Here is a 56766-nt window from a genome sequence, read left to right as displayed (position 1 = left end):
TGCGCCGGGTGCGGTCGGCGTCGTAGCGGGGGCGGCGGGCCTGGACGTGCTCGCGGGCGCGGTGGGCGATCTGGCGGACCGTCGGCTCGGGGCGTTCGAGGGTCTCCGCGATCTCGGCGTGCGCGTAACCGAAGACCTCGCGGAGCAGGAAGACGGCGCGTTCGACGGGGCTGAGGGTCTCCAGGACGACCAGCATCGCGGTGGAGACGCTGTCGGCCAGTTCCGTCTCCGTGGCGATGTCGGGCGAGGTCAGCAGGGGCTCGGGGAGCCATGGGCCGACGTAGGTCTCGCGGGTCGCGCGTGCGGAGGTCAGACGGTTCAGCGACAGGTTGGTGACCGTGCGCACCAGGTAGGCCTTGGGGTGGCGGACCGAGTCGCGGTCCACGGTGCTCCAGCTCAGCCAGGCGTCCTGGAGGACGTCCTCGGCGTCGGTGACACTGCCCAGCATGCGGTAGGCGGTGGCGAACAGCAGCCGACGGTGTTCGAGGTACGGGTCTCGTTCGTCGTACGGATCCTGCTGGGCGTACGGACCCCGCTGGTCGGCGGTGTCCACGGGGGCCCTGTCCTTGTTCCTGGCGCTCTCGTTCCCGGCGTCGGCCATCGGCTCATGCTGCCAGCGCCGTGACCGGGGCGGCAAGACCCGGGATCATGGCGCAGGCAGCCCAAGTGCCCGTCACGCTACGGGCTTTCGGGTGGCGCGACCGCCCTTGGAGACGATGGTCGTGACGTTCATCCGCTTGCTGACCCGGTAGGTCGTGAGCGGGCTGCCGCTGACCGTCTCCTTGTACGCGACGGCGATCCGGCCGGTGAGGTGCAGACGGCGGGGTGTCTCGTCGGCCCTGGTGAACTGGATGACGGCGTCACGGCGGCCGAGGCTGACCGGCTGGTGGAAGTAGCCGAAGCGGAACGGCTTGACGCGCTTGCCGCGCACGAGCCGCGCGATGGTGTCGGCGGTGTACTGGGCCGTGGGCAGACCGCTCTGGCAGGTGCCGTGGAGCTGTCCCCAGGCCAGCCGGACGGCGGCGGCGTCACCGACGGCGTGGATCTCCGGGTGGGAGACCGACCGCAGTGTCGCGTCGACCAGGACGAGACCGTGGTCGTCGGTGGCGATCCCGGCGTCGGCGGCGAGCGGCGACACCTTGACGCCGGTGGTCCACAGGCAGGCGTCGGAGCGGACGAGCCGGCCGTCGGCCAGTTCTACGCCGTCGGGCAGCACCTTCGTGACCCGGCTGCCGGTCTCCAGCGTGACGCCGAGGCGGTCCAGCGCGCCGTGGAGGTACGCGCGGGCCCTGTCGCCCATCATGGCGCCGGGCTCGTCCAGGCTGACCAGCGTGACGTGCAGACCGGGGTGGGCCTCGGCGATCTCGCCGGCCGCCTCCACGCCGGTCAGGCCGCCGCCGCAGACGGTGACCGTGCCGCCGGACGCGGCGATCTCGGTGAGCCGCGCGGCGAACTCACCGGCGATCTCAGGGCTGTTGAGGGTGAACGCGTGGAGGTCGGCGCCGGGAACCCGGCCCGTGTCGGTCGAGCTGCCGAGCGCGTAGACGAGTGTGTCGTAGTCCAGGGTCCCGGCGCCGCCGTCGAGGGTGATCCGCCGGGCCTCGGGGTCGATGGCGGTGGCGGCGCCCTGGACGAAGGTGACGCCGGTTCCGGCGAGCAGCTCGGGGATCCGGTGGACGGCCAGCTCCTGCCCGGCGGCGATCTGGTGCATCCGCAGCCGCTCGACGAACCGGCTGGACGGGTTGACCAAGGTGATCGTCACACCGGTCCGGCGGGTGCGGTGGGCCAGCCGGACGGCGCTGAACATGCCCGTGTAGCCGGCGCCGAGGACGACGATGCGGTGGTCGCTGTTCATCGGTTCTCCCAAGGTCGGGCACCGGCTCGGGTGCCGGTGACGCCCATGGGACAGACGGCCCGCACCGGAAGTGACAGACCGTCGATGTGAGCTGGGTCACACCAGATTCGTGACGATTTCCGCGACCTGGTCCGGCATCGACAGGAACGGCGAGTGGGAGGCGTCCAGTGCCACCACGGAGGTCGGGTTGTCCGGGAACGCCGCGTCGGCCTCCGCGATGAGCCGACGTTGCACCGCGGGGCGTACGGCCATGTCCTGCGCGCAGGTGACGTAGGTGCGCGGAATCGAGCCCCAGGCGCCCGCGGTCAGGGTGGTGGAACCCGTCGCGATGCCCACCGGGGCGTCGGGCGACAGCAGGGCGAGCGCGGCGTCGGCGGCGGCCGGGTCCACGTCCCCGAAGAAGGCCTGGCGCAGCTGCTCCCGGTAGGCGGCGTCCTCCGACGCGAGGTCGAAGCGCAGTGCGCCGATCGCGGTGGGGTCGGCACGCAGCGACGGGCCCACCAGCTCGCCCTCGTTCTCCGCCGACTGGATGTACGCGATGGCCGGGACGTCCGACGCCGGCATGAACGCCGTCAGGTACACCATGCGGTCGACCAGCTCGGGCGCCTGCTGGGCCGCACGGGTCAGCACCGTGCCGCCCATGCTGTGCGCCACCACGGTGACCGGAGCGCCCCGGCCGACCTGCCTGATCTGCGAGACGAGCAGCTCGGCCGCCTCGTCCAGGCCGACGCCCGCCACCGGGGAGACCTCCGTCGCGACCGCGTCGGGGTCGAAGGGGCGCCGGGAGAGGCACTCGGGCCTGCGGGCGTACAGTCCGTGCCCCGCCATGTCCACCGCGACCGCCGGCCGGCCGGTCGCCGTCACCCTGGCGGCGACCTCGCTCCAGCACCAGGAACCGTGCCAGTAACCGTGCAGGAAGAGCAGGGGTGAGGCGGTCATGGCCACTCCGTTGTGCCGGTGCTGTTGGTGAAGGAATCTTCACTTGGAGAACGAATGCAATCAATGTGATACAGGTCACTCTAGATCGTCGACGAACGTGACCGTCTCGGTCAGCGGTGCCCGGCCCGTGCGCGGGGCGGGGGGTGTCGTGGTGGTGTCCTCGAAACCGATCGACATCCCGCAGAAGAGCAGCAGCTCCGCCGGCGGTGACACGACCTCCGCGACCGTCCGGTGGTACTTCGCCCACGCCATCTGCGTACAGCTGTGCAGCCCTTCGGCGCGCAGCAGCAGCATCACCGTCTGCAGGTACATGCCGACGTCCGACCACTGGGCCGGGCCCAGGTCGCGGTCGATGTAGCAGAACAGGGCGGCGGGGGCGCCGAAGCAGTCCCAGTTCGCGGAGGCGGCCCGCTGGCGTGCCTCCAGGTCCTCGCGCGGGATGCCGAGGGCGCCGTAACGCTGCTCGCCGAAGGCCGAACGGCGGTCGTGGTACGGGGACTTGAGGGCGGGCGGGTACTGCTCGTACTCCGGCTCGTCCCAGGGGTCGCCCGCGGCCACCCGCTCCCCGGCGCGCTTCTTCAGCTCGGCCAGCGGTCCGCCCGTAAGGACGTAGGCGTTCCACGGCTGGAGGTTCGACGCGGAGGGCGCCCACGCGGCGGCGGACAGCGTGCGCTCCAGTGACTCTCTCGGGACCTGCCGGTCGGTGAATCCGCGTACCGCTCGTCGGCTGGTGACCGCCTCGTAGACGTCCAAGGTCGTCCTGCCTCACCTTTGCTCGATGCCCTTAATTCGATTGCAGTCGCGACGGTATCATTCGATACTTTCTCGTGTTTAACTATGGGTGAGAACAAGTCACTTGAGCACCTGGAGAAAGCCATGACCACGCTGCTGCACATCGACTCGTCCGTGCTCCCGGGCGCGGCGTCCTCGTCCCGTTCGGTCGGGGCGGCCTTCCGGGAGGCCTGGGAGGAGCAGCACCCCGGGGGCACGGTGATCTACCGCGACCTCGCGGCCGACCCGGTCCCGCACATCGACGCCGACGCCTGGACCGCGGGTCTGGTCGCCCCGGCCGAGCGCACCCCGGCGCAGTCCGCCGCGTTCGCCCTGCGCGAGAGGCTCATCGAGGAGCTGGAGCAGGCGGACGCCGTCCTGATCGGCGCCCCCATGTACAACTTCTCGATCCCGTCGACCCTCAAGGCATGGCTGGACGGCGTGTACCTGGTCGGCCGCACGGTCGGCGAGAACCCGTCCGCCCACGGCACCCCGGCCGTCGTCGTGGCCAGCCGCGGCGGCTCCTACGCGCCGGGCACCCCGCGCGAGGACTTCGAGTTCGTGCGGAACTACCTGGAGGCCGTCTTCGCGAAGAGCCTCGGCCTGGACCTCGACTTCATCGTCCCGGAACTCACCCTGGCGCCCCGGGTCCCCACCATGTCCGACCTGATCCCGCTGTACGAGGCCTCCCGCGAGCGCGCCTTCGAGGAGGCGGCGAGGAAGGCCAAGGAGGTCGCGGAACGGATCGCCGTCTAGACCTCGCTGTCCGAGGGGTGCGCGAACCGGGTCAGGAGATCCGCCAGTTGTTCGGCCTCACCGGCGCCCAGGCCGGCGACCAGCCCCTCGGCCAGCGGCTCCGCCGCCACATGTGCCGCGTCGAACAGCTCGACGCCCTGTGGCGTGATCTCGACCGCCCGCACTCGCCGGTCCCCGGGGACGGACTTCCGTACGGCCAGCCCCTTGCGCTCCAGGTCGTCCACGACCCGCATGATCCCCGCCTTGTCCGACCCGGTCGCCGCCACCAGGTCGCGCTGCGCCGTGGGGCCGCGGTCGACCAGCACGATCAGTACGGCGAAGTGGCGCAGCTCGATGCCGAGCGGCCGGAGCGCCTCCTCCATCACCGACGCCGCCCGCCAGTGCGCCCGGCGCAGCAGCAGGCCGAGCGCGAAGGGGGAGGCGTCGCCGGGGCGGTCGGTCACCCGGGAGGGGGAGGGGGCGGTTCCGTGGGGAGCGGCGGCGTTCATGCGGTCACATTACCGGCATTGGCTCATTCGAGACGGTCTCGTTTGAAATGAAATGACGGGCGGAAGGATGGGAACTCCCACGGTTTCACGGACCCCACCTAGGAGTACCGACGTGAGACGACACCACTTCGCAGCCCTGCTCCTCCTTGCCACCGCCCTGGTCGGTACGGCCGTCCCGGCCTCCTCCGCCACCACCACCGCCCCTGCCGGGACGCGGCCGTATCTCGACCAGAGGCTGCCCGTGAAGCAACGGGTCGCCGATCTCCTGGCCCGGATGACCCTCGCGGAGAAGGTCGGCCAGATGACCCAGGCCGAGCGGGGGTCGGTCGACAACGACCAGGGCCGGATCACGAACCTCGCCCTGGGCTCGCTGCTGTCCGGCGGCGGCTCGGCGCCCTCCCCCAACACCCCCGAGGCGTGGGCGGACATGGTCGACGGCTATCAGTCGCACGCGCTCGCGACCCGGCTGCGCATCCCGATCCTGTACGGCGTCGACTCCGTGCACGGCCACGGCAACCTGGTCGGCGCCACGGTCTTCCCGCACAACATCGGCATGGGCGCCACCCGCGACCCGGCGCTGGTCCGCCGGGCGGCGCACATCACCGCCACCGAGACCCGGGCCACCGGCCCCCAGTGGGTCTTCGCGCCCTGTGTCTGCGTCACCCGCGACGAACGCTGGGGCCGCAGCTACGAGAGCTTCGGCGAGGACCCGCGACTCGTCTCCCGGATGACCACCGCCGTGGAGGGTCTGCAAGGTGGCAACACCAGGGATCTCGCTCGCAACGACCGTGTCCTGGCCACCGTCAAGCACTTCGCCGGTGACGGCGACACCGTCTACGGCACCTCGACCACCGGCGACTACATCATCGACCGCGGCATCACGAGGACCAGCCACAAGCGCTTCGCCGAGATCGACCTCGCCCCCTACGTCACCGCGGTCCAGGTGCACGACGTCGGCAGCGTCATGCCCTCGTACTCCTCGGTCCAGTGGACCGACGTGCCCGGCAGCGAGCCGATCAGGATGAGCGCGCACAAGGAGCTGCTCACCGACGTCCTGAAGCAGAAGATCGGCTTCGACGGCTTCCTCATCAGCGACTGGGACGCCATCGGCGAGATCCCCGGCGACTTCGCCACCCAGGTCCGCACCTCCGTCAACGCGGGCATGGACATGTTCATGCAGCCGTACAACGCGCCCCAGTTCATCCAGACCCTGACCGCCGAGGTGCAGGCCGGACGCGTCGAGCTGTCGCGGATCGACGACGCGGTCTCCCGCATCCTCAAGGCCAAGTTCGAACTCGGCCTGTTCGAGCGCCCCTACACCGACCGCACCAACATCGGCACCATCGGCTCGGCCGCCCACCGCGCCGTGGCCCGTCGCGCGGTCGCCGAGTCGCAGGTGCTGCTGAAGAACGACCACAAGACCCTGCCGCTCAAGCCCTCGCAGCGCCTGTACGTCGCCGGCGTCAACGCCGACGACCTCGGCAACCAGGCCGGCGGCTGGACCGTCACCTGGCAGGGCCAGTCCGGCAACACCGCCTTCCCCGGTACGACCATCCTCCAGGGCATCCGGAAGAACGCGAGGAACGTCACGTACAGCTCGGACGCCAGTGCCGCCACCGCCGGGTACGACGTCGGCGTCGTCGTCATCGGCGAGACCCCGTACGCCGAGGGTGTCGGAGACGTCGGCGTCGGCGGCCACACGCTGAACCTCTCCGCCGCCGACAAGGCGAACATCGACCGCGTCTGCTCCGCGATCAGGACCTGCGTCGTCCTCGACGTGGCCGGCCGCACCCAGATCGTCACCGACCAACTCCCCAGGACGGACGCCTTCGTGATGTCCTGGCTCCCCGGCAGCGAGGGCGACGGAGTCGCGGACGTCCTCTTCGGCAAACGCCCCTTCTCCGGCAAACTCCCGGTCAGCTGGCCCCGCGGCGAGGCCCAGGAACCGATCAACGTCGGCGACCGGGACTACGACCCGCTCTTCCCCTACGGGTACGGCCTGACGACCCCTTAGCTGTAGCGCATCGGGCACCCGCGTCTGAGTGAGTGCTGTGCCGCACGCAGGTACACCGCCACATAGAAGGACGCGTCCAGATCCTCGCTCCACGGGCCCGGCGCGGCGGCGGACAGTTTCTCCGCCGCGCCGTCCAGGAACCAGGTCGTCAGGTCCAGGTTGTCGCACATCTCCGGGACCTCGGCCAGCGGCAGCGCGACGACCGCCGCCAGCTTCTGGGCGATCGCCAGTACCTGCGGGGCGCCCGCTATCACCGTCGACTCGGAGTACGACGATTCGACCGGCAGCTCGATCTCCTTGTCCAGGGGCATCGGGACCAGGACCGACCAGCCGCAGAGCAGTTCCGTCTCCGTGTCCGAGAGGTGCGAGTTGCACAGCGCGAGGAAGCTGTCCATGGACGGGACCATCTTCTCCTCGAAGGACTGTCCCGACCCGCGTACGAACTCCGCCGCCACAGGCACGGACTCGTACGGCGGCAGCCGACGCCGGACCAGCTCCGCGTTCAGCCCCGCGGCGATCTCCGCGAACCTCCCCTCGCCCTCACCGAACCATTCCTCCGCACCGACGTCGACCAGGTAAATGCCCATGCCCGCAACGTACTGCGCACCACTGACAACGCCGGTGCGCAGTACGAAACGTATGAACGTACGACTTTCGGCTACGCCCGGAACGGCCCCGTCACCTCATAAGTGATCCCGCCCGAGGAGCTGCCACTCGTACCCCGCTGGCTGGAGAAGTACAGCCTGCTGCCGTTCGGCGAGAACGCCGGACCCGTGATCTCCGAGCCCGACTGCCCGTCGATGCGCAGGAACGGGGCGATCACGTCGTCCGGCGTGATCACGCAGATCTCCATGTTGCCGCCGTCCTCCGCCACGAACAGGTCGCCCGAAGCCGTACCGGTGATGTTGTCGACGCCGGTCAGCGGGGCCGTGCCCGAGGTGACGAGGGAGTCGTCGTACGCCAACTCGTAGGTGTTGGTCAGGAGGTTGAGCTGCCAGACCCGGTTGTCCCCCTTCGTCGTGAACCAGACCTTGTCGTCGGCGTAGTGGCAACCCTCGCCGCCGTTGAAGGACTTGGAGCCGGAGACCTGGGTGCGGGTGGTCGTCGGGGAGCCGTCCGGGTCGGGGATCGTCGTCCAGGAGTACGAGCCCGAGGTCGCCGTTCCGGCCACCAGGACCTGGAGGGTGCCCGCCGACAGATTGCCCCAAGTCGTGGGCACGAAGCGGTAGAAGCGGCCGTTCGTCTCGTCCTCCGTGAGGTAGACGACCTTGCGCACCGGGTCCGCTGCCGCAGCCTCGTGCTTGAAGCGGCCCATCGCCGGACGCTGCGTCGCCGCGTTGACGCCCCAGGGGTCGGTCTCGTAGACGTACCCCAGGGACACCTCCTCGCAGGACAGCCAGGTGTTCCAAGGGGTGCGCCCGCCCGCGCAGTTCTGCCGGGTGCCGGACAGGATGCGGTACGCGGAGGTGACTGCGCCCGTCGAGGAGAACTTCACCGCGCTCGCGCCGCCCGACGGGTTGATCTCCGAGTTGGAGACATAGATCCAGCCGGTGCCGTCGGTGTAACAGGCCCCGCCGTCAGGGGCGTTGTGCCAGGTGTACGAGGTCCCGCTGACCGTCTGGCCCGAGCGGGCGATGACCCGGCTGGTGAAACCGGCGGGAAGTCTGATGCCGTTGGCGTCGGGCGCGGCGAGCGCTCCGTACGGGCCGGTGCCCGGCTGGGCGGGGGCCGCGTGGGCGGCGCCGCGCCACAAAGTGCCGCCGAAGACGGCCGCCGAACCGCCGATGACGGCGGCGCGCAGCAGGGTACGGCGTTCCACGTGTGCGTTGACTCGTGCGTCCACTCTCGCTCCAAGGGGGGTGGCGTGACGTGCCGTGACGTCAGGGACCCTAGGGCGGCGGGGTGTAATTGTCATGTACGCGTGGTGTCGCGCCGGCGGTCGTACGAGGTGTCCTGGCCGCCGGTTGTTCGCCTTGCTCGCCTCAGGCGCGCAGCACGGGCGTCTCCCGGCGCAGCAGGCCCGTCCCGGTCCCCGTCCGGCCGCCGAACGACTGTCCCTGTACGGCGTGTTGGGCCGACGGCAGCCGAACCACCGCGTCCAGCCCGCCCGTTGCCGCCGCCCGCAGACTCGCCTCCCCGCCGCTCGCCAGCGCGAGCCGCTGTACGAGGGCCAGGCCCAGGCCCGTACCGCCCTTGGGGGCGCCGGGCGCACGCCAGAAACGGTCGAAGGCCCGCCCGCGCTGCTCCGCCGTCATCCCGGGACCCTCGTCGGTGATGTGCAGGTCGATCCAAGTGGCCCGGGGGTCGCGGTGGTTGAGGTGGCTCAACTGGCTCAGGTGGGGACGGCGAGGGTGGGCCGGAGCGGCCGAGCGGAGTTCCATGGCCACCGTGCTGTTCGCGGGCGAGACCCGCAGGGCGTTCGACAGCAGGTTGTCGATGATCTGTTCCACCGCTCCCGGCAGCGCCAGGGCCGGTCCCACCGGTCCCGTGCCGCCCGTGAACAGGACCAGGGACACGCCCTGCCGCTCGAACAGCGGGGCCCAGGTCCCGTGCCGTTCCGCGCAGATGCCGGCCAGGTCGACCGGACCGGGCGGCGCCGCGTCCTCCTCCAGGCGGGCCATCGCGAGCAGCCCCTCGACCATCCGGGCCAGCCGGTCCGTCTCCGTCATCGCGGCGGTGAGGCTGCCCCGGGCGTGCTGGGCGATGTCCGGCTCCAGGTTCTCCAGACGGAGCCGCAGCGCGGCCAGCGGAGTCTTCAGCTGGTGCGAGGCCTCGCCCGCGAACGCCCGCTGCGAGGCGAGGAGATGGGCGAGCCGGGCGGCCGTACGGTTGAACGCGGCTGCCAGACTGCGTACTTCGGGCGGACCCGAGGTCACCGCGACCGGCGTCGCCGCCACACCGTCCGCCAACTCGTGCGTGGCCCGCTCCAGTTCACGGATCGGCCGCCCCGCCCAGCGTGCGCACGCGAACGCCACGACGGCCACGGCCGCCAGCACCGCGAGCCCGACGGCGGCCAGCAGCAGCCACACCTGGTGGACCCGGGACTGCACCATCTCCGTGGGCAGCGTGATCCGTACCGCGCCCTTCACTTCGCCGGTCCCGTGCCCGACCGGCGACGCCACCGACAGATACTGCACCCCGCCGATCGTGGACGTACGGACATGGGTGGTCGCCGTACCGTCGAGCGCGGCCGTCACCTCCGGGCGCGAGACCAGCTCCTGCTGCTCCGCGCCCGTCAACTGGTGCGAGGTGGCGATCAGTCGGCCGCGCGCGTCGACGATGAACACCTGGCCGCCGATCCGCCGGGCGCAGTGCGCGGCCCGCGCCGCCAGCTCGTCCGGGCGCCCGGAGGCCAGGGACAGCGCGGCGTACGCCGCCACCGACTCGGCCTCCTCGTTGGCGGAGTTGACGATCCGCTCCCGCTCGGCCCGTGAGTAGACGAAGCCCAGCGGGATCTCCAGACCGAGCAGGACGAGGGCGGCCAGACTGAGGTAACTCAGCAGCAGACGACGGGTCATGAGGCGGCTGCCCTGGGCGCTCCGGGGGTGCGCACGGCGAGTCGGAAACCGACCCCGCGCAACGTCTGGATCCACGCCGGGTCGCCCAACTTCCGCCGCAGGGTGGCCACATGGACGTCCAGTGTCTTGGTCGGCCCCTGGTAGTGGGTGTCCCAGACCCGGGTGAGGATCTGGCTCCGGGAGTACACGGCCCCCGGGTCCTCGGAGAGCAGCGCCAGCAGCTCGAACTCCTTGGGTGTCAGGGCGACATGGACATCGCCGACCCACACCTGACGGGTACGGCGGTCGACGACCAGGGGACCGGGGCCGGGACCGGGAGCGGGGCCCGGGCCGGGCGCCGCCGGTTCGGGCGGGCCGGGCGCGGGCTGCCAGTGGGCGGTCTGCGGGGGTGCGGTCTGCGGAGGCGCGGTCGGCGGAGGCGCGGTCTGCGAGGGGTACGAGTCGAAGGATTCGTACGCCTCGTAGGAGGTAGGCGGGGGAGTCGGTGCGGGCGGCGCCGGAGGCACGTGGGCGGGAACCTCGTACGCGGCGGTCGGCTCCTGGGTCGTCCCGTACTGCTCCGGACGTCGTACCCGCCGGGTCACCGCCCTTATCCGGGCCACCAGTTCCCGCAGGCTGAAAGGTTTCGCCAGGTAGTCGTCCGCACCCAGTTCCAGGCCCAGGACACGGTCGGCCTCGTCGCCACGCGCGCTGAGGATGATGATCGGGACCTCGGAGGTCCGGCGGATGCCCCGGCAGACGTCGATGCCGTCCATGTCCGGCAGACCCAGGTCGAGCAGGACGACGTCGCCGTGCGGTCCTCGCAGGCCCTCGGCACCGGTGGCGACGTGCACGACCGTCAGCCCGAAGTTGCGCAGGCCCTCGGCCAGCGGTTCGGCGATCGTCTCGTCGTCCTCGATGAGCAGCACCCGTACGCCCATACGCCCTGTCTCACTTCCATGGTGTGCATGAATTCCTGACGCCGCCACGTTACAAGACGCAAGAATGCCGCGATGACCCGGTGGGGAAATCTGGCCTGGATTTAGTGTTGCTCTAACCTTCCGCTGGCCGTCCCCTGGGTGGTGCTCCTCTAGCGTTTGTGGTGGCAGGAGTAATCCCACGTCAAGCGGTATCTGGAGGGCTCATGAAGGCATTGCTGGACCGCGCCAGGTCGTTCAAGCGGCAGGTGGATTTCGAGAGCGGTGAATACCGGAAACTGGCACAGGGGCAATGTCCGGAGGTATTGTTCATAACCTGCTCGGACTCGCGGGTGATACCCGCCCTGATCACCGGAGCAAGGCCCGGCGAGATATTCGAGCTGCGGAATGCGGGCAATATCGTCCCGCCGCACAGCGCGTTCGGGGCCGCCTCCGGTGAGGCGGCCACCATCGAGTACGCACTGGAGGTGCTCGGCGTTCAGCATCTCGTCGTCTGCGGCCACTCCCACTGCGGCGCGATGGGCGCCCTGAAGTCCGGCGACGACCTGTCCGCGCTGCCCGGCGTGGACGCCTGGCTGGAGCTGGCCCGCCCGGAACTGGCCCCCGTACTCGGCGATTCCTCCGACCACCCGGCGACCCTGCCCGAGGTGGCGCAGCGCAACGTCGTCAACCAGCTGGCCGTACTGAGCGGCTACCCGGTGGTGCGGCAGCGGCTCGACTCGGGCCGACTGTGGCTGCACGGCTGGTACTACGAGGTCGACACCGGCCGGGTGTACGAGCTGGACGAGGACGAACGCTTCCGGGTGCACGCGGCATGAGCGGGCAGCACGCACGGCACGCCCAGGGCACACGTACGCGCCCGCCCGCGCCGACTCCGGCCACCCCGCTGCGGAAGCCCACTTCGGACGCGGGCCGGGCCAAGGGCGGCGCCGGACGCACCGACCTCGCCACCGAGATCACCGCCTCCCTCGTCGTCTTCCTGGTGGCGCTGCCGCTCTGTATCGGCGTCGCGGTCGCGTCCGGGGTGCCCGCCGAACTCGGCATCATCTCCGGGGTCATCGGCGGGCTGGTGGTCGGGGCGGCCCGGGGCAGCACCCTCCAGGTCAGCGGCCCCGCCGCCGGACTCGCCGCACTGGTCGCCGAGACAGTGCTGGAGTTCGGCGTCGCCTCGCTCGGTGTGATCGTGCTCGGGTCGGGGATCCTGCAGATCGTCCTCGGCCTGGTACGGCTCGGCCGGATGTTCCAGGCCATCTCGCTCGCCGTCGTCCAGGGCATGCTGGCCGGCATCGGACTCCCCCTGATCTTCGGCCAGTTGTACCCGATGTCCGACTCGAAGGCCCCCGGTACCCCGCTGGAGAACATCGCGGGCGTACCCGGCCTGCTCGCCGACACCCTCGCCGACCGGCAGGCGATGACGGCAGCCCTGCTCGGCGTCGTCACCGTCGTTCTCAGCTTCCAGTGGAAGAAGCTGCCGGGCCCGGTGAAGAAGGTCCCGGCCGCGCTGGTCGCCGTGGGCATCGGGATCGGGGTCGCCGCGCTGCCCGGCGTGGACGTGAAGACGCTCCAGGTGGGCAACCTGCTGGCGTCCGTGGACGTGCCGGGACCAGGGCAGTTGGCGGGACTGGCCGACGTAGGGATCCTGACCGCGATCGTCACCTTCACCGTGATCGCCTCGGCCGAGAGCCTGTTCACGGCGGCGGCCGTCGACCGGATGCACAGCGGCCCGCGCACCCGTTACAACGCCGAACTCGTCGCACAGGGCGCCGGAAACACGGTCGCCGGGCTGCTCGGCGCGCTGCCCATCACGGCGGTGGTGGCGCGCAGTTCGGCCAACGTGCAGGCGGGCGCGAAGACCCGTATCTCCCGTACGCTGCACGGCCTTTGGCTGCTCGCCTTCGCGCTGCTGCTGCCGCAGGTGCTCGCGCTGATCCCGATCTCGGTGCTCGCGGGCGTCCTCGTGCACAGCGGCTGGAAGCTGTTCGCGCCCGAGGAGTTCCCGAAGATGTGGCGCCAGGACCGGGGCGAGTTCGCGGTGATGACGGTGACGACGCTGGTCATCGTGGCGACCGCGCTGCTGGAGGGCGTCCTCATCGGACTGGCCGCCGGGGTCGTCCTGGCCGCCCTGCGCATGTCCCGCACGGTCATCCGCCAGGACATCGAAGGCGATGTCGAGACCGCCCAGGTCGTCATGGCGGGCAACGCGACCTTCCTGCGGCTCCCGCAGGTCATCGAGGCACTGGAGGCAGCCGCCGAGTCCGGCAAGCCCCGCATCCGTCTCGACCTGACCGGCGTGACCCACCTGGACCACGCCTGCCGCAGCCAGGTCGAGGAATTCGCCGCGCAGCAGCGGGGGTCGGGGACGCGGGTGGACCTGCTGATGCCGGGTGGGCCCACCGAGAAACCGACCGAGAAACCCATCGAGGAAGCGATCGAGGGGAAGCTGATGCCGCCGGTACCCGGCCCCGACGCCGAGTGGTTCTACCTGGACACGGGACCGGTCCCGGACAGGTACGCACCGCTCGTGCACTGAGCAACCGGACACACAGGATGGCCAGAACCCTACGGTGAGTGAGTGCGGATCTTCATAACTCCCGGGCGGAGCCGCTGAGTTGACCTACGTTGGTCCCTGATGATCAGCAGCGGAACACAGGAGGCCCCGCCGTGTTAGACGACGACACCACCACCCCCTCGACAGGTACCGGCGCCCGCCCCCGGATCCGTATCGACACCACCAAGCCGCACTCGGCCCGCTTCTGGAACTACTTCGTGGGCGGCAAGGACAACTACGAGGTGGACCGGGAGATCGGGGACCACATCAAGGAGATCTTCCCGGGTCTCGTGGACGTGGCCGTCACCAGCCGGCACTTCCTGGGCCGCGCGGTCCGTTATCTCGCCGACGAGCAGGGCATACGCCAGTTCCTGGACGTCGGCACCGGCCTGCCGACCGCCGACAACACCCACGAGGTCGCGCAGCGCGCCGCCCCGGACGCCAGGATCGTGTACGTCGACAACGACCCCATCGTGCTGGCCCACGCGGACGCCCTGCTGGCGAGCACCCCCGAGGGCCGCACGGTCTATCTGAACGCCGACCTCTACGCCCCCGAGGCCATCCTGGAGGCGGCGGCAGGCACCCTGGACCTCACCAAGCCGGTCGCCCTGATGATCCTCAACACCCTTGGTCACGTGGCCGATTACGACCAGGCACGCGACCTGGTGGGCCGGCTGATGGCGGGCCTGCCGTCGGGCAGCCACCTGGTGATCAGCGACAGCACCGCCACCAGCGAGGGCATGATCGCCGCCTCGGAGGCGTACAACGCGAGCGGCGCCGTGCCGTACTACGTGCGAAGCATCGGCGAGATCGCGGGCTTCTTCGACGGCCTCGACCTCGCGGACCCGGGCGTGGTCCAGGTACCCGAGTGGCGCCCGGGCCCCGGACCGACCGACCCCGCCCCGGCCGTCGACGCCTACTGCGGAGTGGGCCGCAAGCCCTGACGGACGACGGCGGGACGGGAGACTTGCCGTACGCGGAACTGGCCATCGGGGGCCCGTCCGGCGCAGTCTGGGAGGCGAACCGGAACCACAGGACCGGTCGGACCCGCCAATGGAGGTAACCCGGACATGTCGGGCTGGAGCGCGCAGGACATCCCCGACCAGAGTGGCCGTACGGCCGTGGTCACCGGGGCCAACAGCGGTCTCGGGTACGTCACCGCGCGGGAGTTGGCGCGCAAGGGGGCCCGGGTCGTGCTCGCGTGCCGGAGCGAGGCGCGCGGGGACGAGGCGGTCGGGCGGCTTCTCGCCGAAGTGCCGGACGCCATCGCCGAGTTCTGGCGGCTGGACCTCGGAGACCTGGGCTCCGTACGGGAGTTCGCGACCGTGCTGCCGTACGAGCGGATCGATCTGCTCGTCAACAACGCGGGCGTGATGGCGCTGCCCTACGGGACGACGGCGGACGGGTTCGAGACGCAGTTCGGGGTCAACCACCTCGGGCACTTCGCGCTCACCGGGCTGCTCTTCCCGGCGCTGTCCGGTACGCCCGGCGCCCGGATCGTGAACCTCTCCAGCGGCACCCACGCGTTCGCCAACATCGACATCGACGACCTCAACAGTGAGCGCGACTACCGGCGTTGGATCGCCTACGGGCGTTCCAAGACGGCCAACCTGCTCTTCACGCACGAGCTGGCGCGCAGGTTGGCCGCGGTCGGTTCCGGGGTCGTGGCCGCCGCCGCGCATCCCGGGTACGCGGCGACCAACCTGCAGACCGCCGCGCCGAAGATCCAGGGCCGCAGGGGCGCCGAGCGGTTCATGGAGATCGGCAACCGCTACTTCGCCCAGTCCGCCGACGCGGGCGCCCTGCCCTCGCTGTACGCGGCCACCGCGCCCGGCGTACTGCCCGACGCGTTCATCGGCCCCAGGTTCCTGGGCTGGCGCGGCGCCCCCGCCAAGTCCTGGCGGGCCTCCTGGACGCTCAACGACCGCGCGGGGGAACGGCTTTGGGCCGCCTCCGAGCAGCTGACCGGGGTGTCGTACGAGGGCTTGAAGGCCTGAGCCGTAGGCCCTGGACCGTAGGCCGTGTCAGGCGGCGGTGCGGACCTCGTACACCGTCACCGCCACCGTCTCGTCGTCCAGGCAGCGGCCCGACTCCAGGTCGAAGCGCTGCTTGAGGAGCGGCGAGGCGACGTACGGGCGGCCCTGGTGGGTGCCGGTGAGGCCTCGGGAGAGGACCGCCGCGCCGCCGAACGGGTCGCGGTTGTCGATGGCGTACAGGGTGCCCGCGCGGTCGCGGAAGATGGCCGCCTGGCGGCCGTCCGGCAGCAGGGCCGCCACGCCGCGGCCCGGGAGCAGGACGCTCAGGTCGCAGACGGTGAACCAGTCGTCGAGGCTGTCGCTCAGGCGGAGTTGGATCTTCAGGTCGGTGGTCTCGGGTGCGAGGGTCATCGCTGGGCGGATCCTTCCAGGACGTCTTCGGCCGGGCGCAGGCCGATGGACAGCAGCGGCAGGTCGGGCTTGATCTGGTCGCGCTCGGGGACGAAGCCGACGACCGGGTCAGGGGTGTCCGGCGCGTTCACGAAGGACACGAACCGGGCCAGCTTCTCGGGGTCGTTGATGGTGTCGGCCCACTCGTCGCGGTAGTGCGCGACATGCGAGGTCATCAGCGACTCCAGCTCCTCGCAGATGCCGAGCGAGTCCTCGACGACCACGTCGCGTACGTGCTCCAGGCCGCCCGGGATGCGCTCCAGCCAGGTCGACGTGCGCTCCAGCCGGTCCGCCGTACGGATGTAGAACATCAGGAACCGGTCGATCAGCTTGATGAGTTCGGCGTCGTTCAGGTCCTGGGCCAGCAGGTCCGCGTGACGTGGGGTGGCGCCGCCGTTGCCGCCGACGTACAGGTTCCAGCCGCCCGAGGTGGCGATGATGCCGAAGTCCTTGGACTGGGCCTCGGCGCACTCGCGGGCGCAGCCCGACACCGCCGACTTGAGCTTGTGCGGCGACCTGAGCCCCCGGTAGCGCAGCTCCAGGTCGATCGCCATGCGGACGGAGTCCTGGACGCCGTAACGGCACCAGGTCTGGCCGACGCAGGACTTGACCGTACGCAGGGACTTGCCGTAGGCGTGGCCGGACTCGAAGCCGGCGTCCACCAACCTCGTCCAGATCAGCGGGAGTTGCTCGACCCGCGCGCCGAACATGTCGATCCGCTGACCGCCGGTGATCTTCGTGTAGAGGCCGAAGTCGCGGGCGATCTCGCCGATGACGATCAGGCCCTCGGGGGTGATCTCACCGCCGGGGATGCGCGGGACGACCGAGTACGAGCCGTTCTTCTGGAGGTTGGCGAGGAAGTGGTCGTTGGTCTCCTGGAGAGCAGCCTGCTCGCCGTCGAGGACGTGGACGCTCGCGCCGATGGTCGGGGCGAGGGAGGCGATGATCGACGCGACGGCCGGCTTGCAGATGTCGCAGCCGTCACCGCCCTTGGCGCTGTCGCGGCCGTAGCGGTCGAGCAGGTCCTGGTAGGTGTTGACGCGCAGGGCGAGGACGATCTCGTACAGCTCCTCGCGGGTCTGCGAGAAGCAGCCGCACAGGCCCTTGTCGACGACGACACCGCTCGCCTCCAGCTCGGCGGTGACGAGCTGACCCAGCACCTTGACGCAACTCCCGCACGTCGTACCGGCCTTGGTGCACTTCTTGACCTCGGGCACGGTGGTGCAGTTGTGCTCGGTGACCGCGCCCCGGATCGTGCCCTTGCGGACGTTGTTGCAGGAGCAGATGATCGCGTCGTCCGGCAGCGCGGACGGGCCGAGCTGGACGGACTCCCCGGCACCGGCGGGCAGTACGAGCGACTCGGGGGAGACGGGCGGGACCGAGCCGGTGAACGCCTTCAGCGTGCCGTAGGCCTCCGCGTCGCCGACCAGGATGCCGCCGAGCAGGGTGCCGTCGCGGCCGATGACGAGCTTCTTGTACAGGCCCGAGCGGGAGTCGGAGTAGACGACGTCGAGGCAGTCGGCGGTGGCGCCGTGCGCGTCGCCGAAGGAGGCGACGTCCACGCCGAGGAGCTTCAGCTTGGTGGAGAGATCGGCGCCGGTGAAGGAGAGTTGCTCGGCCTCGTCGGCGGCGATGGTCGCGGCGGCCGTCTCGGCCTGCTCGTAACCGGGGGCGACCAGGCCGTACACCCGGCCGTCGGAGGCCAGCGCGCACTCGCCGATGGCGAAGACGTGTGGGTCGTTGACCGTACGGCACTGGTCGTCGACCGCGATGCCACCGCGCTCGCCGACGGACAGGCCGCAGTCGCGGGCGAGTTGGTCCCTCGGCCGGACACCGGCGCTGAACACGACCAGCTCGGTGGCGAGTTCGGAACCGTCGGACAGCTTCATCCCGGTGACCGCGCCGTCCGCGTCGACGACGATCTCCTGCGTGCCCACACCGGTGTGGACGGCAAGTCCCATCTCCTGGATGGTCCGCAGCAGCGCCGCACCGCCCCCGTCGTCGACCTGCACCGGCATCAGGCGCGGCGCGAACTCCACGATGTGGGAGGTGAGTCCGAGCCCCTTGAGCGCACCGGCCGCCTCAAGCCCGAGCAGCCCGCCACCGACCACGGCACCTGTCGTCCGGGTGCTGGCGTACTCCTCGATCGCGAGGAGATCCTCGATGGTCCGGTAGACGAAGCAGCCCTTGGCGTCCTTGTTGGGGACCGGCGGGACGAAGGGGTAGGAGCCGGTGGCGAGGACGAGGATGTCGTAGTCGACGACCATGCCCGAGCGGGCGGTCACGCGCTTCGCCTCGCGGTCGATGGTCTCCGCCGGGTCGCCGACGTACAGCTCGATGCCCTCCTTCTCGATGAACGCCATGTCGGTCATCGAGAGGTCCTCGGGCGTCTTGCCGGAGAAGTACGAGGTCAGCGCCACGCGGTCGTAGGCCGGGCGCGGTTCCTCGCACAGTACGACCACGCGGTGCGCGGCGGTCAGACCACGGTCGGCGAGGGCTTCGAGGAAGCGCTGGCCGACCATGCCGTGGCCGACGAGGACGATCGTGGGGGTGGCCTCCGTGGCCTCCGGAGTGGCGGTCATCAGGAGCCTCCATCGTTGGTGAGCAGGTGGAGCAACGGGCCGCCGTCGGTGGGGAGCGGCTCTGCTCCCTCCCAGGCGCGCGCGAGGGCGCCGACGGTGCCGAGTTCGCCGACGAGCACCCCGCCGACCAGCCGGTCGTCACGGACGACGACCTTGCGGTAGGTGCCCCGGGTGGCGTCGGCGAGCTGGATGACGTCGTCGCCGGGGCGGGGGGTGGTCTCGCCGAACGCGGCGAGGTCGAAGGGGTTGCCGGTACCGCCGACACCGTTGTTGTCGGCGGTGAAGTCGGTGAGGGTGAGCCGGGTGAGGGCGCGGGTGCCGGTGTAACGGACCCCGGAGTCACCGCCGTTGTTGCCGTTGTCGGCGTCGGCGATCAACTCGGCCAGGACTTCGGCCTGTTCGAGGGCGGGGGTGGCGAGACCGTAGACCGTCCCCTGGTGCTGGGCGCAGTCCCCGAGGGCCCGGATGTGCGGGTCGGAGGTGCGCAGTTCGTCGTCGACGATGATGCCCTTGTGCACGGCGAGCCCGGCGTCGCGCGCGAGCCCGACCCTGGGGTGGACCCCGCAGGCCAGGACGACGAGGTCGGCGTCGAGGGCGTAGTGGTCGGCCAGTTCGACGGACCGCACCCTGCCGCCCACGCAGCGCACGTCCCGTACCCGGCACTCGGTGTGCACCTCCACGCCCAGCTCCTTGAGGTGGCGCAGCACCAACTCCGATGCGCCCGGGTCCAGCTGACGTTCCATCAGCCGCTCGGCCTGCTGGGCGAGGACGACCTGCGCGCCGCGTACGGCGAGGGCGCGGGCGGCGGAGACACCGAGGAGCCCGCCGCCGATGACGACGGCCCGGGCTCCTGGACGTACGTCCTTGGACAGCCCAAGACAGTCGTCCATCGTCCTGAACGCGTGGACACCGGAAGGGAGTTCGTGGTCGGGGGTGAACAGTCCACGCAGGGGCGGGAGTACGGGATTGGACCCGGTCGCGAGCACGAGCGTGTCGTATGCGATCGAGGACCCGTCGGAGCAGTGCACGGTCCGGTCGGCGCGGTCGATGTGCTCCGCCCGGGCCCGGACCAGCCGGTCCGGCGTCGGCAGGGCGATCACCTCGGGGGCGTACCGCCCGGCGAGGACCTCGGCGAGCAGCACCCTGTTGTACGGGCGGTGCTCCTCCTCGCCGACGAGCACGACGTCCGAGGCGGACATCCCCAGCTCGCCGAGCCGCCGGGCGAGCCGGACGCCCGCGAGCCCGGCGCCGATCACCACCACACGCGCATTCGAGGTCATGTACGGCAGCGTGCGTTGCCGGTGTTACCCGACCGCATCACGTCTGTTTCCCGGGAGGCACGCTTCCCTCAGCGGGGGCGGGGGAGGGGTGTGAGGGTTCGGCGGGCGGGCGGAGGGTGCCTGTGAGGTGCGTGAACCCTACAGCCGGGAGGCATCCCGCGTCCTGGGCCGACAGCCGCGCGACCTATGCTCGCGATCATGCCCGACATATCCCTGCCCGTGATCGTCGCCCTCTGCCTCGCCGCCCTCGCGGCCGGCTGGATCGACGCGGTCGTGGGCGGCGGCGGCCTGCTCATGATGCCCGTACTGCTGCTGGGCCTGCCGGACACGTCCTCGGCGGCGCAGTACGCGCTCGGCACCAACAAGGCGATGGCGATCGTCGGCACCACGGGCGCGGCCGTGACGTACACCCGCAAGACGCCGGTCGACGTGCGCCTCGCGGTCCGCATCGGGCTGGCGGCGGTCGCCGGGTCGACGGCCGGGGCGTTCGTGGCCGCCGGGATGAGCACGGACACCCTGAAGCCGGTCATCATGGTCGTCCTGCTGGGCGTCGGCGCCTTCGTGATCTTCAAGCCTGCCTTCGGTACGGCCCCGGCGACCACCCCGGTCTCCGCGCGCCGCGTCCTCGCCGCGATCGGACTCGCGGGCCTGGGCATCGGCTTCTACGACGGTCTCATCGGCCCCGGCACGGGTACGTTCCTGGTCCTGGCGCTCACGGCACTCCTCCACCTGGACCTGGTGACGGCCTCCGCCACCGCCAAGGTCGTCAACTGCTGCACCAACGCGGGCGCTCTCGCGATCTTCGCCTGGCAGGGCACGGTGTACTGGCAGCTGGGCGCGCTGCTCGCCGGGTTCAACCTGGTGGGCGGGACGGTGGGGGCGCACACGGCGCTGAAGAAGGGGAGCGGGTTCGTACGGGTGGTGCTGCTGGTGGTGGTGTTCACGCTGGTGGCGAACCTGGCGTACCAGCAGTGGTTGGCGTGAGCCGGGGGCTCATGGGTTGCTGCCGGTCAGGTGGGCGAAGACGACGACGTTCCCCTCGTACCCCCTCCCCGGTGTGTAGCCGCCGCCGCAGGTGATGACGCGCAGCTCGGGCCGGGACGCGGCGCCGTACACCTTCTCATCAGGGAAGTTCGCGGACTTGTACACCTCGACGGCGTCGACGGTGAAGCGGGCGACGGTCCCGTCGCGCCGCTCGACGTCGATCGCGCCGCCCTTGCGCAGGGCGCCGAGGCGGTAGAAGACGGACGGCCCGTCGGCGTTGTCGACATGCCCGGCGACGATCGCCGTGCCCGTCTCGCCGGGGGCGGTCCCGGCCTCGTACCACCCGGCGAGGTTCTCGCGCTCGGCGGGCGGTACGTCCAGGCTGCCGGTGGGGGTGAGGCCGAGGCCCATCAGCGGGGCGTTCACGCGGATGGCGGGGATACGGATGCGGAGGGGCGGGGAGGCCGGGAGGGCCGGCGCCGACTCGGGACGCGCGGACTGCTGTACGGGCGTACGGGCGGCCTGGGCGGCGGAGGGCTGTGGCGGGGCGTTGGTGTCGCCGCCGCCGCGTACGAGCCAGGCGCCGGAGAGGAGGGCGGCGAGGGTGGCGACGGCTATGGCGAGGTTGGTGAGTCTGCGCACGTGGGCCTCCTGGATGCCCCTGATCCACCCCGGTGTCTCACCCTGACGTTTCACCCCCGGTCCCCCCTCCGGGCCGCGAGGGGCGTCGGGCCCGGAGGGGAGGGGGACGTGCGGTACCGGCGGACGGACAGCGGAGGGTGTCCGTCAGATCCTGTCGCCTCTCGCCCGGCGATGCAGGAGCCAGGTACCGCCCGCGGCGGCGACGGCGAGAGCCGCCACACCGGCCGCGGTCTGCACGGGGTCGGGACCGAGCGCGCCACCGACCCCCGTCTTCACACTCCCCCTGGGATGCGCGGCGGGCGGCCGGGTCGAGGTGAGCGTGACGACCAGATCACCGCTCACCCGCCGCCCGTCGGCCTGGGCGCCTCCGTCACATCGGGCGACGATCTCGTACGTCCCCGGCTGCGCGCCCGGCGGCACCCGGAACCGCCCGGCGGCGACCTCCTCGCGCGTACCGGGCGCGAGTACGAACGCCCCGGCGCCCACCGCGCTGGCGTCCCCGGCGGCGGTACCGCCCGCACCGCAGGCCGTGGTGTCGACGGTGACCTGGGAACCGGGGGTGACGGTCGCCGGGTAGACCTTGAGCGAACCGCCGGTACCGGCGTGAGCGGGCCCGGCGAGGACGACGGCGAGCGCGGTACCGGTCAGCAGACGGGCGGCGGCGGTACGTCGCATCGGGCTTGCTCCTCCGAGATCCGAGAGCTTGCGAACGGGGTGGTCTGCTACCGAGGTAAGTGGCAGGGGGCGGGGAGCGCTTCCTGAGGGTGCGTCAGAAATGGGGTGAACGGGTGGCGGGGGGACGCGGGAAACGGCCAGGCGTGTCGGCATTCGGGCAGGTCATCGCCGTACGACGGGAGGGCGGGGGAGGAGAACCCGATGGGTGGAGCAGGGGGGTGTGAACGGGTGACCGGGAGGGTGGCAAACGGACGGGCGGACGGGCGGCTTGACCTCAAGGAAACTTGAGGTAGGAGCCTGTGCGGCATGCAGACACAGAGCGAACCGATTGAGCCCGTACGTGTGACCGTGGTCGTCGGCAGCAACCGTGAGGGCCGTTTCGGCCCGGTGGTGGCCGACTGGCTCCTGACCCGGATCGCAGACCGCGACGACGTCGTGGCGGAGGTGGTGGACGTGGCGGAGACGACCCTGCCGACGACGTTCGCGACGGATGCCGGGGCGAGGACCCAGCTGGCGGAGATCACGCCGAAGCTGGCGGCGGCGGACGCGTTCGTGGTCCTGACCCCCGAGTACAACCACTCCTACCCGGCCGCCCTCAAGAACCTCATCGACTGGCACTACACGGAATGGCAGGCCAAGCCGGTCGCCTTCGTCTCGTACGGCGGAGTCTCGGGCGGCCTGCGCGCCGTGGAACACCTCCGCCAGGTCTTCGCGGAACTCCACGCGACGACGGTCCGCGACACGGTCTCCTTCCACAACGCGAGCGCGTCCTTCGACGAGGAGGGCAGGCTGAGGGACCCGGCGGGGCCGGATGCGGCGGTGGGGGTGATGTTGGGGCAGGTGGTGTGGTGGGGGCGGACGTTGCGGGAGGGGCGGGCGGCACGGGCGTACGGGGGGTAGTGGGGGCGAGGTCGGGGCCGTGTTGCGTCGGGGCTTGGCCAGCGACAATGCGGACCATGGACATTGTCGTCGAGATTCACGTACCCCTTGAGGAAGTTCCCGCCACTCCCGAAGGCTCCCACCCCTTCCCCTGGATCGACCGGGTCGACGACTTCCTCGCGGACCTGGAGGAGGCGGAGGATTACGACGAGAGCGACGAGTACGAGGGGGCGCACGTCTTCTTCGTCACCGGGGCCCCGGAGGCCGTTCTCCTGGCCGTCGCCTCGCGGGTGGCCGCGCTGCCCGGCGTACCGGGCGGGGCGTTCGCGGTGGTGTCGGACCAGGCGGCGGAGGAGATCGGGGTGGGGCGGCGGGTGGAGTTGTAAGGCGCGGTGGCGGGCGAATCAGGCGTGAGAGCAGGGGAGTTGTGCCGTCGCGGGCGCTGTCCTCGGCAGTTCTACGGCGTGGAGGACCGCGACGCTCACCAGTCGCGGGGCCAGGTCAGCGCCGTCACGGCGTAGGCAAGGAGATGGATGATGCCGAGGGCCGCGAAGGCGGTGATGCCTGGTTCCACATCGGTGTCGTCCAGGCGTTCGGTGGCGATGGGCTCGGCCCAGCCGTCAGGGACCACCGAGACGGTGATGACGGCACCGACGGGTGTGCGTGATCGCGGGCCGTACCGCATCGAACCGAGGTCGCGTCCGGTCGCCGCGTCGGCGAGGCGGTAGCGGGTGAGCCAGGTGTCCTCGTCTTCCATGTCGAGGGTGGGCTCGGCCTCGACGACGCGGGCCGAGGCGGGCCGCCCGGCCAGATCGTGGAGGGCCCAGGGGGCCAGCCACGGTGCCGTGAGGAGCAGAGCGGCGGCGGTGAGTCCGGGTAACGCGGTCCGACGCCCGCCCCAGTCCCAGGACCCGGCGAGCGTCACCGCCAGGACGACCGAGATGACCGCGAGGACGAGGGAGGCCAGCACCCATCTGTCCCCTTGGTTGCGGGAGGCGAAAGAGACCGCGATCGGTACGACGACCAGGGACCACAGCAGCACGGCCACGAACCGTACTTTGCCCTCCAGGACCGACCAGCACTCCACGACCAGGTGGATGACCAGGGCCAACGGCACCACCACGACACGAAGGCTTCTTCCGAGCATGTGCCGCCCCCTCACTCCGGCTGGTCGCCGGTTGTTCCGTGCAGTGAGCGGGTGATCTCGTCGAGCGTGTCGAGGCCGGCCTGTACGGCTTCCAGCTCGTGGTCGAGGACGGTGAGGTCCGTCGGGACGGCTGAGACGTCCGTCGCGGCCTGGAGGGACAGCAGCATGGCGCCTCGCTCGGCCGCGGCCTCCAGGCGCAGGGCGGTGGCCTCCATGGTGGTGATCAGGAGTTGACGCAGTTCGGCCAGCCGCTTCAGGGTCGCGATGCGTTCGCCCGTCGCGCGGGCGGCATCCCGTTTGGCTCGCCGCAGTGGGCCGTCGGGGAGGGCTCGGGCCTCTTCCTCCAGGCGTGCCTGCTCGCGGTACAGGACGCGGTGGTCGGCGGACGCGCCGATGGTGTCGATGACACGGACCGCCTCGGCTGCCGCGGCGAGCCGGTCGGCCGCGCCGCGTACGGATGTCGCCGCCGTTGCCAGCGCGGGCCAGAGCGAGGCGCTGGGGCTCTGCCGGGCCTGGTGCTCCAGCCGGTCGGCTGCCGCTGCCGCGCGGGTCAGCCATCGGCCGGCGTCGGCGGGCGGTTCGGCCGGTGCGTCCGTCGGCCGGTCCGCGTCCTGGGCGCCCGGCCGGCCGGCCGCGGGCCTCGCGGATACCGAGGGCGCGGGGCGGGTGAGACGGCCGGTGACCGCGTGCGCCGCCCAGACGAGGCCGCCGACGCCCGCGCCGGCAGGCAGCGCGGTGACGGCCGGGGCACCGGCGAGGAAGGCCGTGACGCCGCCCGCGACGGCGAACAGCGCGACCGCTACGGCGGGAAGAAGACGGTGCCCCGTCGTGTCCTCCCTCTCTGCACTGCCCATGGTGTCCGATCTGGAGCTACTGCCCAAAAGGGGATCCGGATCCGTCCTCAGGTACCGGCGGGTGCCTACGGTTCAGAAGTTGCTGATGACGGAGACCATCACCTTGTCGATGACCGCCGGGTCGCGGGCGTCGTAGGAGGTGGCCTTGGTGGCGCCGGCGATCTTCGTGAGCGTGGAGAAGTCGGCCTGGTCGCTGAAGGCGACGGTGAAGACGCGTACGGAGCGCTCCAGTTGACCGGCGTCGAGGTCGCCCAGCAGCGCGTCGAGATCGTTGTCGGGCGGATACTCGTTCCTGCCGTCGGTGAGCACGACGACGGCGTTGATGCGGTCGGTGTCCAGGTCGGCCAGCATCTCCTGCTGGGCGGCGCGCACGGTGGCGTAGAGGGCGGTGCCGCCTTCGGCGCTGAGCCCGTTGATGGCCTCGGCGAGCCGCTGTTCGCTGTCGCGGATGCGGCCGGGGGGCACGATCTGCCGGTAAGGCTGGGGGTGGTCGCCGGTCTCGGTGGAGAACGCCCACAGACCGACCTCGTCGTCGGGGTGGTAGAGGCCGAGGGTGCCGACGGCGGCCTTCTTGGCCGCCTCCAGCCGGCTCTGTCCGCCGCCCGCGGGCTGCTTCATCGATCCGGAGACATCCATGACGAGCAACACCCGGGCCTTCTTGCGCAGTTCGTCCCAGCTGTCCACGATCGCCGCGAGCACCTCGGGCGCGGGCGGGTCGATCAGCGACAGGTTCCGCTCACTCTGCTCGGACAGGCTGACCGAGCGGGCCAGTTCGCCGCCGGCGTTGCCCTCGTGGTCGCGGAATCCGGTCTGCTGGAAGCGCTTCTGCTGGGCGTCCTCCAACAGGAAGGCGCGGAAGTCGGCGGCTGCGGACCGCTGTTGTGCGGAGGCCGAGGGCAACACCACGAACGGGTGGTCGAACATCAGCGTGCCGTCGGCCGGGTGCACCGCCACCAGAGGCACCTGCGGCTTCTTCCCCTTGCCGATCCGGTCGGTCTCACCCGTGGGGCTGCCCTGGTTGTACAGGTGGATCAACTGCTCCTGTACGGCGATGGCACTGGCGTACGACAGCGCCTGCCCGTCGGCGTCCGCCTCGGCGAGGTTGGCCATGTACGCGGTCGCGTCGGAGGCGTAGTGCAGGACGCCCGCCTCGACCCCGGCCACGAACCGCCGGGTCTTCGGGTCCTCGACCTCCTTCACCGTGAGGTCGCTGGAGCGGCCGGTGGCGGCGTAGAAGGCGGCCACGGTCGCGCCCAGACCCGAGGTGGAGGTGTGCGGGTTGTCCTTGCCGAGGCTGAAACGGCCCCACTCGGGCCGGCCGACCGAGGCCCAGCCCTTCTCCGTCAGCGACAGCACGTCCCGCCAGCCGATCTGTTTCTCCGGCCAGCCGAGCGCCTGGGCCATCGGTCGGGGCATGGCGATCGCCAGCGGGCTGGTGGCGAGCGACCGCGGTTCCTCGCCGGTGAGCAGGGTCCGGTCGGCGGCGGTCGCGTCGCGCCGGAGCAGCGTCAGCCACAGCGAGGAGGACGGCGTCCACACCTGCGGTTCGGGCGCGCCGTCGCGCCGCTCGTCCCATCCCTGGGCCAGCGCGTCCTTGGCGACGCCGGAACTCGTCTCCGACACCTCCACCCGGGCGCACTCCCCGCCCGCGAGCTTCCGCCCGGAGTCGTTGTACTCCTCGGCCAGGTCGATGAGCAGGTTGCCCTTCTCCGTCGAGGAGTTGACCTCCAGCCGTACCTCGCAGTCGCTGCCCGAACCACCCACGGACGCGCTCACCACCACGCCCAGACCCACGAGCAGCGCCAGCCCCACCACGACCGCCACCACCAACGGCAGCCTACGAACGTTCCTCATGGCACCCCCGTGTCCATGCCTCACCCAAGGCGGGCTCTTCTCGGATCACCGCATCGAGGTCGTCCAGCCGGTCGCTCCGGAGCGGTCGACCGTGTCGTCACACCGATGACGGTCTTCGGAACCCTGCGCATGAAAAGACGTTTGCCGTCACACGGTCTCCACGGCGAGTGGTGATGTCAATGGCCTTGTCCGCACTGTGCGTTGTTCGTTTCGAAGCCGCCGGACGAGGGACCGCTCCGGCCACGAGGCCACAACGAGGCTGCAACGGGTGGGCGGCGGCGCTACGGCCCGACGCGGATCGTCCCTACCATCCGGCGTACCGGGGGGACACACGGCGAGCTTCCCGGTAAGGGGGCACTGTGAAGTCAACGACGGTTTCGTGGCCGCTGGTCCAGCGCTCGGCCGGCGCACTCGCGGTCTGTGCCGCCCTGGCCACAACCTCCGGGTGCGGGGTCCCCGTTGACGCCGTCGCCGGGATCTCGGTGGACGCCGAGGGCCGACTGCTGGGCGTCATCATGGTCTGCGGGCACCACATCGACGGCGCGAGTCTGTACATACCAAGGGACGAACCCGACAAGAACGTGACGGTCGGCCACTGGACCGCCGAGCACCCCCTCAAGCCCGGTCTCACCACCTGGCCCCTGAACACCCCCGCCGCAGGCTGGACGGCGACCAAGTACCCCAACTCCCTCACCGCCAGGACGACTTACACCCTCTACGGCTGGACCAAGGACAACTCCTGGTCGGCAAGCAGCATCTCCTTCACGACAGCAGACCGGGACCGCCTGACGCCGGACATGGTCCGCTACCAGGACTACGAATCCACGGTCACTGTTCCCGTCGCGGAGTTCAAGACCAAGGCCTGCGAGGAGAGTTGACGCCGCGGATCGCTCGCATACGGTTCTCTGACGGGGGGATATGACGGTGGGCTCGTATGCGCGTGAAGTGATAGGCGCGCGGGACGTGACCTTCGCTCACGTGTGGATAGTCGGTGCTTTCCTTCTCTTTGGCGTGGTTGCGCTGGCTTACAACATTTGGCGCTACAGGAGAGTTGGGCAAGGCGAGGTGAAGCTGGGCTGTGGCATTGCTGTCACCTTCACCATGTACATCTCGATCACCGGGTATGTGTTTGCGTGGGTGCTGGTTCACGCCATGAGAAATACGTAGGAACCATGCGGGGTGAGGGCGGTCAGGAACGTTGCCCAGGTGGCGGGGGCCAGGTGGAGCGGCGGGGTCGACGGGGTTTTGGAGTCGCGTATCGCGATGGTGGTGGGGATGTTCGTGGCTATCTCGACGCACTCGGCCGCTTGGTCGCTGTAGCTGGACTTCCGGTACTCGAATTCAGGCACGGCTCACAGTTCCTTGCGCAGCTTGTGGAGGAACGAGACCGACTCCCGCTCGCTGAGGGAGCGTTCGGCGATCTTCTCGAACAGTTCATCGTAGGCAGCTGCGGCCTCACCGCCCTCCACCCAGCGCTGGGCGAAGGGGGCCTCGACGTAAACGACATCCATGGCCCCGGTCGCCGCGAACGAGATGACGTTGAACGAGCCGTTCAGTCCGGGATGTGTACCGGCGCCGAGGGGGAAGATCCGGATGGTGACGCTCGGCAACTCGGTCAGCCGCGTCAGGTGTTCGAGTTGGCCTCCGGCTGTCGCCTCCCCGCCGGGGAAGTTGCGAAGCACCGCTTCGTAGATCACGACTTGCAGCGAGAGCGGTGGGTCGTTGGTGAGGCGTTGCTGCCGAGTGAGCCGCGCCGCGATGAACTCCTCGTCCGGGTCCGGGCTCTTGGCCAGTTCCGAGGTAGGTCCCTGTCTCAACGCCCTTACGTACTCGGGTGTTTGAAGCAGCCCGGGGATGAACGCAGGCTGCCACACTTTGATGGCCGTCGCCGCGCTCTCCAATGTGACGTACTCCTGCATGACCCCGTGGATCGTGTAGCCGTCCCACCATCCCTTGGCCTTACGCCGCTCACGGTCGACCCTCGCCAGTTCGAGGAGCCCGCCGATCCTGCCGGGGTCGTGAACCCCGTACAGCTCGCACAGCGCCCGGATGTCCGGGTCGCGCACGGGAACCCAGCCGCCCTCCAGCTTGGCGACCTTCGCCGTTGACGCGGAGAGGGCCTTCGCGGCCTGCGGCTGGGTGAGGCCGGCTGTCGTGCGGAGCTTGAGGAGTTCGGCTCCAAGTCTGCGTCCCAGAACGCTGGTTGTGCTGTTCCCCTGTCGCGCCTGACCTGCTGTCACCTGCTGCTCCTTCGGTGCTGTGCGCGGTCAGTCTGCTGTGTGCGGGGGCGGGGTGGCAAACACGATCGGTGGATATCTTCCGGGTGGAAGTTGAAGCGATCAAGGTCGTGCCGCTACCTTCCGTTGTGAACCGATTGCGGAGTGGCGCCAGTTACTGCACGGCGCAGCTCCCCCCTGCCCGAAAGTGAGCGTCGTCATGACCGAGGACCCCCTCCGGTACGACCGCCTCGACTACACCCCCTACCCCAAGAGCGTCACCCTCGCCCGCCGCCGAGCGCAGCGACTGCTCACGGAGTGGGGGCACCCCGAACTCGCCCCCGACACCGCCCTGTTGGTCTCCGAACTCGGCGCCAACGCCGTACTGCACGGCTGTCTCCGGGACCGTTTCTTCCGCGTCGAACTCGCCCTCACCGAGCACGCCGTCCGCGTCGGCGTCTCCGACCCCCGGGGTGAGTTACTGCCCCGGCCGCGCAGCGCCGCGCCCGACGAGATGTTCGGGCGGGGGCTTCTCATCGTCGGTGCCGTCGCCCACCGCTGGGGTGTCACCGAGCTGACCGTCGGCAAGCTCGTCTGGTGCGAGCTGGACCTCGTACGCCTCCCCCTGCGCAACCGCGAGCCGCGCCCTGCGGCAAAATTGGCGTCATGAGCATCGTAAAGATCAACGTACTGACGGTTCCCGAAGAGCAGCGGGAGACGCTGGAGAAGCGGTTCGCGTCGCGGGCCGGGGCCGTCGAGGGGTCGGACGGGTTCGAGTGGTTCGAGCTGCTGCGGCCCGTCGAGGGCACCGACAGCTACCTCGTCTACACGCGCTGGCGCAGCGAGGAGGACTTCCAGGCGTGGATGGCGGGCCCGATGCAGTCGGCGCACCGGCCTGCCGCCGCCGCTGCGGCCGGAGGGGAGGGCGGGGAGCAGCCCAAGCCCGCCGCCTCCGCATCCACCCTCTGGTCCTTCGACGTCGTCCAGCAGGCCGCCCCCAAGCAGGCCTGAGCACGACCGAGCGACGCGCGCCGAGCCGCAGGCGGTGGCCGCACTCGGCGCGCGCCCCGAGAGCCGGCTAGCGCTTGCGGCCCACCCCGCCGTGCTGGCCGATCGCCGGTGCCGCCACCCCGGACGCGCTCGCCTCCGGCCGCCACAGCGGCACCGAGACGACCCCCGGCTCCACCAGCTCCAGCCCCTCGAAGTACGCCTCGATCTGCTCCACCGGCCGCAGGAAGTACGGCACCGCGCCCGTCTCGTTGTAGGCGTCCTGCGCCTGCTCGTAGTCGGGGTCCGTGCCGCGCGAACCCTCGTTCAGGGAGAGGTAGCTGCCCGGGGGGAGGCCCGCCAGCAGGTCGCGGACGATGCCTCGGGCCCGGTCGTAGTCCGCCACGTGCCCCAGGATGCCGCTCAGGATCAGCGCCGTCGGGCGGGTCAGGTCGAGCGTCTTCGCCGCCGCGCCCAGGATGCGCTCGGTGTCGTACAGATCCGCGTCCACGTAGTCCGTCGCGCCCTCGGGGGTCGACGTCAGCAGGGCGCGGGCGTGCGTCAGGACCAGCGGGTCGTGGTCGACGTACACGATCCGCGCGTCGGGAGCGACCGACTGCGCGACCTCGTGCGTGTTGTCCACCGTCGGCAGACCCGTGCCGACGTCCAGGAACTGGCGGATACCCGCCTCCCCGGCCAGATGGCGGATCGTACGGCCCAGGAACGCGCGGCTGCTGCGCGCGATCGTCACGATCCCCGGGAACACGGCCGTGTAGGCGTCACCGGCCGCCTCGTCCACCGGGTAGTTGTCCTTGCCGCCCAGCCAGTAGTTCCAGATGCGGGCGGAGTGCGGTACCGAGGTATCGATCCTGTGTTCGGCTTCGGACATGGTGGCATCGTCTCCTCGGTCGCAGCGGACGCGTTCGTGCAAGGTTCAACCTAAGGCCCAAGGTCAACGAAACGATACGTATCCCGATTCTCCAAGTCGGGCAACAGACAAGCCGGTGGCCGCCCCGACGATCTCCCGCCGGGGCGGCCACCGGCCGCACGCACCCCTTGCTCACCTACACCTTTCGCTCAGCTAACAGACACCGCACTCCAGGCCGCGCCCACCGCCGCGTACTCCGTGCTGCCCGTCCCGTACAGGTCCCGCGCCGCGTTCAGCGTGGCCGTGCGGGCGCCCGCGTAGTTCGTCGAGGACGTCATGTACGTCGTCAGCGCCTTGTACCAGATCGCGCCCAGCTTGGCCCGGCCGATACCCGTGACCGAACTGCTGTTGCACGTAGGGGAGTTGTAGCTCACGCCGTTCAACTCCTTGGCGCCGCTGCCCTCCGCGAGCAGGTACGCGAAGTGGTTCGCGACGCCCGAGGAGTAGTGGACGTCGAGGTTACCGACGCCCGAACTCCAGCAGTTGGCGGAGTTCCCGTCCTTCGACGGCTGGTCCATGTACCGCAGGGCCGAGCGGCCGAAGCCCGACTTGACGATCTTCTCGCCGATCAAGTAGTCCCCGAGATCGGCGGAGTTGGCCGCGTTGAACTCCACCAGCGTGCCGAAGATGTCCGACGTCGCCTCGTTGAGACCGCCGGACTCGCCCGAGTACGTCAGATTCGCCGTCGACGACGTCACGCCGTGCGTCATCTCGTGCCCAGCCACGTCCAGCGAGACCAGCGGACCGAACGTCGTCCCGTCACCGTCGCCGTACGTCATGCAGAAGCAGGTGTTGTCCCAGAACGCGTTGTTGTAGCTGTTGCCGTAGTGCACACGGTTGTACGAGCCCACCCCGTCGCCCTTGATCCCGCTGCGCCCGAAGGTGTCCTTGTAGTAGTCCCACGTCTCGTCGGTGCCGTACTGCGCGTCGACCGCCGCCGAGGCCCGGCTCGCCGTCGTCCCCGTGCCCCAGTGGTTGTCCGTGTCCGTGAAGAGCGTCGCGGGCGCCCGGATGATGCAGATCCCGAAGATGCACAGGTCGGTGCCGTTCTCGGCGTCGCCCGTGTACGTGTTGCCGCGCGTCGGGTCCTTCAGCTGGTACGTCGACCCGGACACCGTCGTCTCCAACGGGACCGTGCCGCCGTACAGCGACTGGCCGTCACCCGTCGCCGTCTCGATGCTGTCCCAGGCGTCGATCTCGGCGCCGGTCGTCGCGTCGGTGACGACGGTCCGGGCGACCGGGTTGCCCGCCGGGTCCAGCGCCACCGCGTTCGTCCGCCAGGCCAGCCTCGGGGAGCCGTGCAGGGCGTCAACCACCAGCTCCGGCTTGGTGGTTACCTTCCTCAGCGGCTCGTCCGCGTTCGCCGCGCGCAGCGCCGCCGTCGCCAGACCGACAGCCTTCGAGGCCGACACCGCCGGTCGGATCGTGGCCAGGGATATCGGGCGGGTCGTGGCCCGGCTGGCGCCGCGGTAGTCGCCGTCGGGGGTCAGGTGGACGACGAAGTCGCCGCCCAGGACCGGGAGCTGACGGTACGTCCGGTCGTAGCGGACGTGCTGGCTGCCGTCCTTGTCGAGGACGACGTCCCGAACTGTCGTGCCCTGTACGGAAGTCAGGCCCAGATGCGCGGCCTGGTCGGTGAGCGCGGTGACCGCGTTCCTGATCGCGGTGTCCCTGGTGGGTCTGTCGACGGCACCGGCGGTGGTGGGGGAGAGCGCGGCGGCCAGGAGGGTGGCGGCGGTGGCCACGCCGGCCGCGGCGAGACGGGAAGTCATCGGTCTCCTTGGGTGGGGGAGTGGGGGAGTGGGGGGACTTCGGGGGACGGGGGGGGCGGCGGTAATCGCTCAGGTTTAAGGGTTCATGACATGTCGTGTCCAGAGCGCATGCGCCGTCACCTCGACTTATGGCGAGAATCGTTTCCCCATCCCCACGAACTCCGCCCAGGAGCTGGGCCCACGAATGAGAGCGCGCCACGTGACACTCCCCTTCTTCGTCTACGGCACCCTCCGCCCCGGCGAGCACAACCACGACCACTTCCTGCGCGGCCGTACGCGGTCGGAGCGGCCCGGCCGGCTGACGGGCGCGGTGCTGTACGACGGCCCCGGCTACCCGTACGCAGTCGAGGAACCCGGCGGGGTCGTGCACGGCGAACTGGTCACCGCGCTGCCGGAGGCGTACGGCGAACTGCTCGCCGTGCTCGACGAGTTGGAGGAGTGCGTGCCGGGCGACCCGCGCAGCCTGTACGACCGGGTGGCGCGTCCGGTGACGCTCGACGCCGACGGAACCGCCGTGACCGCCTGGGTCTACGTCGCCGCCCCCGCCGTAGCCACCCGCCTGCGGGCGCACGGCACGCGCATCGAGGGCGGAGACTGGCACGCACGCCGCCGCTGAAGCCGACGGTGCTGGTCCGTGTGGGCGACCACCCTGTGCGCCAGCCGCCCCGCGCACCGGCCCACACCTACCCTCCGCCCATGACCGACAGCGACATCACCGGCAAGGCGAACACCAGCGGCAGTGCGAACGCCGAAGGCAAGGCCGACATCAGCAGGCGCCGCGCCCTCGCGCTCACCGGCGTGACCGCCGGGGCGGGGCTGGGGATCGGGCTCACCTCGTGCTCCTCGGACTCCGACTCCGGCTCGGCGACCGTGGCCGACGACTCCCCGACCCCCTCTCCGGCGTCCTCCCCGGCACCCTCCGCGTCCGCCTCGGCCGTCCTGGCCGCCGACGTCTGCGTGCTCAACTCCAGTGTCACGGAAGGGCCTTACTACCTGGAGGACCAGCTCTTCCGGAAGGACATCACGGAGGGCAAGAAGGGTGTACCGCTCACCGTACGGCTGACCGTGCGCGACCAGACCGAGCGGTGCGGCCCGGTGGTCGGCGCGGCCGTCGAGATCTGGCACTGCGACGCCTGGGGCTACTACTCCGGGTACACCACGACCAGCCCGGGCGGCACCTCCGTACCCGCCGAGAGCGAGGACACCAGCGGCGCGAACGACAAGACCTTCCTGCGCGGCTTCCAGGCCACGAACGCCGACGGGGTCGCCGAGTTCACGACGATCTACCCGGGCTGGTACACCCCGCGCACCACGCACATCCACGTCCGGGTGCACACCGGCGGCAAGCGGGCCGACGACACCTACGAGGGCGGCAAGGTCGACTGGACCGGCCAGCTCTTCTTCGACGACAAGTACGGCGACGCGGTGTACAGGATCGCGCCGTACAGCCAGCATGTGGGCAGCTTCACCAAGTTGGCCGACGACATGGTGTACGGCGGTGGCGGCGCCAAGGACGGTCTGCTGACCCTGACCGGCGACACGGTCAAGGGTTTCACCGGGACCCTCACCGTCGGCATCGACCCCAACTGACAACCCTTGTCAACAAGATGCAGTTGTCACGTTCCTCACAGGGGGCAACATCGGATCGGAGTATTAGCTTTCAAGCAAATTCGGTAATGATTGGGCCATGAGTGACCGGAAAGCAATTCCCCACGCCGGTTCCGATCAACCCCTACAAGCTGCCAATTTTCAACTGCCCCCACTTTCCGACCTGCTGAGCCTTGTCCGGGCCCCGGCCGCGCTCAGTGTCCCCGGTGACATCCTCGCGGGCGCGACCGCGGCGGGCCGTCCCCTCGGCCCCCGGACGGCCGGCGCGATGGCCTCCTCCGTCTGTCTCTACTGGGCCGGCATGGCCCTCAACGACTACGCCGACGCCGCCGTCGACTCGGTCGAACGGCCCGGGCGCCCGGTGCCCTCGGGCCGGGTGCCGCGCCGCACCGCGCTGGCCGTCGCCACCGGTCTGACCGGCGCGGGCCTCGGCCTCGCGGCGGTCTCGGGCGGCCGGCGCGGACTCGCCGTCGCCCTGCCGCTGACCGCGCTGATATGGGCGTACGACCTGAAACTCAAGTCGACTTCGGCCGGCCCGGCGGCGATGGCGGGCGCACGGGCGCTGGACGTACTGGCGGGCGCGGTGGCGGGCGGCGGGAGTCCACCGCCGTCCAACTCCCGTGGCGGCGCCCTCGCCCGGGGTGCCGTCCCAGCCCTCCTCACCGGCGTCCACACGTACACGATCACCGCCCTCAGCCGCCACGAGATCTCCGGCGCACCGGCCCGGCTGCCCGCCACGACCCTGGCCGTGTCGACGGCCACGGCGCTCTCGACGGTGCTGCCCTCCGTACTCCCGGCACTGCTGCCGCCCCGGCGCGCGCTGCCCCGCGAGACGGCCGTCCGAACCGCCGTCGCCTCGGCGGGAGTCCTGGCCTACCTGGGCACCTACGGCAGGGCCCAGGCGCAGGCCGTACGCGATCCACGCGCGAGTTCCGTACGGCGTGCCGTAGGGGCGGGCATCCTCGCGATGGTCCCGCTGCAGGCGGCGCTCACGGCGCGCGCGGGGGCGCCCGTCGCCGCCGCACTCCTGGGTGCCGTGCACCCGGTGGCGCAGCGCCTGGCGAGACGGGTGTCCCCGACATGAGCGGCACGAACGACATGAGCGGTTCGGGCCGCGTGAGCGACACGAGCGGCGTGAGCGACATGAGCAGTTCGGGCGGCGTGAGCGACATGAAGGGCGGGCCATGGGCCTGAGATTCGGCTACGGAACCAACGGCTTCACCCACCACCGCCTCTCCGACGTCCTCGGCATCCTCGCCGACCTGGGCTACGACGGCGTCGCCCTCACCCTCGACCACAACCACCTCGACCCGTACGCCGACGACCTGGACCACCAAGTCACCCGCGTACGGCAGCGGTTGGCGCGACTCGGGCTGACCGTCACCGTCGAGACCGGGGCGCCCTACTTCCTCGACCCCTGGGGCAAGCACCAGCCGACCCTGATGTCCGGCGAACCGGACCGCCGCATCGACCTGCTGCGCCGCGCCATCCGCGTCGCCGCCGAACTCGGCTCGCCCACCGTTCAGTTGTGCAGCGGACCGGCCCCCGACGGCATACCGGAACCGGAGGCCTGGCGGCGGCTGGCCGCGGGTGTCGGGGCGGCGCTGGAGACGGCGGCGGCCTACGGCGTCGCGCTGGCCTTCGAACCCGAGCCGCACATGTTCGTCGACACCGTCGCCAAGTGTCTGCGGCTGCGTGAACTGACCGGCGGACACGAGCTGCTGGGCGTCACCCTGGACATCGGACACGCCCACTGCGTGGAGGAGCCGTCGCTGCTCGACTGCGTCGACCTGGCCGCGCCGCACCTGCTGAACGTCCAGATCGAGGACATGGTCCGCGGCGTCCACCGGCATCTGGAGTTCGGCGCCGGCGAGATCGACTTCCCGCCGGTACTGGCGGCCCTGACCGACCTCGGGCATCGCGGCCTGGTGTCCGTCGAGATCCAGGGCGGCGCCCTCGACGCCCCCGACATCGCCCGAAACTCCCTGGAGTTCCTGCACCGGGCCGAATCCCGACGCCTCCTCGCGTCCTGAACGCCCCCACTTTCGCAATTCGTTCACAACTGTTTTGCGATCTCTTTTGTCTCTGACATTCCCCTGACCGCCCTTTGGCCCCCTTTCTTTCTCATCTCCCCCTCCCTTTCTGGAACCCCGCCATGCCCAATTCCGGCACAGCCCCCCATCCCTCTCTCCCACTCACCCCCGAAGCCCGCGCCTGGCTCGACACCGCCTTGACGGAAATCGCCACGGCTCCCACCACCATCCGCACGCTCTTCCCCGCCGTCCGCCGCCACTGCGGACGCGCCCCGCTGCCCGACGGCCGGACCGTCGACGAAGCCGTCCGCGCCCTCCTCCTGGCCGCGCTGCCCCTGCGCGACCAGGCACTCACCGATGAGGTGGGAGCGCTCCACCGCTACGGCGATCCCGCCGAACAGCGCGCGGTCCTACGGGCGTTGCCCCGACTCGACCCCGAGGGCACCGGCCGCTTCCTGGACCTCGTACGGCAGACCCTGCGCGGCAACGACAACACGCTGATCGAGGCCGCCCTCGGCCCCTACGCGGCGGCCCATCTCCCGGCGGACGAATACCGCCAGGCCGTCCTGAAGTGCGTCTTCTGCGAGATCCCGCTCGCCCGCGTGGCCGGCCTCGACGACCGCGCCGACGCCGAACTCGCCCGCATGCTCGGCGACTTCGCCAGCGAACGAACGGCGGCCGGCCGCCCCGTACCCGAGGACATCGCCCCCTTCCTGCACCCCTTCACGACCAGCGGAACCACGACCAGCGGAACCACCATTCACGGAACCGAGTGACCATGCGCATCTTCGACCCCCACATCCACATGACCTCCCGCACCACCGACGACTACGAGGCGATGCACGCGGCCGGGGTCCGCGCCGTCGTCGAGCCTGCCTTCTGGCTCGGCCAGCCCCGCACCTCGCCCGAGACCTTCTACGACTACTTCGACTCGCTGCTCGGCTGGGAGCCTTACCGCGCAGCCCAGTTCGGCATCCAGCACTTCTGCACGATCGCCCTCAACCCGAAGGAGGCGAACGACCCGCGCTGCCTCCCCGTTCTCGACGAACTGCCCCGCTACCTCGCCAAGGACCGGGTCGTCGCGGTCGGCGAGATCGGCTACGACTCGATGACCAAGGAGGAGGACGAGGTCCTGGCCCGCCAGCTCCAACTCGCCGTCGAGCACGGCCTGCCCGCCCTCGTCCACACCCCGCACCGCGACAAGGCGGCGGGCACCCGCCGGACCCTGGACGTCGTACGGGAGTCGGGCATCGCCCCCGAACTCGTCGTCCTGGACCACCTGAACGAGCTGACGGTCGGCATGGTCCTCGACAGCGGCTGCTGGGCCGGCTTCTCCGTCTACCCGAAGACCAAGATGAGCGAGGACCGCATGGTCCGCATCCTCCGGGAGCACGGCCTCGACCGGGTGATGGTCAACTCGGCGGCGGACTGGGGCAGTTCGGACCCCCTCAAGACCCGCAAGACCGGCCTCGCGATGCTCGCCGACGGCTTCACGGCCGACGACGTCGACCGGGTCCTGTGGCGCAACCCCGTCGCCTTCTACGACCAGAGCGGACGCCTCGACCTGGACGACACCGACGGCGAGCCGAAGCCCGACGACACCTCGTCGTTCGAGGGCAACTCCATCCGGCGCGGGGGAGAGTGACCCGCCCGTGCGCTTCCGCCACCCCGACGGCACGCCCGTCCACCTCGCGTACTGCAGCAACGTCCACCAGGCCGAGGACCTCACCGGCGTCATCGCCCAACTCGCCGCCCACGCCGAACCCGTACGGAAACGGCTCGACGTCGGCAGACTCGGCATCGGCCTCTGGCTGGCCCGCCCGGCGGTCACCGAACTGGCCGCCGACGAGCGGGCGTTGAGCACTCTCCGAGCCGAACTGACGGCACGCGGCCTGGAGACGGTCACCCTCAACGCCTTCCCCTACGAGGGCTTCCACCGCGAGGTCGTCAAGAAGGACGTCTACCTCCCCGACTGGGCCGACCCGGCCCGCCTCGCCTACACCCTCGACTGCGCCCGCGTCCTCGCCGCCCTCCTCCCCGACGACGCCCGACGCGGCAGCGTCTCCACCCTCCCGCTGGCCTGGCGCACCCCGTGGCCGGACGAGCGCGCGGACACGGCCCGCCGCGCACTGGACCAACTGGCCTCCGGCCTGGCGCAGTTGGAGTCGGACACCGGCCGCCGTATCCGCGTCGGCTTCGAACCGGAACCGGGGTGCGTCGTGGAGACCACCACCCAGGCGGTACGGGAGTTCGCCGACGTCGACCACGACTACCTCGGCGTCTGCCTGGACGCCTGCCATCTCGCCGTCCAGTTCGAGGAACCCGGCGAAGCCCTCGCCCGACTGGCCGCCGCCGGACTCCCGGTGGTCAAGCTCCAGGCGTCCTGCGCGGTCGAGGCCCCCGACCCGACCGACCCACGCGCCCGAACCGCCCTGCGCGCACTGGCCGAACGCCGTTTCCTGCACCAGACCCGAACGGTCGCCGAGGAGACGGTGGTCGGCGTCGACGACCTCCCGGACGCCCTGGACGGCGACGCCCTCCCGGCCACCGGCCCCGCCACCCCCTGGCGCACCCACTTCCACGCCCCGCTGCACGCCGAGCCCGAGCAGCCGCTCCGGACGACCACCGGCACGCTCACCGGCGTCCTCGCCGGCCTGCTGGGCGGCCCCACGGCGGTCTGCGACCACATCGAGGTCGAGACCTACACCTGGACCGTCCTGCCCGAACCGCCCACCGACCTCGCCGCCGGCATCGCGGCCGAACTCGCCTGGGCCCGCGACCGGTTGACCGGCCTGGGCCTCAAAGAGGACCACTCATGACCGGCCCGGCCCCAAGGAAGCACTCATGACCGAAACCCCGAACACCGACCGGCTCGTCGTCCTGGACATAGTCGGCCTCACCCCCGCCCTCCTCCAGCACATGCCCGCCGTCGCCGCCCTCGCGGACCGGGGCTTCCAGGCCCCCCTCGGCACCACCCTCCCCGCCGTCACCTGCACCGCCCAGTCCACCTTCCTCACCGGCGAACTCCCCGCCACCCACGGCGCGGTGGCCAACGGCTGGTACTTCCGCGACCTCGGCGACGTCCTCCTCTGGCGGCAGCACAACGCCCTCGTCGGCGGCGAGAAGATCTGGGACACGGCCCGCAAACAGTCGCCCGGCTACACCGTCGCCAACATCTGCTGGTGGTACGCGATGGGCGCCGACGTCGACTGGACGGTCACCCCGCGCCCGATCTACTACTCCGACGGCCGCAAGGAACCCGACTTCTACACCTGGCCGCCCACCCTGCACGACGAACTCACCGAACGCCTGGGCCCCTTCCCCCTGTTCACCTACTGGGGCCCGAACGCAGGCATGCCCTCCACCCAGTGGATCCTGGGCGCCGCCCGCCAGGTCTTCGACGAGAAGAACCCCGACCTGACCCTCGTCTACATCCCGCACCTGGACTACGAACCCCAGCGCTCCGGCCCCCAGTCCGAGGCCTCCGTCCGCGCCGCCCGCCAACTCGACGACGCCCTGCGCCCGTTGATCGACCACTTCCTCACCGCCGGTGCCACGGTCGTGGCCCTCAGCGAGTACGGCATCACCCCGGTCTCCCGCCCCGTCGACATCAACAGGGCGTTGCGCCGGGCCGGTTTGCTGGAGGTGCACACCCAGGACGGCATGGAGTACCTCGACCCCTGGACCTCCCGAGCCTTCGCCGTCGCCGACCACCAGGTGGCGCACGTGTACGTCCGGGACCCGGCCGACGTACGCGAGGTCGCCGGGATGCTGAGCGAACTCGACGGCGTGGACCAGGTGTTGGGCCCGGTGGGCAAGGCGGCCCACGGCCTGGACCACGAGCGCTCGGGCGAACTGGTCGTGGTGGCGGACGAGGACGCCTGGTTCACGTACTACTACTGGCTCGACGACGACCGGGCCCCCGACTTCGCCCGCCAGGTCGAGATCCACCGCAAGCCCGGCTACGACCCCGCCGAACTCCTGTGGGACGACACCGTCCCCAACGTGAAACTACGGGCGGCAGGCCAACTCGCCCGCAAGAAGCTGGGCTTCCGCTACCGCATCCAGACGGTTCCCCTGGACCCCGCCCCGATCCGCGGCAGCCACGGCCGCCTCCCGACAGACCCCGACCACGCCCCCGTACTCCTGTGCTCGGCACCGGAACACGGCACGAAGTCGATCGCGGCGACCGAGGTGAAGGGCCTGCTGCTGAAACTGGCGGGCCTGCGGACGACGTCGACGACGGCGGACATGGCGACAGCGACCGGCGCTCACGCGAACGCGACGACCACCGCAGCAGACGTCAAAAGCACCACAGCCACAGGCAACGCCGCAGCCACAGGCAACGCCACGGGCACAGGCACAGACAACGCCACAGACACCAACAAGGCCGCAGCCCCCGACTCCGCCGGAGACACCGACCATGTCTGAGACCACCCTCCCCAACCTCCCCATGCGGCGCACCTCCCTGCTGGACCCGCCCGCCGAGTACGCCGCCCTGCGCGAGCGGAGCCGGCTCAGCCGCATCGCCCTCTGGGGCGGCAACACCCCCTGGCTGGTCACCCGGCACGAGGACGCCCGGGCCGTCCTGGCGGACGCCCGCTTCAGCTCCTCGAACCGCAGGGAGGGCTTCCCGGGCCTCCAGCCGACCCCGCCGCCGCCCACCCCGGGCCAGCTCTTCGCCATGGACCCGCCGGACCACACCCGGCTGCGCCGGATGCTGATCCCCGACTTCACCTTCCGCCGCGCCGAGGAACTGCGGCCGTCCATCCAGCAGTTGACCGACCGCCTCATCGACGACCTGGTGACCAAGGGCCCGGACGTCGACCTGGTCGAACACTTCACCCTGCCGCTCCCGCTGCTGGTCATCTGCGAACTGCTCGGAGTGCCGTACGCGGACCGGGAGTTCATCCACAGCCACGCCGCCGCCTTCGCCACCGTGACCGACGGACCGGAGGCGATGCGGGCGGGCTGGGGCGCGCTCTTCGGCTACCTCATGGAACTGCTCGCCGCCAAGACCGCCGACCCCGGCGACGACCTGCTGAGCAGGCTGGCGACCGACCGGGTGGCCACCGGCGAGGCAACCGCCGCCGAGGCGGCCGGACTTGCGGTCATGCTGCTCATCGCGGGCCACGAGACGACGGCGAGCATGCTGTCGCTGGGCGTGGTGACCCTCCTTGACCACCCCGCCCAACTGGCGGCGCTGCGCGCCGATCCGGAGCTGATCCCGGGGGCGGTCGAGGAACTCCTCCGCTATCTCTCGGTGGTTCACATCGGGATACGGCGTATCGCCACGGAGGACGCCGAGATCGGCGGGGTCACGGTCCGGGCCGGGGAAGGCGTCGTCATCGCCCTCCAGGCCGCGAACCGCGACCCCCGCACCTTCCCGGACCCGGACACCTTCGACATCACCCGGGACACCCAGCACCACCTGACCTTCAGCCACGGCCTCCACAACTGCCTCGGCCAGTCCCTGGCCCGCGCCGAACTCCAGATCGCCCTGCCCACCCTCTTCCGCCGCCTGCCGGACCTACGGCTGACGACCCCGCCCGAGGCGAACGCCCACGAGGGCCGCGCGGTCCACGGCGTAAGCAGCCTGCCGGTGACCTGGTAGTACCGATAGCGATAGCCCGACCTCGCGGACCCCGGGCCGCCGTCAGCCTCGTACGGCAACCTCCAGCCGTACCGCGCACGCCTTGAACTCCGGCATCCGCGAGGTCGGGTCGAGGGCGGGGTTGGTCAGCGTGTTGGCCCGGCCCTCGCCCGGCCAGTGGAACGGCATGAAGACGGTGTCGGGGCGGATCGCGGTCGTGATCCGCGCCGGCGCCACCGCCCGCCCACGCCGCGACACGACGGTGATGGCATCGCCCTCCCCGGCCCCCAACCGCGCGGCGAGCCGCGGATGCAGCTCCACGAACGGCCCGGGCGCGGCGGCGTTCAGCTCGTCGACACGCCGGGTCTGCGCCCCGGACTGGTACTGCGCCACGACCCGCCCGGTGGTCAACAGCACCGGATACTCGGCGTCGGGTTCCTCGGCGATCGGCCGGTACGTGACGGGCGCGAACCGGGCCCGCCCGTCCTCGGTGGCGAACCGTTCGAGGAAGAGGCGGGGAGAACCGGGATGGGGCACGGCCGGCGCGTGGAAGTTGGGCTCCTGCGACGGGCGGTTGTGCTTCTGCGGCTGGAAGTTGTGCTCCTGTGGCTGGCTGTCGGGCTCCTGCGACAGCCTTCCGGACTCATGAGAGAGGGCGTCTGACTCTTGCGACAGGGCGTCGGACTCCTGCGGCAGCCCGTCCGGCGCGGGGCACGGCCAGAAGACGCCGTTCTCGTCGGCGAGCCGCCGATAGGTGATCCCCGAGTAGTCGGCGATCCCACCGGCACTGGCCCGCCGCAACTCCTCGAAGACTGCCTCGGGTTCGACGGGAAACCCCTTCTCCACCCCGGCCCGGGCGGCGAGTTGATGCAGCACGTACAGATCACTGCGAACCCCGTCCGGGGGAGTGACGGCCTGCCGGCGCAACAGCACCCGCCCCTCCAGGTTGGTGGTCGTGCCGGTCTCCTCCGCCCACTGGGTCACCGGCAGCACGACATCGGCGAGCGCGGCGGTCTCGGACAGCACGACATCGGCGACGGCGAGGAAGTCCAGCGACTCCAGGCGCTGTTGGATGTGAGCGGCCCGGGGCGCGGACACCACCGGATTGGACCCCATGAGCAGCAGGGAGCGGATTCCGGTCCCGAGCGAGTCGAGAAGCTCGTACGCGCTCAGCCCCGGCCCCGGCAACGAGTCCGGGTCGACGCCCCACACGCCGGCCACATGGCGCCGCGCGTCGGGATCGGTCAGCTTGCGGTAGCCGGGCAACTGGTCGGCCTTCTGTCCGTGTTCGCGCCCGCCCTGCCCGTTCCCCTGCCCGGTCAGACAGCCGTACCCCGAGTACGGCCGCCCCGAACGTCCGGTGGCCAGGCACAGGTTGATCCAGGCGCTGACGGTGTCCGTCCCCTTGGACTGCTGCTCGGGCCCACGCGCGGTGAGCACCATGGCGGCGGAGGGCTCGCAGAACATCCGTACGGCGTCCCGGAGTTGGGGCACGGGCACACCGGTGATCCGCTCCACGTACTCCGGCCAGTGGGCCATCGCCGCCGCGCGGGTCTCCTCCCACCCGCTGGTCCGCTCCCGGATGTACTCCTCGTCGGTGCGCCCCTGCGCGACGACGAGATGCAACAGCCCCAGGGCGAGGGCGAGGTCGGTGCCGGGGCGGGGGGCGAGGTGCAGATCGGCCTGTTCGGCGGTACGGGTGCGGCGCGGATCGATGACGATCAACGTGCCGCCGTTCTCCTTGAGTTCGGTGAAGTAGCGGAGGGCGGGAGGCATGGTCTCGGCGAGATTGGACCCGACGAGGATGACGCACCCGGACTTGGGAATGTCCTCCATGGGGAAGGGCAGCCCCCGGTCCAGCCCGAACGCCTTGTTGCCGGCAGCGGCGGCGGACGACATGCAGAAGCGCCCGTTGTAGTCGATCTGGGAGGTCCCGAGGACAACGCGGGCGAACTTCCCCAGGGCGTAAGCCTTTTCATTGGTCAGCCCGCCCCCACCGAAGACACCGCAGGCGTCGGGTCCGTGCTCGGTACGCGTGCGGGTGAGCCCCTCGGCGACCCGGTCGAGGGCGTCCTCCCAGGAGGTGGGTACGAGGATCCCGTCCCGCCGGACGAGCGGCTCGGTGAGCCGCAGCGAAGGGGACAGCAGGGCGCCCGAGGTGCGCCCCTTCCCGCAGAGGGCGCCCCGATTGACGGGAAAGTCGACCCGCTCGGAGACGGTGACACCGCCGCCGTCCGCCGGCGCGAGGTTCATGCCGCACTGCAGGGCGCAGTACGGGCAGTGGGTGGGCGTCAGGGGGGTGTCCATGCGGCCCAGGGTGCGGCGACGGTGTTACGCGCTGGAGCGCCGCTGGTTACGCAGGGGGCACGGGGACCTCTTGGGCGGTGGGTGCGACCGGTGAGCTTTTCCTTCGCCCCCGCCGCCCCTACCCGTCCCATCCCCGGGGGCTGCCGCCCCCGGACCCCCGCTTTGTCCTCAAACGCCGGACGGGCTGGGGGTGCTGGCTGGCTACGCGGGTGACGGCGGTAGGCCTGTTTTCGGCTGGGGGTCCGGGGGTTATCCCCCGGGAGAATGCAGCGCCCGTCCGGCGTTTGAGGACGAGCGCGTTCAGCGCGATGCGGGGGTTCGGGGGCGGAGCCCCCGAAGGATGGGACGGGTAGGGGCGGCGGGGGCGAAAAAAAGCCACCCCCTCGCCCCCCTCACCCCCGCAACGCCCGCCCCACCCCCACCTCCACCGGCCCCAAGAACCGAGGATCAGGCTGAAACACCGCGTCCACCACAGCCTTCCCCGCCGCCAATATCTCCCTCGCCCCGCCGTAGTACCACGTCACATCATGCCGAGCCTCGACCCCGACCCCGTACGACTCCACCCCCGCCGCCTCGCACAACGCGACCGCCCGTCGGATGTGGAACCCCTGACTGATCAGCACAGCCCGGTCCACCCCGAAGATCTTCTTCGCGCGGACACACGAGTCCCACGTGTCGAACCCGGCGTAGTCGCTCACGATCCGCCCGTCGGGCACCCCGTGCCGGGTCAGATACGACCGCATCGCGTCCGGCTCGTCGTAGTCCTCCCGGCTGTTGTCCCCGGTGACGAGCACCACCTTCACCCGCCCCGCCCGATACAGCTCCGCCGCCGCGTCCAGCCGATGCGCGAGATACGGAGACGGCTCCCCACCCCACAGCCCCGCCCCGAACACGACGGCCACATCCGTACGCGGCGCGTCCGACACATCACGCAGCCGGTCACCCGCCACGACGAACATCCACGTGGCCGGCAGCAACGCCACCACGCACAGCAGCATCACGCCCTGCACCAGCCTCCGCTGCCCGGTACGGGTACGCGGCAGACGGGGTCTGCGGAGTCTCACGGGCGGTCCCTCCAGGTCGGCCTTCGACAGTCAGGGACGTGGGACGAGAGCCCCCGGTTCACGCCACCGCACGTGATCAGCCTCACTCACCCGCCCGAAACCCCAGGTCAAGCCACCTCACAGTGCCCTCCCACGGCACCGTGAACCTATGGCAAATCTCCGTTATCCTCGCGCAACGGGGTGGCAACCTCCCGCCGCGACCATCGGTCCATGACGCCGTCGAACACACCCCGCGACGAGTCCACCGCCATCCCCGCCACCGGCACGGGCCACGGCCCGCCGCCGCTCCCGGGGGCCGACCTCGACAGTACGGCGCACCTCATGAACCGGATCAGCAGCCAGCTCGCCGGCCGGCTCAGCCTCGTCCCGCTCGACGGCGGACGGCGCCCCGAGCCGCCCGCGCTCGTCGTGGTCGCCCACGGCAGCCGCGACCCGCGCGCGCTGAGCACCGTACGCACCCTCCTCGACCAGGTCCGCGCACTGCGCCCCGGCCTGCCGGTCCACCTCGGCCACATCGAACTGAACGAGCCCCTCCTCCCGGACACGCTCGACGCCCTCGCCGACCGCGAGGCGATCCTCGTCCCGCTGCTCCTCAGCCGCGGCTACCACGTCAAGCGCGACATCCCCGAGATGGCCGCGAAATCGCCGGCACGCGCACGCGTGGCGCCCGCTCTCGGCCCGCACCCCCTCCTGGTGGACGCCCTGCACGCCCGCCTGGTCGAGGCCGGCTGGCCCGCCCGCATGGACGCGGCCACGCGCGCGAAGACCGGGGTGGTCCTCGCGGCGGCGGGCTCCCGGGACCCCGAGGCCAAGGTCGACACGGCCCGCACGGCCCGCCTCCTCGCCGCCCGCCTGGGCGTCCCGGTCGTCCCCGCCTACGCGACGACGGCGGCCCCGACCGTCCAGGACGCCATCGAGGCCCTCAACGCCGACGGCCGTACCAGGGTGGCCATAGCCTCCTACTTCACCGCCCCGGGCCGCTTCGCGACAGAGTGCGAGGAGAAGGCCCCCTGGATAGCCGCAGCCCCCCTGGGCACCCACCCCGCGATGGCAAACCTCCTCCTCAACAGGTACGACCAGGCATTGTCAACGCCTCTGAGGGACGCCCACCCAAGGGGCGCGGGGCAGCATCAATTTGCGGCTCCGCCGCGGGGCGCGACAAGCCACCCACACCCCGCACTCGCCGTATAACCGCACCCGGCAACCGAAACGGCGCACCCCAACAGCGAACCCCAGCGGAGCGAACCCCCACTTGTCAGTCCCGGCCCGTACTGTCGACACATGCCGTACGACCTGTCGTCCACAGAACGCTGGGCCCCGGAACCGGACAAGCGCCCCGGCCGGACCGCCTTCCAGCGCGACCGCGCCCGAATCCTCCACTCGGCCGCCCTGCGCCGCCTCGCGGGCAAGACCCAGGTCGTCACCCCTGGCACCCGCAGCCACAGCTGGGACGCCAGCCCCCGCACCCGCCTCACCCACTCCCTGGAATGCGCCCAGGTCGGCCGCGAACTGGGCGCCGCCCTCGGCTGCGACCCCGACCTCGTCGAGGCCTCCTGCCTCGCCCACGACCTAGGCCACCCGCCCTTCGGCCACAACGGCGAACAGGCGCTCAACGAGTTCGCGGAGGACTGCGGCGGCTTCGAGGGCAACGCCCAGTCACTGAGGCTGCTCACCCGCATCGAGCCCAAACGCTTCACGCCGGAAGGCTCCGTCGGCCTCAACCTCACCCGCGCCGTCCTGGACGCCGCCACCAAGTACCCCTGGCCGCGCGGCGCCCACCCCACCGACCCCGGGTCACCCAAGTTCGGCGTCTACGAGGACGACCGCCCCGTCTTCGACTGGCTCCGCAAGGACGCCCCCGGCACCCGTACGACCTTCGAGGCCCAGGTCATGGACTGGGCGGACGACGTCGCGTACTCGGTGCACGACGTCGAGGACGGCCTGCACGCCGGCCACCTCGACCCGGCCGCCCTGCACGCGCGACCGGAGCGCGAGGCCGTCTTCGCGGTCGCCCTCGGCCGGTACGTCCCCGCGGACACCGACCCGGCCGAACTGGCCGCGGCCCTGGACCGGCTCCAGGACCAGCCGTGGTGGCCGCACGGCTACGACGGCTCGGCCGGTGCCCAGGCCAGCCTCAAGGACGCCACCAGCCAGCTCATCGGCCGCTTCTGCCTCGCCGCCGAGGGCGCCACGCGCGCGGCGTACGGCAGCGGCCCGCTCACCCGGTACGCCGCCGAACTCGTCGTACCGCACGAGGCGAGACTGGAGTGCGCGGTCCTCAAGGCGGTCGCCGACCGGTACGTCATGCAGCGGGCCGAGCAGGAGATGCTCCGCGCGGACCAGCGGATCGTCGTCGCGGAGCTGGCCGAGGCGCTCACCGCCCGCGCACCGGAGGGCCTGGAACCGCAGTTCAGGGCGCTCTTCGACGAGGCCCCCGACGACCGCGCCCGCAAGCGCGTGATCGTCGACCAGATCGCCTCCCTCACGGACGCCGCCGCCCGCTCGCTGCACGCCCGCCTGACAGCCTGAAGGGGCACGCGGGGGAGTGTGAACTCCCACGCGCGCCCCGATGCGCCACTCCACGACAGGTGTTACTCCACGACCTCGTCGTGGCCGGGGTGCAGCCCCCCACCGCTCCCGTCCCCGCCCGTGGTGGGCGTCGACACGACCGGCGTGCTCAGCGAGCTGAGGTCATGGGCGTAGGTGCCCACCGCGTTGGCGATGACCCCGATGTTGATGCCGAAGGCCTTGAGGCTGATGTTGTCCAGGTCGTCGCACGCCGCGTGGTAGCAGGAGTCGTACGCGACGCCCGCGGTGCCGCCGAACAGCGCGGCCTGGGCCTCGGTCTTGATGCCCTCGGCGCCGGTGAAGGTGCCGCCGGAGGGGATGCCGACCGCGATGAACGGCCCGTAGTCGGAGCGGCCGGAGAAGTCCGTGCCCTCGTGCGGCCTGCCCTTGGAGTCGAGGAACGCGTTGATGTCCCGCTCCAGCTGCGCCGACCCCTCCGGTCCCGGACCCGCGCCCGTGGCGTCCGAGTCGTCGCCGTCGTACACGAACTGGGCGTAGTTCGGCGACGCGATCATGTCGAAGTTCAGATAGAGCTTGATCTGCGCGCGCTGCGCCTCGGTGAGCCGCTCGACGTACGACTCCGAGCCGACCAGGCCCAGTTCCTCGGCCGACCAGAAGGCGAACTTCACCTTGTTGCGCGGCTGCTTGCCGTACCTGGTGTTGTCGGCGAGTTCCTCGGCGACCTCCAGGATGCCGGCCGAGCCGGAGCCGTTGTCGTTGATGCCGGGGCCCTCGGTGACCGAGTCGAGGTGGGCGCCCAGGAACACCGTGTTGTTCGCGTCGCCGCCCCGGGTCTCCGCGACGACGTTGTTCGTCGTGCGGTTCTCCAGCAGCTGGCGGACCTCGAAGTCGATGGTGACCTCGCCCGCCGCGACGTCGGCGGCCAGCGCCTCGCCCTCGGCCTGGCTGAGACCGGCGGTCGGGATACGGCCGCTCGCCGCGTCGCCGAGGGTGCCGGACAGGACGCCCGCGGTGTTGTTGTAGATGATCGCGCCGAGGGCCCCCGCCTCGGAGGCGACGAGCTGCTTCTGCGCGAAGGTGCAGCCGCCGCGCTTGATCAGCGCGATCTTCCCGGTGAAGGCACCGGCCGCGTAGTCCCCGGCCTCACAGCCGGGAGTGGCGTCCACGGTGGCGGCGGCGAGCGCGGCCGTGATGCCGCCCACGGGCGTCGACTTCGTGTACGTCATCGCCGTGATGCCGAGTTCGCGCGGCGCCGGCGAGACGACGGAGGCGGTCTCGGCGAGGGTCTCGATGTAGACGAAGTCGAAAGTGTCGTACGAGACCTTGTAACCGGCCTTCTTCAGCACCCGGTAGACGTACTGGGCGGACTTGTCGTGGCCCGGCGTACCGGCCGCGCGGTTGCCGCCGTTGGCGTCGGAGATGGCCTGCAGCGCCTTCAGGTGCTTGTACGCGTCCTTCGCGGACGACTCCTTGACCAGGGTCTTGGAGAGCTTCCTGGCGTCGGCCGCCGGGCTGCCGTGGCCGCCGCTGCCGCCGTGCGCGCCGGCCGTCCCGGCCGAGGCGAGCAGCAGCGGTGTCGCGAGAGCGGTGGCGGCGATGACCGCGACGGCTCTGTGCGAGTGGGACGATGCTTTGGGTAATACGTTCACAGAGGTCCTTCCCCAGGGATGTGCGAACGAGGTGGGAGGGACGGTAGCGAGCTACGCGGTTCACGAGAAGAGGGCATCTGCAACTCGTGTTCGGTTTCGCCGGATTGGCCGCATGCCGTGCGTCCACCGAGCCTGTCCCCGGGCGTCAGGATGCTGCCCGGATGTGACCCTCCGTGGGCCTGATCGGCCCACTCCCTCTTCCCCCATCACGCTCCGTGCGGGAGGCTCGCATGTGGCGGCACCGTTACGAGGAGGCATCAAGTGGTCGACGCGGATCAGACATTCGTCATCATCGGAGGCGGACTGGCCGGCGCGAAAGCGGCCGAGACGCTCCGGACGGAGGGCTTCACGGGCCGCGTGATACTGATCTGCGACGAACGCGACCACCCGTACGAGCGGCCCCCGCTCTCCAAGGGCTACCTCCTCGGCAAGGAGGAGCGCGACAGCGTCTTCGTCCACGAACCCGCCTGGTACGCGCGCAACGACATCGAACTCCACCTCGGCCAGACCGTCGACGCCGTCGACCGTACGGCGAAGACCGTCCGCTTCGGCGACGACGGCACCCTCGTCCACTACGACAAGCTGCTCATCGCCACCGGCTCCGAACCGCGCCGCCTGGACATCCCCGGGACGGGCCTCGCCGGTGTCCATCACCTGCGCCGCCTCGCGCACGCCGAGCGCCTCAAGGGCGTCCTGGCCGCGCTGGGCCGCGACAACGGCCACATCGTGATCGCCGGGGCGGGCTGGATCGGCCTGGAGGTCGCGGCGGCGGCCCGGGAGTACGGCGCCGAGGTGACCGTCGTCGAGCCGGAGCCGACCCCGCTGCACTCGGTCCTCGGCCCCGAGCTGGGCAACCTCTTCGCCGAGCTGCACCGCGAGCACGGCGTCCGCTTCCACTTCGGCGCCCGCCTCACGGAGATCGTCGGCCAGGACGGCATGGTCCTCGCGGCCCGTACGGACGACGGCGAGGAGCACCCCGCCCACGACGTCCTCGCGGCCATCGGCGCCGCCCCGCGCACGGGCCTCGCGGAGGCGGCGGGCCTGACCCTCGCCGAGCGCGCCCACGGCGGCGGCATCGCGGTCGACGAGAACCTGCGCACCTCCGACCCCGACATCTTCGCGGCCGGTGACGTGGCCGCCTTCCACCACGCCCTCTTCGACACCAGGCTCCGCGTCGAGCACTGGGCCAACGCCCTCAACGGCGGCCCGGCGGCGGCCCGCGCGATGCTGGGCCGCGAGTCGACGTACGACCGCGTGCCGTATTTCTTCTCCGACCAGTACGACATGGGCATGGAGTACTCGGGGTGGGCACCGCCCGGCTCCTACGACCAGGTGGTGATCCGCGGAGACGCGGGCAAGCGCGAGTTCATCGCCTTCTGGGTGAAGGAGGGCAGGGTGCTGGCCGGGATGAACGTCAACGTGTGGGACGTCACAGAGACCGTCCAGCAGCTGATCCGTTCCCGGGCCCAGGTGGACACGGAGGCCCTGGCGGACCCGCACGTACCGCTGGACAGCCTCGTCCCGTAGCGACGCCGAGGCACGGGACTGTCGGTGGGCCCCCGTAGAATCACCGCGTGGCCGGAAGGATCAACGACGAGGACGTGAAGGCGGTTCGGGACGCGGTCCCGATCGACGCCGTGGTGTCCGAGTACCTCCAGCTGCGCAACGCGGGCGGCGGCAACCTCAAGGGCCTGTGCCCCTTCCACGACGAGAAGTCACCGTCCTTCCAGGTCAGCCCGAGCAAGGGACTCTTCCACTGCTTCGGCTGCCAGGAGGGCGGCGACACCATCACGTTCGTGATGAAGGTCGACCACCTCTCCTTCTCCGAGTCGGTCGAGCGGCTGGCCGCCCAGGCCGGCATCACCCTGCGGTACGAGGAGGGCGGCTACAACCCGGCGGGCCAGCGCGGCGAGCGCATCCGCCTGGTGGAGGCCCACAAGATCGCCGCCCAGTGGTACGTGGAGCAGCTGGCCACGACCTCCGAGGCGGACACGGGCCGCAAGTTCCTCGCGGAGCGCGGCTTCGACCAGTCGGCCGCCGAACACTTCTCCGTCGGCTACAGCCCCCAGGGCTGGGACCACCTCACCCGCTACCTCCGCGGCAAGGGCTTCACGGACAAGGAACTCCTCCTGTCCGGCCTCGCCCAGGAGGGCCGCCGGGGCCCCATCGACCGCTTCCGGGGCCGTCTGATGTGGCCGATCCGCGACATCGGCGGCGAGGTCGTCGGCTTCGGGGCGCGAAAGCTCTACGAGGCGGACAACGGCCCCAAGTACCTCAACACCCCCGACACCCCGATCTACCGCAAGTCCCAGGTCCTGTACGGCATCGACCTCGCCAAGAAGGACATCGCGAAGGTCAGCCGCGCGGTCGTCGTCGAGGGCTACACGGACGTCATGGCCTGCCATCTGGCGGGCGTCACGACGGCCATCGCGACCTGCGGCACGGCCTTCGGCACCGAGCACATCAAGATCCTCCGCAGGCTGCTGATGGACAACGGCTCGGCCCGCGTCATCTTCACCTTCGACGGCGACGCGGCCGGCCAGAAGGCGGCCCTGCGCGCCTTCGAGGACGACCAGAAGTTCGCCGCCGAGACGTACATCGCCATCGCGCCCGACGGCATGGACCCCTGCGAACTGCGCCTCGCGAAGGGCGACCAGGCCGTCGCCGACCTCGCCGAACCCCGCACCCCGCTCTTCGAGTTCGCCCTGCGCCAGATCGCCACCCGCTACGACCTCGAAACCCCCGCGGGCCGCGCCGCCGCGTTGGACGAGGCGGCCCCGATCGTCGCCCGCATCAAGAACAGCGGCGCCCAGCACGAGGTCGCGGTCCAGCTCGCGGGCATGCTCGGCATCCTGGACACCCAGTTCGTGGTCAAGCGGGTGGGCCAGCTGGCCCGTTGGGCGAAGGACCGGGGCGGCAAGGGCCCGGCCCCGTCCGGCGGACAGCACCAGGGACAGCCGTACGAGCAGACCACCCGCCCGGCCGGCCCCTCGGGCCCCGCCCTGAACCTCCGCAACCCGGTCTACGCCACCGAACGCGAACTCCTCAAACTCGCCCTCCAGCGCCCCGAGTTGGTCTCCCCGGCCTTCGACGCCTACGGTATCGACGAGTTCACGGCCGCCCCCTACGCCGCCGTCCGCCAGGTGATCATGGAAGCGGGCGGCGCGGAGTACGGCGCCCAGGACCCCCAGGAGTATCTGGTCCAGGTCCGCGAGGTGGCCCCGGACAACACCGTCCGCTCGATGGTGACGGAGCTGGCGGTCGAGCCGATCATGCGCAGAACGGTCGACGACGTGTACGCGGGCGATGTGCTGGTCACCGTCCGCCGCAGAGCGGTGGGACGCCGTATCCACGAGGTCCAGGGCACCCACGCCCGCCTGACCACCCAGGGCGACCCGGCCGAACTGGCCGCCGTGCAGAACGAGTTGTGGGTACTCCAGCAGTACGACCTGGCGCTCCAGAATCAGGGAGCGGCGGCACTCTGACTGCCACTGCCACTGCCACTGCCACTGCCACTTCCACCGCCACCGCCGCCTGCCGTCACTCCCGCCCGTCGAAGGTCGGCGTCACCGCCCGTACCAACCGGTCCGCGAACTCCCGCTCCCGGTCCGCGAGTTGCGGGTACTCCATGACGAAGTGATCCCACTCGACGTACCCCACCGCCTCCACGACATCCGCCAACAGGACGCGCTCACGGCCGTGCTGGGGCCACTCGCCCGAGAGCCGGAACACCTCGTGCAGCAGCTCTTGGGGGAGCGGATACCGCTCGGCCAGCAGCGCGGCGTCGTACAGGTCCTTGCCCTGCGCGTAGCCGTCGTTGATCAGCCACATCAGCTTCCAGGCCAGCGACAGCGCGGGCGTCGCCGCCCAGACCACCGCGCCGCCCGGCAGCTCCACCGGCACCGGCGGCTCGGCGAGCCGCTCGTTGAAGACGAAGTCCAGCTGCACATGCCCGCCCGGCAGCCCCGGCGCGGACCAGGGCAGCACCATACGGCGGCCCGGCACCCGGTCGTAGGTCCAGATGTCCTCGACCACCGCGTCACGCGCGGAGAACCCCACCTCGCCGTCGCCCCGGGCCTCGGCGGCTGCGGCGATCCCGGCGAGCATCCGCCCGGCAGCGGGGTCGGTGATCGAGAGACCGGGCGGTACGACGACGAAGTCCAGGTCACCGGGCTCACGGGCGGCGTCGCCGAACCACATCGCCATCAGCACGCTCCCGCGCAGCACCAGCGACTCGGCCCACTCGGACCCGGCGATCGCGTCGAGCACCAGGTCGAGCGCCCGGCGCCGCGCGGCCCGCCAGGCCTCACCCCGGGCCGGGTCCGCGAAGCCCGGGTCGGCGGCCCGGAAGGCGTTGTCGTGCTGCTTCAGCGCCGGTTCGAAGATCAGCCGCTGTACGACGTCCTCGCCGGGCACGGTACGCAGGGTCAGGGGCAGCCCCTGAGCCTCCCGGGTCCGGTCGTCCAGGGCGTCCTTGGGCGCGTCGAGGCCGGCCGCCACTCGCCTGCGCCAGGTCCACTTGTTCCTCACGCCCACACCTCCCGTACCTCGGGCACGGTCACGACCGCGCCCCCGCTCTCCTCGCCGGTTTTCCCGGCACGTACCTCGGCACTTTCCTCGATCCACCCGTCGTCGACGGACAGATCACTGTCGTACAGCACGAACTCCCGCTCCACGCCCACCACTTCCACCACGTCCAGTGCACGCAGCTCTCCCAGCAGCCGCTCCAGCGCCCGCCCCGCGCCGACGGCATCCACTCCCCGGCACCGCTGCGTCACGAACCGCTCGGTCCACCGGCCGCCGCCGACCACCCGACGGGCGTTCCACGACAGATGGGCGCCGTACGGGACGACCCGGGCGGCGAGGGCGTCGAGATCGGCGTCCGAGGGCAGCCGCAGCTTCACGTGATGCTCGAAGTACCGCTCGTCCGGGCAGGGTTGGCGCGGCACCTCGGGAGCCCACGGCGACGACTCGATCTTGACGCGCACCGGTTCGAACCCGTCCGCCCGCAGCAGCGCCGCGACTTCCCGGGCCCGGGCCGATTCGTCGGCGTACGACGGGGAACCCGTGAGGGTGAGCATCGGCTGGACCGGCGTCCGGCCGCGGGCGAGGACGATGTGCGTCAGCTTGAGCCCCGCGGTGGCCGCCCAGCGGTCCAGCCGTTCCGCCTCGGCGGAGCCCGGGCAGCGGACGGTGATGTGCGTTTCGTACACGTGAGTTGAGCGAAGAGAACCGGACACGCAGCGATCGTGCCAGGTCGGACCCCGAACAAGCACTCGGGTTTGACGCGACGGTAACCACGCGGTCACGGACCGGACCCAAAAAGTGGTCGCACGCCCCTCGTGGCGGCTGTGTGTCGTACTCCACACTGGGTTCCGGTGCCTGAGTCCTCGGAGCGCGGCCGACCCGTCCACAACGGGTCCGACACCCCCGCGGTTCCGCTCAACGCGTACGGGACGGACAGCGGCGAGGCCGCCCCCTCCGCCCCCCGAGTACCGCTGCCGTACGCCTCAGCAGCGATCATCCTGGAGGTCGCCCCCGTGCAGACCCAGACCCTCACCCAGACCGACAGCAGTACCGCAACGACGGAGCCCGACGCCGAGACCGAGGTCATCGCGGCGGTGCCTCCGCAGAGCCGCGCCGCACACCATCCGGAGACGGCGGAGCCCGAGGGCGCCCCGGACCTGGACGGCCCCACAGGGGACGAGGTGGAGACCGAGGAACAGATCGAGCCGGTGGAACCGATCGACGTGATCGAGCCGGTCGAGACGGTCGATGTGATCGAGACGATCGAGCCGGTGGAGCCGATCACGCCGCGCCGCGCTCCCGCCCGCGCCGACACCAGCGGGCCCTCCTCCGACCTGTTCCGCCAGTACCTGCGGGAGATCGGCCGTATCCCGCTGCTCACCGCCGCCGAGGAGGTCGAACTCGCCCGCCGGGTCGAGGCCGGCCTGTTCGCCGAGGAGAAACTGCGGCTCGCCTTCGACCTGGACAGCCAGTTGGCGCTCGACCTGGACAAACTGGTCGTCATGGGCCGGATGGCCAAGCGCCGTCTGATCGAGGCGAACCTGCGCCTGGTCGTCTCGGTGGCGAAACGGTACGTGGGCCGCGGCCTGACGATGCTCGACCTCGTCCAGGAGGGGAACCTGGGCCTGATCCGCGCGGTCGAGAAGTTCGACTACGCGCGCGGCTACAAGTTCTCGACGTACGCGACCTGGTGGATCCGCCAGGCCATGTCCCGCGCCCTGGCGGACCAGGCCCGTACGATCCGAGTGCCCGTGCATGTGGTCGAGTTGATCAACAGGGTGGTCCGGGTCCAGCGCCGGATGCTCCAGGAGCGCGGCTACGAGCCGACACCCGAGGAGGTGGCAGCCCACCTGGACCTGCTGCCGGAGCGGGTGAGCGAGGTGCTGCGGCTGGCTCAGGAGCCGGTGTCGCTGCACGCGCCGGTGGGCGAGGAGGACGACGTGGCGCTGGGCGACCTCATCGAGGACGGCGACGCGGCGTCCCCGGTGGAATCGGCGGCGTTCCTGCTGCTGCGGGAGCACCTGGAGGCGGTGCTGTCGACGCTGGGGGAGCGGGAGCGAAAGGTGGTCCAACTCCGTTACGGGCTGGCGGACGGGCGTCCGCGCACGCTGGAGGAGATCGGGCGGATCTTCGGTGTGACGCGAGAACGGATCCGCCAGATCGAATCGAAAACCCTGAACAAACTGAGGGACCACGCGTTCGCGGACCAACTCCGGGGCTACTTGGACTGACCCCGACTTTTCCTCGCCCCCGCCGCCCCTACCCGTCCCATCCTTCGGGGGCTCCGCCCCCGAACCCCCGTTGTCGCGCTGAACGCGCTCGTCCTCAAACGCCGGACGGGCTGAGGGGTGCCGGCCCGCGCTGCATGGTGCCGGCCGGCGCTTGGCTTACCAGCCCGGCCGGCGCTTGGTTTTTCAGCCCGTC

The 56766-nt window shown here is 70.9% G+C and carries 51 protein-coding genes and 1 pseudogene (1 of these 52 only partly in view); 26 read left to right on the top strand and 26 right to left on the bottom strand.

What is annotated here, in order from left to right:
* The 4 genes from CW359_RS22060 to CW359_RS22045 all read right to left on the bottom strand — a co-directional run.
* A protein-coding gene (locus CW359_RS22060) for an RNA polymerase sigma-70 factor (RefSeq protein ID WP_232838533.1) crosses the window boundary here: on the bottom strand, positions 1–448 show its 5' portion. The gene continues 374 nt to the left of window position 1, outside the view; the window shows 448 of its 822 coding nt (coding positions 1–448); its start codon is at positions 446–448; its stop codon lies beyond the left edge, outside the window.
* Positions 449–673: 225 nt separating this feature from the next.
* On the bottom strand, positions 674–1855 hold the full coding sequence (locus CW359_RS22055; RefSeq protein WP_105971804.1) for an NAD(P)/FAD-dependent oxidoreductase: 1182 nt from the start codon (positions 1853–1855) through the stop codon (positions 674–676).
* 96 nt (positions 1856–1951) lie between these two features.
* Positions 1952–2794: an alpha/beta fold hydrolase gene (locus CW359_RS22050; RefSeq protein ID WP_105971803.1), complete on the bottom strand. Its 843-nt coding sequence runs from the start codon at positions 2792–2794 to the stop codon at positions 1952–1954.
* A 75-nt stretch (positions 2795–2869) separates the two neighbouring features.
* Positions 2870–3547: a nitroreductase gene (locus CW359_RS22045; RefSeq protein WP_105971802.1), complete on the bottom strand. Its 678-nt coding sequence runs from the start codon at positions 3545–3547 to the stop codon at positions 2870–2872.
* A gap of 123 nt (positions 3548–3670) precedes the next feature.
* On the opposite strand from CW359_RS22045, the gene CW359_RS22040 reads away from it, so the two are divergent.
* Entirely contained in the window at positions 3671–4321 is a 651-nt protein-coding gene (locus CW359_RS22040; protein ID WP_105971801.1) for an FMN-dependent NADH-azoreductase, read from the top strand.
* Here CW359_RS22040 and CW359_RS22035 read toward each other — a convergent pair.
* Positions 4318–4809 (bottom strand): MarR family winged helix-turn-helix transcriptional regulator, encoded by a 492-nt coding sequence (locus tag CW359_RS22035; RefSeq protein WP_105971800.1) that lies wholly within the window; start codon positions 4807–4809, stop codon positions 4318–4320. The genes CW359_RS22040 and CW359_RS22035 overlap by 4 nt on opposite strands.
* 61 nt (positions 4810–4870) lie before the next feature.
* On the opposite strand from CW359_RS22035, the pseudogene CW359_RS22030 reads away from it, so the two are divergent.
* Positions 4871–6817 (top strand): annotated as a pseudogene (locus tag CW359_RS22030) (glycoside hydrolase family 3 protein); the annotation flags it as partial.
* A gap of 2 nt (positions 6818–6819) precedes the next feature.
* Here CW359_RS22030 and CW359_RS22025 read toward each other — a convergent pair.
* The 4 genes from CW359_RS22025 to CW359_RS22010 all read right to left on the bottom strand — a co-directional run bounded on the left by CW359_RS22025 (position 6820) and on the right by CW359_RS22010 (position 11261).
* Positions 6820–7410, bottom strand: coding sequence for a hypothetical protein (locus tag CW359_RS22025; RefSeq protein WP_105971798.1), 591 nt, complete (start codon positions 7408–7410; stop codon positions 6820–6822).
* A 71-nt stretch (positions 7411–7481) separates the two neighbouring features.
* A complete protein-coding gene (locus CW359_RS22020; protein WP_105971797.1) occupies positions 7482–8642 on the bottom strand; it encodes an alkaline phosphatase PhoX in 1161 nt (386 codons plus the stop codon).
* 163 nt (positions 8643–8805) lie between these two features.
* Positions 8806–10341, bottom strand: coding sequence for a sensor histidine kinase (locus tag CW359_RS22015; RefSeq protein WP_105971796.1), 1536 nt, complete (start codon positions 10339–10341; stop codon positions 8806–8808).
* Positions 10338–11261, bottom strand: coding sequence for a response regulator transcription factor (locus tag CW359_RS22010; protein ID WP_105971795.1), 924 nt, complete (start codon positions 11259–11261; stop codon positions 10338–10340). The genes CW359_RS22015 and CW359_RS22010 overlap by 4 nt, the downstream gene beginning before the upstream one ends.
* 203 nt (positions 11262–11464) lie before the next feature.
* Here CW359_RS22010 and CW359_RS22005 point away from each other — a divergent pair, with 203 nt between their 5' ends.
* The 4 genes from CW359_RS22005 to CW359_RS21990 all read left to right on the top strand — a co-directional run bounded on the left by CW359_RS22005 (position 11465) and on the right by CW359_RS21990 (position 15803).
* A complete protein-coding gene (locus CW359_RS22005; protein WP_105971794.1) occupies positions 11465–12076 on the top strand; it encodes a carbonic anhydrase in 612 nt (203 codons plus the stop codon).
* Positions 12073–13788 carry a SulP family inorganic anion transporter gene (locus CW359_RS22000; protein ID WP_105971793.1) on the top strand — a complete coding sequence of 572 codons (1716 nt, stop codon included), beginning with the start codon at positions 12073–12075 and terminating at the stop codon, positions 13786–13788. Before CW359_RS22005 ends, CW359_RS22000 begins: the two co-directional genes overlap by 4 nt.
* A gap of 131 nt (positions 13789–13919) precedes the next feature.
* Positions 13920–14750 (top strand): SAM-dependent methyltransferase, encoded by an 831-nt coding sequence (locus CW359_RS21995; RefSeq protein ID WP_105971792.1) that lies wholly within the window; start codon positions 13920–13922, stop codon positions 14748–14750.
* A gap of 126 nt (positions 14751–14876) precedes the next feature.
* Positions 14877–15803 (top strand): oxidoreductase, encoded by a 927-nt coding sequence (locus CW359_RS21990; RefSeq protein WP_105971791.1) that lies wholly within the window; start codon positions 14877–14879, stop codon positions 15801–15803.
* A 27-nt stretch (positions 15804–15830) separates the two neighbouring features.
* Here CW359_RS21990 and nirD read toward each other — a convergent pair whose 3' ends face one another.
* From nirD to CW359_RS21975, 3 genes are read right to left on the bottom strand one after another with little or no spacing between them, the layout of a single operon-like run.
* Positions 15831–16193 (bottom strand): nitrite reductase small subunit NirD, encoded by a 363-nt coding sequence (nirD, locus tag CW359_RS21985; protein WP_105971790.1) that lies wholly within the window; start codon positions 16191–16193, stop codon positions 15831–15833.
* Entirely contained in the window at positions 16190–18814 is a 2625-nt protein-coding gene (gene nirB / locus CW359_RS21980; RefSeq protein WP_105971789.1) for a nitrite reductase large subunit NirB, read from the bottom strand. Before nirB ends, nirD begins: the two co-directional genes overlap by 4 nt.
* Positions 18814–20094, bottom strand: coding sequence for an NAD(P)/FAD-dependent oxidoreductase (locus tag CW359_RS21975; RefSeq protein ID WP_105971788.1), 1281 nt, complete (start codon positions 20092–20094; stop codon positions 18814–18816). The genes nirB and CW359_RS21975 overlap by 1 nt, the downstream gene beginning before the upstream one ends.
* 198 nt (positions 20095–20292) lie before the next feature.
* Between CW359_RS21975 and CW359_RS21970 the strand changes: the two genes are divergently transcribed.
* Complete coding sequence (locus CW359_RS21970; RefSeq protein WP_105971882.1) at positions 20293–21078, top strand: sulfite exporter TauE/SafE family protein; 786 nt, start codon at positions 20293–20295, stop codon at positions 21076–21078.
* Between the two features lie 9 nt (positions 21079–21087).
* Here the strand turns inward: CW359_RS21970 and CW359_RS21965 are convergent, their stop codons facing one another.
* Positions 21088–21720, bottom strand: coding sequence for a class F sortase (locus tag CW359_RS21965; protein ID WP_105971787.1), 633 nt, complete (start codon positions 21718–21720; stop codon positions 21088–21090).
* A gap of 144 nt (positions 21721–21864) precedes the next feature.
* Entirely contained in the window at positions 21865–22395 is a 531-nt protein-coding gene (locus CW359_RS21960) for a hypothetical protein (RefSeq protein WP_105971786.1), read from the bottom strand.
* Between the two features lie 306 nt (positions 22396–22701).
* Here CW359_RS21960 and CW359_RS21955 point away from each other — a divergent pair, with 306 nt between their 5' ends.
* Together CW359_RS21955 and CW359_RS21950 are read left to right on the top strand one after the other, a co-directional pair.
* Positions 22702–23295, top strand: a complete 594-nt coding sequence (locus tag CW359_RS21955; RefSeq protein WP_105971785.1) for an NADPH-dependent FMN reductase — start codon at positions 22702–22704, stop codon at positions 23293–23295.
* Positions 23296–23351: 56 nt separating this feature from the next.
* Positions 23352–23660, top strand: a complete 309-nt coding sequence (locus tag CW359_RS21950; protein WP_232838520.1) for a hypothetical protein — start codon at positions 23352–23354, stop codon at positions 23658–23660.
* 95 nt (positions 23661–23755) lie between these two features.
* Here CW359_RS21950 and CW359_RS21945 read toward each other — a convergent pair whose 3' ends face one another.
* From CW359_RS21945 to CW359_RS21935, 3 genes are all read right to left on the bottom strand, one after another.
* Entirely contained in the window at positions 23756–24421 is a 666-nt protein-coding gene (locus tag CW359_RS21945; protein WP_157968610.1) for a hypothetical protein, read from the bottom strand.
* Positions 24422–24432: 11 nt separating this feature from the next.
* Positions 24433–25275, bottom strand: a complete 843-nt coding sequence (locus CW359_RS45365) for a hypothetical protein (RefSeq protein ID WP_105971782.1) — start codon at positions 25273–25275, stop codon at positions 24433–24435.
* A 72-nt stretch (positions 25276–25347) separates the two neighbouring features.
* On the bottom strand, positions 25348–27129 hold the full coding sequence (locus CW359_RS21935; protein ID WP_105971781.1) for a vWA domain-containing protein: 1782 nt from the start codon (positions 27127–27129) through the stop codon (positions 25348–25350).
* A gap of 359 nt (positions 27130–27488) precedes the next feature.
* Here CW359_RS21935 and CW359_RS21930 point away from each other — a divergent pair, with 359 nt between their 5' ends.
* Positions 27489–28007, top strand: coding sequence for a hypothetical protein (locus CW359_RS21930; protein WP_232838519.1), 519 nt, complete (start codon positions 27489–27491; stop codon positions 28005–28007).
* A 267-nt stretch (positions 28008–28274) separates the two neighbouring features.
* Here the strand turns inward: CW359_RS21930 and CW359_RS21925 are convergent, their stop codons facing one another.
* Positions 28275–28478, bottom strand: a complete 204-nt coding sequence (locus tag CW359_RS21925) for a DUF397 domain-containing protein (RefSeq protein ID WP_105971780.1) — start codon at positions 28476–28478, stop codon at positions 28275–28277.
* Between the two features lie 3 nt (positions 28479–28481).
* Complete coding sequence (locus tag CW359_RS21920) at positions 28482–29369, bottom strand: helix-turn-helix domain-containing protein (RefSeq protein WP_105971779.1); 888 nt, start codon at positions 29367–29369, stop codon at positions 28482–28484.
* Positions 29370–29565: 196 nt separating this feature from the next.
* On the opposite strand from CW359_RS21920, the gene CW359_RS21915 reads away from it, so the two are divergent.
* Entirely contained in the window at positions 29566–30015 is a 450-nt protein-coding gene (locus tag CW359_RS21915; protein ID WP_105971778.1) for an ATP-binding protein, read from the top strand.
* Positions 30012–30356 (top strand): antibiotic biosynthesis monooxygenase family protein, encoded by a 345-nt coding sequence (locus CW359_RS21910; protein ID WP_105971777.1) that lies wholly within the window; start codon positions 30012–30014, stop codon positions 30354–30356. The genes CW359_RS21915 and CW359_RS21910 overlap by 4 nt, the downstream gene beginning before the upstream one ends.
* Before the next feature lie 67 nt (positions 30357–30423).
* Here CW359_RS21910 and CW359_RS21905 read toward each other — a convergent pair whose 3' ends face one another.
* A complete protein-coding gene (locus CW359_RS21905) occupies positions 30424–31221 on the bottom strand; it encodes an SAM-dependent methyltransferase (protein WP_105971776.1) in 798 nt (265 codons plus the stop codon).
* Between the two features lie 188 nt (positions 31222–31409).
* Positions 31410–33032: a M4 family metallopeptidase gene (locus CW359_RS21900; protein WP_105971775.1), complete on the bottom strand. Its 1623-nt coding sequence runs from the start codon at positions 33030–33032 to the stop codon at positions 31410–31412.
* A gap of 199 nt (positions 33033–33231) precedes the next feature.
* On the opposite strand from CW359_RS21900, the gene CW359_RS21895 reads away from it, so the two are divergent.
* The 9 genes from CW359_RS21895 to CW359_RS21855 all read left to right on the top strand — a co-directional run bounded on the left by CW359_RS21895 (position 33232) and on the right by CW359_RS21855 (position 42287).
* On the top strand, positions 33232–33648 hold the full coding sequence (locus tag CW359_RS21895) for a gamma-glutamylcyclotransferase family protein (RefSeq protein WP_105971774.1): 417 nt from the start codon (positions 33232–33234) through the stop codon (positions 33646–33648).
* 80 nt (positions 33649–33728) lie between these two features.
* Positions 33729–34622 carry an intradiol ring-cleavage dioxygenase gene (locus CW359_RS21890; RefSeq protein WP_157968609.1) on the top strand — a complete coding sequence of 298 codons (894 nt, stop codon included), beginning with the start codon at positions 33729–33731 and terminating at the stop codon, positions 34620–34622.
* 184 nt (positions 34623–34806) lie between these two features.
* Complete coding sequence (locus tag CW359_RS21885; protein WP_198655339.1) at positions 34807–35724, top strand: SCO3242 family prenyltransferase; 918 nt, start codon at positions 34807–34809, stop codon at positions 35722–35724.
* Between the two features lie 100 nt (positions 35725–35824).
* A complete protein-coding gene (locus CW359_RS21880) occupies positions 35825–36673 on the top strand; it encodes a sugar phosphate isomerase/epimerase family protein (protein ID WP_105971772.1) in 849 nt (282 codons plus the stop codon).
* Between the two features lie 197 nt (positions 36674–36870).
* Positions 36871–37449, top strand: a complete 579-nt coding sequence (locus CW359_RS21875) for an EboA domain-containing protein (protein WP_232838518.1) — start codon at positions 36871–36873, stop codon at positions 37447–37449.
* Between the two features lie 2 nt (positions 37450–37451).
* Entirely contained in the window at positions 37452–38318 is an 867-nt protein-coding gene (locus CW359_RS21870; RefSeq protein WP_105971770.1) for a TatD family hydrolase, read from the top strand.
* Positions 38319–38325: 7 nt separating this feature from the next.
* Positions 38326–39492, top strand: a complete 1167-nt coding sequence (gene eboE / locus CW359_RS21865) for a metabolite traffic protein EboE (protein WP_105971769.1) — start codon at positions 38326–38328, stop codon at positions 39490–39492.
* 25 nt (positions 39493–39517) lie between these two features.
* Positions 39518–41104 (top strand): alkaline phosphatase family protein, encoded by a 1587-nt coding sequence (locus CW359_RS21860; RefSeq protein ID WP_232838517.1) that lies wholly within the window; start codon positions 39518–39520, stop codon positions 41102–41104.
* Positions 41097–42287, top strand: coding sequence for a cytochrome P450 (locus CW359_RS21855; protein WP_105971768.1), 1191 nt, complete (start codon positions 41097–41099; stop codon positions 42285–42287). The genes CW359_RS21860 and CW359_RS21855 overlap by 8 nt, the downstream gene beginning before the upstream one ends.
* Positions 42288–42329: 42 nt before the next feature.
* On the opposite strand, the gene CW359_RS21850 is transcribed toward CW359_RS21855, so the two are convergent.
* Entirely contained in the window at positions 42330–44573 is a 2244-nt protein-coding gene (locus CW359_RS21850) for a molybdopterin oxidoreductase family protein (protein ID WP_105971767.1), read from the bottom strand.
* Between the two features lie 392 nt (positions 44574–44965).
* Positions 44966–45637: a SanA/YdcF family protein gene (locus CW359_RS21845; RefSeq protein WP_105971766.1), complete on the bottom strand. Its 672-nt coding sequence runs from the start codon at positions 45635–45637 to the stop codon at positions 44966–44968.
* 321 nt (positions 45638–45958) lie between these two features.
* Between CW359_RS21845 and CW359_RS21840 the strand changes: the two genes are divergently transcribed.
* Together CW359_RS21840 and CW359_RS21835 are read left to right on the top strand one after the other, a co-directional pair.
* Entirely contained in the window at positions 45959–46828 is an 870-nt protein-coding gene (locus tag CW359_RS21840; RefSeq protein WP_105971879.1) for a sirohydrochlorin chelatase, read from the top strand.
* A gap of 90 nt (positions 46829–46918) precedes the next feature.
* Positions 46919–48166 carry a deoxyguanosinetriphosphate triphosphohydrolase gene (locus CW359_RS21835; RefSeq protein ID WP_105971765.1) on the top strand — a complete coding sequence of 416 codons (1248 nt, stop codon included), beginning with the start codon at positions 46919–46921 and terminating at the stop codon, positions 48164–48166.
* Between the two features lie 62 nt (positions 48167–48228).
* Here the strand turns inward: CW359_RS21835 and CW359_RS21830 are convergent, their stop codons facing one another.
* Entirely contained in the window at positions 48229–49815 is a 1587-nt protein-coding gene (locus CW359_RS21830; protein ID WP_105971764.1) for a M28 family metallopeptidase, read from the bottom strand.
* Between the two features lie 261 nt (positions 49816–50076).
* Here CW359_RS21830 and CW359_RS21825 point away from each other — a divergent pair, with 261 nt between their 5' ends.
* Positions 50077–51342, top strand: coding sequence for an NAD(P)/FAD-dependent oxidoreductase (locus CW359_RS21825; RefSeq protein ID WP_105971763.1), 1266 nt, complete (start codon positions 50077–50079; stop codon positions 51340–51342).
* A gap of 47 nt (positions 51343–51389) precedes the next feature.
* Positions 51390–53300: a DNA primase gene (dnaG, locus tag CW359_RS21820; protein ID WP_105971762.1), complete on the top strand. Its 1911-nt coding sequence runs from the start codon at positions 51390–51392 to the stop codon at positions 53298–53300.
* A 55-nt stretch (positions 53301–53355) separates the two neighbouring features.
* On the opposite strand, the gene CW359_RS21815 is transcribed toward dnaG, so the two are convergent.
* Both CW359_RS21815 and CW359_RS21810 read right to left on the bottom strand, forming a co-directional pair.
* A complete protein-coding gene (locus CW359_RS21815) occupies positions 53356–54345 on the bottom strand; it encodes a nucleotidyl transferase AbiEii/AbiGii toxin family protein (RefSeq protein ID WP_232838516.1) in 990 nt (329 codons plus the stop codon).
* Positions 54342–55028, bottom strand: coding sequence for a hypothetical protein (locus CW359_RS21810; protein ID WP_105971760.1), 687 nt, complete (start codon positions 55026–55028; stop codon positions 54342–54344). Before CW359_RS21810 ends, CW359_RS21815 begins: the two co-directional genes overlap by 4 nt.
* Before the next feature lie 165 nt (positions 55029–55193).
* Between CW359_RS21810 and CW359_RS21805 the strand changes: the two genes are divergently transcribed.
* Complete coding sequence (locus CW359_RS21805; protein ID WP_105971759.1) at positions 55194–56573, top strand: RNA polymerase sigma factor; 1380 nt, start codon at positions 55194–55196, stop codon at positions 56571–56573.
* The last annotated feature ends 193 nt before the right edge of the window (positions 56574–56766 follow it).

The organism is Streptomyces geranii, assembly GCF_002954775.1.
GTDB classification, from domain to species: domain Bacteria; phylum Actinomycetota; class Actinomycetes; order Streptomycetales; family Streptomycetaceae; genus Streptomyces; species Streptomyces geranii.
Note: the sequence above shows the minus strand (reverse complement) of the source record. Positions and strands in the feature narration are given on the sequence as shown.

What these genes read in the sequence shown, in the direction of transcription:
- CW359_RS21890 (WP_157968609.1), top strand. Translation starts at nt 33,729, where the DNA reads ATGACCGACAGCGACATCACCGGCAAGGCGAACACCAGCGGCAGTGCG.
- CW359_RS22035 (WP_105971800.1), bottom strand. Translation starts at nt 4,809, where the DNA reads ATGAACGCCGCCGCTCCCCACGGAACCGCCCCCTCCCCCTCCCGGGTG.
- nirD (WP_105971790.1), bottom strand. Translation starts at nt 16,193, where the DNA reads ATGACCCTCGCACCCGAGACCACCGACCTGAAGATCCAACTCCGCCTG.
- CW359_RS21910 (WP_105971777.1), top strand. Translation starts at nt 30,012, where the DNA reads ATGAGCATCGTAAAGATCAACGTACTGACGGTTCCCGAAGAGCAGCGG.
- CW359_RS21855 (WP_105971768.1), top strand. Translation starts at nt 41,097, where the DNA reads ATGTCTGAGACCACCCTCCCCAACCTCCCCATGCGGCGCACCTCCCTG.
- CW359_RS21990 (WP_105971791.1), top strand. Translation starts at nt 14,877, where the DNA reads ATGTCGGGCTGGAGCGCGCAGGACATCCCCGACCAGAGTGGCCGTACG.
- CW359_RS21840 (WP_105971879.1), top strand. Translation starts at nt 45,959, where the DNA reads ATGAACCGGATCAGCAGCCAGCTCGCCGGCCGGCTCAGCCTCGTCCCG.
- CW359_RS22055 (WP_105971804.1), bottom strand. Translation starts at nt 1,855, where the DNA reads ATGAACAGCGACCACCGCATCGTCGTCCTCGGCGCCGGCTACACGGGC.
- CW359_RS21850 (WP_105971767.1), bottom strand. Translation starts at nt 44,573, where the DNA reads ATGGACACCCCCCTGACGCCCACCCACTGCCCGTACTGCGCCCTGCAG.
- CW359_RS22050 (WP_105971803.1), bottom strand. Translation starts at nt 2,794, where the DNA reads ATGACCGCCTCACCCCTGCTCTTCCTGCACGGTTACTGGCACGGTTCC.
- CW359_RS21915 (WP_105971778.1), top strand. Translation starts at nt 29,566, where the DNA reads ATGACCGAGGACCCCCTCCGGTACGACCGCCTCGACTACACCCCCTAC.
- CW359_RS21905 (WP_105971776.1), bottom strand. Translation starts at nt 31,221, where the DNA reads ATGTCCGAAGCCGAACACAGGATCGATACCTCGGTACCGCACTCCGCC.
- CW359_RS21945 (WP_157968610.1), bottom strand. Translation starts at nt 24,421, where the DNA reads ATGCTCGGAAGAAGCCTTCGTGTCGTGGTGGTGCCGTTGGCCCTGGTC.
- CW359_RS21835 (WP_105971765.1), top strand. Translation starts at nt 46,919, where the DNA reads ATGCCGTACGACCTGTCGTCCACAGAACGCTGGGCCCCGGAACCGGAC.
- CW359_RS21970 (WP_105971882.1), top strand. Translation starts at nt 20,293, where the DNA reads ATGCCCGACATATCCCTGCCCGTGATCGTCGCCCTCTGCCTCGCCGCC.
- CW359_RS22025 (WP_105971798.1), bottom strand. Translation starts at nt 7,410, where the DNA reads ATGGGCATTTACCTGGTCGACGTCGGTGCGGAGGAATGGTTCGGTGAG.
- CW359_RS22015 (WP_105971796.1), bottom strand. Translation starts at nt 10,341, where the DNA reads ATGACCCGTCGTCTGCTGCTGAGTTACCTCAGTCTGGCCGCCCTCGTC.
- CW359_RS22000 (WP_105971793.1), top strand. Translation starts at nt 12,073, where the DNA reads ATGAGCGGGCAGCACGCACGGCACGCCCAGGGCACACGTACGCGCCCG.
- CW359_RS22005 (WP_105971794.1), top strand. Translation starts at nt 11,465, where the DNA reads ATGAAGGCATTGCTGGACCGCGCCAGGTCGTTCAAGCGGCAGGTGGAT.
- CW359_RS21935 (WP_105971781.1), bottom strand. Translation starts at nt 27,129, where the DNA reads ATGAGGAACGTTCGTAGGCTGCCGTTGGTGGTGGCGGTCGTGGTGGGG.
- CW359_RS21975 (WP_105971788.1), bottom strand. Translation starts at nt 20,094, where the DNA reads ATGACCTCGAATGCGCGTGTGGTGGTGATCGGCGCCGGGCTCGCGGGC.
- CW359_RS21880 (WP_105971772.1), top strand. Translation starts at nt 35,825, where the DNA reads ATGGGCCTGAGATTCGGCTACGGAACCAACGGCTTCACCCACCACCGC.
- CW359_RS21870 (WP_105971770.1), top strand. Translation starts at nt 37,452, where the DNA reads ATGCGCATCTTCGACCCCCACATCCACATGACCTCCCGCACCACCGAC.
- CW359_RS21950 (WP_232838520.1), top strand. Translation starts at nt 23,352, where the DNA reads ATGGACATTGTCGTCGAGATTCACGTACCCCTTGAGGAAGTTCCCGCC.
- CW359_RS21900 (WP_105971775.1), bottom strand. Translation starts at nt 33,032, where the DNA reads ATGACTTCCCGTCTCGCCGCGGCCGGCGTGGCCACCGCCGCCACCCTC.
- nirB (WP_105971789.1), bottom strand. Translation starts at nt 18,814, where the DNA reads ATGACCGCCACTCCGGAGGCCACGGAGGCCACCCCCACGATCGTCCTC.
- CW359_RS21955 (WP_105971785.1), top strand. Translation starts at nt 22,702, where the DNA reads ATGCAGACACAGAGCGAACCGATTGAGCCCGTACGTGTGACCGTGGTC.
- CW359_RS21860 (WP_232838517.1), top strand. Translation starts at nt 39,518, where the DNA reads ATGACCGAAACCCCGAACACCGACCGGCTCGTCGTCCTGGACATAGTC.
- CW359_RS45365 (WP_105971782.1), bottom strand. Translation starts at nt 25,275, where the DNA reads ATGGGCAGTGCAGAGAGGGAGGACACGACGGGGCACCGTCTTCTTCCC.
- CW359_RS22010 (WP_105971795.1), bottom strand. Translation starts at nt 11,261, where the DNA reads ATGGGCGTACGGGTGCTGCTCATCGAGGACGACGAGACGATCGCCGAA.
- CW359_RS22040 (WP_105971801.1), top strand. Translation starts at nt 3,671, where the DNA reads ATGACCACGCTGCTGCACATCGACTCGTCCGTGCTCCCGGGCGCGGCG.
- CW359_RS21960 (WP_105971786.1), bottom strand. Translation starts at nt 22,395, where the DNA reads ATGCGACGTACCGCCGCCGCCCGTCTGCTGACCGGTACCGCGCTCGCC.